The following is a 57671-nucleotide window of genomic DNA, read 5'->3' on the forward strand; positions in this document are numbered from 1 at the left end:
GGAGTCTCCAGAGGACCCTCGTAGCGGAGCATCTCCTCGACCGCGGTGTCGATCGAAGAGAGGTCCGCGCGCAGGGCGGCCAGTTGCTGCGGGTGGGTGAGCAGGGCGAGGACGCCGTTGGAGATGAGGTTCACGGTGGTCTCGTGGCCGGCCACGAGCAGGAGCCGGGCCGTGCCGAGGAGTTCCTCGCGGGACAGCCGGTCCCCGTCCTCGTCGGAGCCGTGGATCAGCGCGCTGATGAGGTCGTCGCCGGGCTGTTTCCGCTTGCCCTCCACCAGCTCCGCCATGTATCGCGCCATCGCGGTTGCCGCTGCGGTGCGCTCTTCGGGATCGGTGGCGCTGAGGGCGTCGTTCGACCAGGTCCTGAAGGATTCGCGGTCCAGGTCCGGTACACCGAGGAGTTCGCAGATCACGGATATCGGCAACGGGAAGGACAGCGCCTCGACGAGGTCGGCGCGTCCGTCGGGGGCGGGCAGCATCCGGTCCAGCAGCGCGTCGGTGGTCTTGTGGATGCCGGGGGCGAGTTGCTCCACCCGGCGCGCGGTGAACTCCCGGGCGACCGGTTTGCGCAGCCGTGTGTGGTCCGGCGGGTCGGCCCTGAGCATGTGCGGGCCGGAGGAGATGGCGCCAGGTGGCAGGGAGGGGGATGCCCTGCTCCAGTCCTTCGAGAGTCCGGGGTCCGCAAGTGCGGCACGTCCGGCCTCGTACCCGACGACGGGCCAGGCCTCCGCGCCTCCTTCCGGCATCCGGATGCGGTGGACCGCGCCCCGGGCCCGTAAGTCGGCATACACGGGATGGGGATCGCGGGTGAAGGACTCACCCAGTGCAGCGAGGTCAACGATGTCCGCAGGGCTGCCATTTTGTGGGGAGGGACATGTGTACGGTCGGAAAACACCATGTTGGCCGGTGCTTCCCCGGGCCCTGAGCAGGAACCGCTGCCTGTCTGCGGTGGGACCCGCGGTGTTGAGAGTCATCCACGGCGGAACGGCGCGCGTCAAGCGCATTCGGGAACACCTGCCGGGGCCGTCGGCGTGGGTGATTGTCAGTGGCTCCTTCTACGGTGTGAGCAGTGAGACCCGCTGGAAAGGCCACGGGTCCGCTGTGGGGAGGGGTGTGCCATGTCTGCCGGGTCCGCGGGGTCGACGACGTATCTGGAGTTGTCGCAGGAGGGTGACGGTGCGCACAAGTTCTACGAAGTGACCGTCGACGGGCAGGTGGTGACGGTGCGCTACGGGCGGATCGGCGCCGGCGGACAAACCCAGACGACGACGTTCCCCACGGCGGAGAAAGCGCGCGCCGCGGCCGCGAAGAAGGTCGGCGAGAAGGTCCGCAGGGGATACGCCCCGGCCGTTGCGGGGCAGCGTGCCCCGCGCGCGGTGACCCGGCGTCAGGTGGTCTCGGCCCCGTCCACCGCGCGTGCCGTCGCCCCCGTGCTGTGGCGGTTCGCCACCGGTTCCTCGGCGTTCGGTATCCACATCGACGGCGAGGGCTGCTGGGTCGGCAACCAGGCGGGTGACGTGTACACCCTGGACCACGACGGCAACGCACTGGCCCGTTTCAGCCTGCCGGACGGCGTGAAGTGCCTGGTGGCCGACGACTTCTGGATCTACGCCGGCTGTGACGACGGCAAGGTGTACGACCTGTCCTCCAAGCTGCCCTTCGCCGCCTACGACATCGCGGCGGACGTCGACATCTTCTGGCTCGACATCCACGAGGGCGTCCTGGACGTCTCCGACCGCGAGGGCCGGCTCACCGTCATCGACCACGAGGACGAGCACCAGTGGTCCCGACGCAGCCAGGGCGAGCACGCCTGGATGGTCCGCGCCGACGATCAGGCCGTCTACCACGGCCACCACCGGGGCGTCACGGCCTACGCGCCGGACGGCGGCCGGGAACTGTGGCACACGTCCACCCGGGGCGGTGTCCTGTTCGGCTGGCAGGAGGACGACGTCGTGTACGCGGGCACCGCCCACAGGGTGGTCCAGCGGCTGTCGAAGCGGACCGGCGCGATCGAGGCCACGTATGCGTGCGACAGTGCGGTGTACTCGTGCGCCACCTCGCCCGGCGGGCAGTTCGTCTTCGCGGGCGACGCGGCCTCGTCGGTCTACTGCTTCGACCAGGACGGCACACGCCTGTGGAAGCTCGGCACCGGCGGCGGTTCGGCGCTGTCGATGCAGTACCGCGACGAGCGGCTGTACCTGGTGACGACGGACGGTTCGCTGGTGTGCGTGGACGCGAGCGAGGCGGCCGTCTCCGCGGCGCAGCAGGGTACGGTGCCGTTGGCGCGGGACGTCAAGCTCGCTGCGGCCCTGCCGACCTACGAGCCAGCCACGGCCGCGGGCGCGGTGACCACCGTCGCCCAGGCCCCGGCGGGAGCGGTCGTCGTGGAGTGCGTCAGCGAGGCGGGGCGCGTCCGGGTGCACGTGGTGTCCGAGGGCTACGATCCAGCGCTGAACGTCCAGTTCCCGCGTGCGATACGGGAGCCTGGAGCACGCTACGTCGTGGACGCCCTGCACACGGCGGCAGGCGGCTTCTACCGGGTCCGCGGCGACATCCGACGGCTGCTGTGAAGCCCCTGCACCAGGGGACGTCCGTGCGCGACTCGCCTGGCGGGCAGGCTCCCGGCGCGCCGCCCCGTGCGGTCCAGCTCGACGCGAAGGACTGTGCGGAGGCGGGGCCGGACGCCTGCCCGGGCCCGGTCCTGCCGGCGGCGCCAGGCCGCCACACCGCTGAGTGCGATCTGTTCGGGTGGGACGTCCCTCCGGCTCACGCCCTTGCACCGGACGTGAATGATGCCCCGCAGGGCTGCACGGTCATCCGCCGTTCTTCCCGGCCGGATCGCGCTTGTCATAACCGAGGTGATCGGTGATCTCACCCTCCAGGGCGGACTCCAGCAGCCGCTTCGTCAGCTGCTGGAGCAACTCGCCCTCGCCGGTCAGCCGCAGGCCCTCCGCCCGGGCACGGGACACCAACTCGTCGATCAGCCGGTCATCCACCGCCTTCGACGGCTTCGGCTCAGACGCTCGACGGCCTCGGCCTCGGCCTCGGTCACATTCTCACTGGTCATCGGTGCATCCTCCATGATCGGGAGTTACATCGAACGGTTTACAGTCCCGCTCGGCCAGGCTTGCGTCCGCGTCGGCGCCCGCCGCTGCGAGATCGATAACGGCGCGCCGGTGCGTGGAAAACGAAGATCGTGAGCAGACGGGAGGCCGCCGCGGCGTCGCCTGGCCGACGGCCGTGAGGTCGCTGAGCGGGTCGCAGTGACCGGTCAGCAGCGCTGCGCCACCCGCACGGTCACACCGGCCAGGTCCTCACGCAAGGTTGTCAGGAGCCGACCGCGGCCCAGAGCGGCGAACAGCACAGGGTCGGATCCGCCCAAGCACAGCCACCGGTGAGGCCGGTGAAGGGCTCAGCGGGGCCTCGCGGTTACGGTGCGGCCAAATAATCCATGGCTTCTGGAACAGGTCGACGGGACTGCCGCAGGGCTGCGCAGTCACCGGCTGCGCAGCCCTCATCGCCGGACGGAACCGGCGAACCACTCCGGTCACAGCACCAGCAGCTCACGGTCTCGTGGAGCCAGGGTCAGAGTGCAGAGTCAGGACCGCGACGTCACCGCCGAAGCCCACCACGAGCGAACCTTCCGGGGTCACGGTCAGCGCGTAGACCGGCGCGGGGAACACCAGTTCCCGGCCTATCTGCCGTCCGGCCGCCGGCTCCCACAGGCACACCGTTCCGTCGGAACCACCCGTGACAACCCGGAGTTCTCCACCGATCACCGCGGTCACCACCGCGGACACGGTGCCTTCGTGGCCGACCAGCCTGCCGACTTCCCGTCTCGTGGCCAGGTCCCACACGCGCACGGTGGCGTCATAACCTGCCGTGATCGCGTGAGCTCGGCCGCCGATGACCGCTGTCGCGACCGCCCACGCTTCGCTGTCGTGGCCCGGCAGGGGCTCCCCGACCGGTTGTCCGGTGGTCAGATCCCACGTCCAGACCTTGCCGCGGCTCATACAGCCCACCGCATGGGGCCTGCCATCGATCACCAGCGTCTCGACGGCCATCAGGAAGTCGTCGTGTCCGGTCAGCTCGCCGACCTGTTCCCCACCGGCCAGATCCCAGACCCGCACGGATACGTCGTCGTCGCTGGCGAGCGCACACGGTCGCCCCCGGACGACAGCCATACCCACACACCACACCTCACCGTTGATCCCCGGCAGCTCGCCCGTCTGGTGTCGGGTGGCCAGGTCCCACGCTCGTACCGCCCAGTCGCTGGCCGTGACGACGTACGGCCGGCCGTCGACCACCGCCGTCGCCACCGCCCACACCCTGCCATTGAGGTCGCCCATGGGTCCGCCAACCGGCCGGCCGGTCTCAAGGTCCCGCACCTGGACCGTCTGGTCCTTGCTGCCGGTGACCACGACGTGGCGGCCGTCCGAGAAGGTTGTCGCCACCGCGTTCACACCGCTGGTGTGACCGGACGGGTTCATCTGGAAGTTCGGGTCCCTTTGTGTGCCGGTGGACCACAGCACCCGCCATGGCTCGGCGTCGACGTCCTCCACGGGCACGGCGGCGATCCGCGCCGACAACTCCCGGTCCCCGTACCGAGCCGCGTCCAAGGCCAGCAACTGCCGCCGCACCCACGGTGGCACGTCCCGGTGTACGTCCACCGACGCCTGGTACACCGCAGCCACCAGCCGTGCATCGGAGTCCGCATCGGAGGCCGGCAACCCCAGCACCCGCTCCGGATCAGCGGTCACCAGCCATCGCAGGTCTGTCCACCACGAGCCCGCCCCCGACAGCCCTGACGCCGATACGGTCATATGACCGTGGTCACTCATGACGACACTCTAGACGCGGCCCTGTTCTCGCTTGCAACCTACGCAGCCAGGCCTTGGATCCCGGCTCGGACATCAGGCCATAAGCATTGCTTCCGCTTCGAGGCAGCGTGACAGACCTCCGTCACTTGACGGTCTGTCAGTTACTCGCCTCAGTGCAGAGCCCGCACGCCCCCGCCACGCCTGTGCACAATCCCCTGAGCACTGGGCCCGCCCTTCGTGGTGGTGACGGAGACCCGTGCCTCTGGACGAGTCAGTCTCGGTAGTGCCGTTTGGTGAGCTCATGACCGCCCGGCGTGAGGCTGGTTCAGGGCCCGGGTCAGCTCCCTGTCGGCGGCCCGAGCTGCTTCCCCGCGTGGGGCTGCCGGCGCCTCCGCGGTGAGCTGCTGGTGCCGGGCGTGAAGGCCGCCGCCTCCACGGTCCGGGGGATCGTGCGGGAGGCCGGGACCGACCCGGCGCCCGAGCGGACCTCCAGTACGTGGGCCGACTTCCTGCCTCCCAGGCCGACGCGCTGCTGGCCTGCGGCTTCTTCGGGACGGTCCCCCTGACCGGGGCACGACTCTACGTGTTCGCCGTGATCGAGCACGCCAGCCGACGGATCCGGATCCTGGGCGCGACCGCGCACCCGACGGCCTCATGGGTGGCACAGGCCACGAAGAATCTCGTCATGGACCTGGAGGATGTCAACTGCCGGGCGCGGTTCCTGATCCGGGACCGGGACGGGAACCGGGACGGGAAGTTCCCCGCCCTGTTCGTCACGGTCCTTGCCGATGCGGGGATCGAGGTCGTGCTCAGCGGCGTCCGGATGCCGCGGACGAATGCGGTCGTGGAACGCTGGGTGCAGACCTGCAGGCGCGATCTGCTGGACCGGACCGTGATCTGGGACCGGCGGCATCTGCTCCATGCCCTGCGGGAATTCGAGCGTTCCTACCATGTGCACCGGCCCCATCAGGGCATCGCGAACGCCCGCCCGTTGACCCCGTTGCCCCCGCCGGTCGGCGATCGCCCATCGCCGATCCGGACCAGATCGCCTGCCTCAAGGCACGACGACGCGATCACCTCGGCGGCCTTCTCCACGAGTACGAGCATGCCGCCAGACCTGCCCGGACGAGGATTCCGGCAAGGGCAGCGGTCCCAGGAGGTCGGGGTCGGCGCGGTGATGACGGCGCCGGTACCCGTGTTGGCGGCAGGCACGCCCCACGGTCTGTCAGGCATCGGTGAGGAGGGGGTCGTACGGGGTGTTCGTGCGCCGGCCCGACATGAAGGAGAGGAAGTCGCCCACGAAGGCGCTGCGACTGTAGGTGCCGTCGGTGGTGGTGAGGTCGCGTCGGAAGGCGGTGCGGAAGAGCGTCCTGTGCTCGTCCGCGTCGATGGTCCCGCTGCCGTCCTTGTCGGTGGCGTCGAAGAGCACCTCGGCGACGCGGATGAGCGCGGGACCGGCGAGGGAGGGGACGGCGGCAGCGTACTCGTCGGCGCTGACGCGGCCGTCGCCGTCCGTGTCGAGAGTGGCCTGGAGTTCGCGCCACCAGGCGGCGAAGGCGTCGTAGAGGCGGGTCTCCTCGGGTTCGTCCAGGTCGAGGCGGGTGGCCAGTTCGCGTGCCATGGCGGCGAGGTCAGGCCAGTCGAGGTGGCCGTCGCCGGTCTGGTCCAGCACCTGACGGAAGAACTCCTCCGCCGAGCGCCGGCCCTCTCCCGTGGCCCGCGAGGCGGCCGGGACCGGATCGGGACCGGTCTCGTCGCTCAGTGGTGTGAGGAGGCGGAGCAGGGCGGAGGCCCGCTTCATGCGGGCGCGCAGCGCGGCCGCGGTCCGGGCGCGGGGGTCGTCGCTGTCGGGTGAGAGGGACAGGGCCTCGATGACGGTTTCGGCGTTGATCCAGCCCTCGGGCAGGAATCGGGTGAGCCCGGCGGCCAGGTAGGCGCCCTGCATGAGGGTCGGGGCGCCGGGCATCTCGGGCAGGCCGGCCCTGCGCCGGTACGGTTCGGGGAGCGATGCGACGGTGATCGCGCCGAGAAGCGGACCGACGACGGCCCGGCCGGCGGCCCACAGTGTCGGTGCGCCGGCGAGCAGCGCGGGGGCGGGCAGGTGGTCGAAGAGCCGGTAGAGGATGACGCGGGCCGCCTCGGTGTTCTCCAGCTCGTCCTCGACGACCCTGTCGAAGTACCGCCAGAAACCGTTCAGGTCTTCGGGGAGCTCTCCGGCGTCGCCGTCGAGTGCGGCGAGGAACATGCGGTACTCGGCGTACATGCGCTCCATGGCGTCCTGGTCGAGCGGCTGGCCGCTCAGTCGGCACATGCTGACGGCGCTTTCGAAGAGGGTGGCGACCACCCAGGCGCGGGTCGCGCGGTCCATGGCGTCGTAGGCGCGGCCGCGGGAGTCGGAGCCGCTCATGCGGGCGTGCAGCCTATTGAGCCGGGCGGCCTCCCGTTCGCGTACCGCCGGATCGGCGTCGAACATGCGGCGCATGCTGAGGAAGGTGTTGCGCAGCCGACGCCAGGGGTGGGCGACGAAGGTGGAGTTGTCGACGAGTGCGGCACCGATCTGCGGGTGGGCGGCCTCCAACACGGTGGCGCGGATCACGGCCAGCGCCCAGCGCGGGTCGTCGAAGAAGGCGCTGAACTGCGACTCCGGCCCGAACAGGGGTGTTTCGTCGGCCGTTGTGGTGGTTCCAGTCGTCATGACGGGTCTCCGTTCGTCTGGGGCGGCACGCCGCCGAAGCGGCGGTCACGGCGGCGGTAGGTGTGCAGGCAGGCGAGGAAGTCCGGGGCCCGGAAGTCCGGCCAGAGCACCTCGGGGAAGACCCACTCGGCGTAGGCGACCTGCCAGAGCATGAAGTTCGAGATGCGCTGCTCGCCGGAGGTGCGGATGACGAGGTCCACGTCGGGAGTGTCGGGGAACGGCAGGTGGTCCGCGAAGAGCCGCTCGGTCACCTCCTCGGCGGGCGTCCCGCTTCGGATCAGCGACCTGGCGGCCTCCACGATGTCCCGGCGTCCGCCGTGGTCGAAGGCGACGGTCAGCGTCATCCCCCGCCTGTCGGCGGTCAGCGTCGCCAGATCCTCGAAATCCCGAGCCAGCTCACGTGGGATACGCGGGTCCGCAGCCCCGAGGAAGCGGCAGCGGATGCCGCGGGCGAGCAGCAGCGGCGCGTGCTTGCGCACCACCCGGCGGACCAGGCGCATCAGGTAGTCGACCTCGGAACCAGGACGGTTCCAGTTCTCGGTGGAGAAGGCGTACAGGCTGAGCCACTCGACGCCGGCCGCCCGAGCGGCCTCGATGATGTCGATGACGGTGGTCTCCGCAGCCCGGTGGCCCGCCGTCCGGGGAAGCGAGCGCCGCTGGGCCCAACGGCCGTTGCCGTCCATCACGCAGGCCACGTGCCGCGGCACCGCACGCACCGGCCCGTCGGCTCGCCACTGCTCGTCGCTGTCCTGCCGCCCACCCGGCCGGTCCCCCGTCGCCGCGCGTGTGCGCTGGACGTCCTGGTCCCTCACACCCAGCCCCGTCTCACCCGCAGCGGCACGCTCAGCCCTACCACGCTCGGCCACGCCCACCCCGTATCGCCTCATACGCGCGCTCCACCGGAGCGTCCGTCTTCAGGAGTCTGGCGGAAGGCAAGGGCTCCGACCGGCCACACGGAGGCCCGTCACCCCTTGCTCATCTGCACGATTCCCTTCGGCATCGGCAGCCTTCCCCAAGGACTGGCGTGACTTGCCCCCGGTCTCGGCGTACCGCCGCCTGTCGGTTGGTGCGGCCGTCCCGGGGTGTTCCCACCGCCGTCGCGTGCCGGATCGTGGTCCGTATCGGCGGGGCCGTTCGGTTCCCCCGCACAGCCGTGCCGGGCACAGTCGTGCCGGGCCCCCAGTGATTGTGGGCCCGGCACGGTCCGGCCGCTGTGGAGCGGCTGTCCCGGTCCGTCGGCGCGACGTGAGATCGGACCGGGGTGCTCGGTGGAGCGCCGTGGGACGGCGTCTCAGTTGTTCAGCGCGCCGATGAGGGCCTTGGTGACCTCTTCCGTGGAGGCGGTGCCGCCGACGTCGCGGGTGAGGATGCCGGTGCTGGTGACGGTCTCGATGGCCTTGTTCAGGCGGGCGGCATGGTCGGGCAGGCCGAAGTGGTCGAGCATGAGGGCGGCGCTGCCGACGGCGCCGATGGGGTTGGCAAGGCCCTGTCCGGCGATGTCGGGGGCGGAGCCGTGGACCGGCTCGAACATGCTGGGGAAGCGGCGTTCGGGGTTGAGGTTGGCGCTGGCGGCCAGGCCGAGGCTGCCGGCGAGGGCGCTGCCGAGGTCGGAGAGGATGTCGGCGTTGAGGTTGGAGGCGACGACGACCGACAGGTCCTCGGGGTGCAGGACGAACTTGGCGGACATGGCGTCGACCAGGACGCTCTCGGTCTCGACGTCGGGGTAGTCGGCGGCAACGCGCTTGAAGACGTCGTCCCACAGGACCATGCCGTATTGCTGGGCGTTGCTCTTGGTGACGGAGGAGACCTTGCGGCGGGTGCGGGTGCGTGCGAGGTCGAAGGCGAAGCGGATGATGCGTTCGCAGCCGACCTCGGTGAACAGGGCCGACTGGACGGCGACTTCGCCACCGGGTCCGCGGCCGGAGAGGTTGCGTCCGCCGAGGCCGGCGTATTCGCCTTCGCTGTTCTCGCGGACGACGACCCAGTCGAGTTCGGTGGTGTCGGCCTTGCGCAGCGGGCTGGTGATGCCGGGCAGGAAGTGGACCGGGCGGATGTTGGCCCACTGGTCGAAGCTCTGGCAGATCTTCAGCCGAAGGCCCCACAGGCTGATGTGGTCGGGGACGGTGGGCCAGCCGACGGCTCCGAAGTAGATGGCGTCGAAGTCCTTGAGCTGTTCCAGGCCGTCGTCGGCCATCATCTTCCCGGTGCGGGCGTAGTAGTCGCTGCCATGCAGGCAACCGCCCGGCCCCTCTGGGAGGCAACCGGCGACAAGGACGTGCTCCAGCAGTTCCTCAAGGACAACGGGTGCCACGGAGTGGAAGCCGTGTTCGTGACCATGGGCCTGCTGAACTGCGATCTTGCCGAAGCTCAGCGAGTCTTCTTCAACGCCCCGTGCCGTGACGCCGAACGCCGCTTCCACAACCAGGCCATGGACCTGCTCGAAGAGGCCGCCGGCACCGACGCCTGACAGCGCCGACGGCCGGCGGAGCCTCCCGACTCACCCATTGAGACTCCACCAGGTCGGCTGTTCACCGTCAGTCAGGCTGCGGTCGGCCTGTACGCGGTCGGCATACGCTGGGCGCTCGGCGGCGCCCTGGACGCCGGAGGGATCTGCGGCTCGTCCAGTTCCGACCGCCGGGCGCAAAGCCGGCCCGGTCATCGACGTGGCGCGCGCCTGGCGGGCCCGGCTGCCGCGGACTGGGGAGTGGTGGGAACGGGTAGAGCCGTAGGGGTCCCGGACTTGTGGTCCTGCTCAGCGATGTTCGGGATTGTCCATACCCGGTCGGCAGCCCGCGTCCCATTCCGAGCGCTGGTTGCCGTGGGCGGGGATGCCCCCGGTGCGTTTGAGCAGGGCCGCCAGGTGCATCAGGTTCCAGGTCATGAAGCTGGTGTTGCGGTTGGTGAAGTCGTTCTCCGGGCCGCCGGAGCCGGGGTCCAAGTAGGACGGGCCGGGTCCCACGGCGCCGATCCAACCCGCGTCGGCCTGCGGCGGGATGGTGTAACCGAGGTGCTGGAGGCTGTACAGGACGTTCATGGCGCAGTGCTTCACGCCGTCCTCGTTGCCGGTGATGAGACAGCCGCCGACGCGTCCGTAATAGGCGTACTGCCCGGAGGAGTTGAGAAGACTGGAGCAGGCGTAGAGCCGCTCGATGATCCGCTTGGTGACCGAGCTGTTGTCGCCCAGCCAGATGGGTCCGGCCAGCACGAGGATGTCCGCGGCCATCACCCGCTCGTACAGGGCGGGCCAGGCGTCCGTGGCGTATCCGTGCTCGGTCATGTCGGGGTAGACGCCGGTGGCGATGTCGTGATCGACGGCACGGATCTCGTCCGTGCTCACCCCGCACGTGTCCATGATGGTGCGGCTCTTGTCGATGAGGCCCTGTGTGTGGCTGAGCCGAGGTGACGGCTTGAGCGTGCAGTTGACGAAGAGCGCGCGCAGGTCGTCGAAGCGGTATTCGTCCCCACGTGGCGCGGGCGGTGCTGCCATGGCGGACTCCCGGAAGGAGAAAGAACAGAGGCGCGGGACGGGACAGGTCGGAGCTGCGCGCCGTCCCAGCAGCAGCTTCTCGCGGAATGCGCTCGTTGTCCGCGCGACGCACCGGCGCGGAGCTTTCCGCAGGCAGGGAGACACGCATCCCTGCGGGTCCATCGCATGGTCGTCCAGCAGCCGGGCGTAGGGGTGCTGCTGCCCTCACGGCGCGGCACGGACGTGATGGACGCCTTCCCCGAGATCCGGGCGGCGGCCCTGGCGCAGTTGTCGGCGGACACCGGGATCGATGGCGAGCTCGTGGTGCGGGAGCGGGACCGGCCGGCGTTCGAGCGGCTGCGGCAGCGGCTCGCCCGGCGCGGGGCGGCTGCCGTTCGGGCGGCGCGGGAGTGGCCGGCGCACTTCGTGGCCTTCGACCCGGTCCAGCGAGGCGGCGACCTGGCTGTCCGGCCGTACGCGTGGCGCCGTGCGGCGTTGGAAGAGCTGTTCGCGGAAAGCGGCCTGACGGCGCCGTGGGTGCTGTGCCCGTCGACGGCTGACCCGGCCCTGGCGCGGGAGTGGCTGGAGCGGACGGCGGCCGGGGTGGAGGGACTGTGCTTCAAGCAGACACTCGCTCACCCAACGACGTGACAGCGCAGGTGAGTGTGTTCCTCACCGCCCCGGTCGGGGCCGCTCTCGCCCGCTCCCGTGGTGGCCCCGGCGGAGCCCGGTGGGCTCCGCCGGGGCAGGCCGGATCGCTGCGGCCTTGTGTGCGTGCCGGGTGGATCAGCGGGTGTAGGTGGTCCGGTGTTCCGTCAGGGAGCCGCAGTTGGAGCCGGTCACCTGGACGTGGGTGTTGGCGATGCTGCCGCCCCAGTCGACGCAGTGGCCCTTGCCGATGACGTAGGAGGGTCCGGCGTACGAGGTGTAGCGCCCGTAGTCGTCGTCGCCCTCGTTGGTGTCGGGGACGTAGATCCAGGAGGACATGTCCAGGGTGGTGCCGGGGTTGGTGCGGATGGTGACGACGCAGTTGTTGCCGTTGGTCGTGTTGTAGGCGAGGTACACGGTGCCCAGTGAGCCGATGGCGGCGGAGTTCACCGTCTTGTAGCCGTTTCCGCAGACCTTCTGCGGTGTGGTGTTGGGTGTGGCTGACGCGGGTGCCGCCAGGGCGGTGGTGGCACCGACCGACAGAACGGCCAGTGCGGCGGCGCCCAGCATGGACGGAGTGAAGCGCATATTTCCCCCTTGTGATCTTAGGAGTTGGTTGCTCCTGCTGTATGTGACGTGCCGCCCCTTCAGATGGTTGTGCCGGATTTACCGGTTCTTTCAGCCATAACCGATGTGGTGCTTGGCCACGTCGGGACGCAACCGGCAGCGTCTGAGCAGCGGTTGCCAGGTATGGGCCGTAGGAGCTCCCGGCTGAGGCGGCGGCGGTCGGGCCGGAGCCGGTGTGCTCCGTCGGCCGGGCCGGCCGGCCGACGCCGGCTCACGAACGGTGCAGCAGCGGACGGGCGGCAGCAGGTGGGGCAGCCCGGCCGCCTCCATGCTGTCGGGCGGTCCGGCGGCCGCGGCCAGGAGCCTCTCGGTGAGCGGACGTGGTCATCGACAGGTGTGGGATCGGGAAGGCGGGGACGGCTGCTGAGCGGGGCAGAGGATGCCGGCTGTGTGCAAGCGCTCCGGATCCACGCGGACCGGGGCCATGGCTCATCCCTCGTGTCGCGGGTGAGCCCGGCCCATGACCAGTGGCGTCCACAGCGGAGTGCTTTGCCGACCAGGTCAGCCCTGCGGCTCAGGCGGTGTCGCCAGGATGACCTCGGCCTGCTCGAAGAAGTCGTTCCAGGCCCTGTACGTGCCCCGGCCCGGGACCGCGACTTCGTGCCCGAGCAGGTGCGGCGGCCCCGCGGTGATTCCGGCCTGTTCCACGGCCCGCCAGTAGGCGAGGGCCGTGGGACCGTCGACCAGGCCGCGCACCAGGGGTACGTCGGCGCCCCAGGCGTGCAGCAGTGACTCCGTCCGGCAGGAGGCCAGCGTGCCGGGGAGTCCGTGCCGCGCCACCGCGTCGGAGGTCGCGACGAGGTCCGGCAGCCCGTCCGCCAGGGTGCGCCGGGTGGCGCCGACCGTGAGCAGGCCCCCGCCCAGGACCAGGACGTCCGCGTGCTCGCGCATGCGGGCGAGGGCCCGGGCGGTGTCGAAGCAGTGCGGGAAGCTGTCGTCCACGACGACGGTGCCGGGACGCAGCCGGTCGATGTCGACGAGGGCGCTGTGCCCGCTGACGGCCGCAACGATCAGATCTGCCTCGTACACCGCGTCGGGCAGGCCGGGGTCCGAGACGTGGACGGCGACGTCCCCGGCCAGGCCGCGCCCGCGCAGCGTCCGCGCGAGCTCGCGCAGCCGCGGACCGCTGCCCGGCACGTCGCACAGCACGAGTCGGGCGGGCGGCCGTTCGGCCAGCGTGAGCAGCAGCTCCAGCGAGGAGCCGCCGATGGAGCCGAGCCCGACCACGGCCAGGTCGGTGCTGGCCAGGTCGCGGCCGGTGGCCGACAGTGCGGAGTGCACCGTGCGGACCACGGAGACGACCGTGGCCGCGTGCCCGGTGGTGATCGACGCGGGGGCGCGGGAGGCGCGCAGCACGTCGAAGCCGTAGCCGGTGAGTGAGGGGATCATGCCGGCCAGGGAGACGCAGCGGGCGCCCCGTGCCGACGCCGTCTCCACGGCGCGGACGGTGTGCCCGGCCAGGGAGCCGTCCCCGGCGAGTTCGTCGGCGAACAGGGGCAGGGCGACGAACCCGGACCGGCCCAGCGGGGTGAGGGTCGTCTCCAGCAGGCGGGGGGCGTTGTCCGGGAACAGCAGGCGGCGGATGTCCTCGCGGGTCGTGCCGGTCTCCGGCAGGCCCGCGAGCCGGGCCAGGTGGGCGGGCGCGGGCAGGTAGCCGACGAGGGCGGCGTCCAGGTCCTGCCCGCCGGGCGGCGTGGAGCGCCGTACGGGCCGCGCCGCCCGGGAGACGAGCCGGTCGCGCAGCCCTTCGGTGAACGCGGCGAGCGCGGCGTCGTCGAAGGCCGCCGCCGCACCGCGTACGGTGACCCGCAGCCGGTCGTCGTCCGGCCGCACGGCGAGGAAGACGTCCGTGCCGGCGGCGGGCGGCGTGAAGTCGCTGTCCTCCTCCTCGTCCCACCGCACGGCCAGGGTGTCACCGCTGCGCGGGCCCAGCGTGCCGAAGTCGAGGAAGGTGAAGAAGAACTGCGACGTCAACGGCAGTCCGCCGGCGTCCCGCGGGACGATGTCCTCGTGGATGCGGGCGGTGACCGTCTCGTCGACGATGTCGCGCACCCGCTGTGGGAAGTCGTCCCCGGGCGGGGCCTGGGCGCCGGGGCCGAAGGGGCGGACGGCGACGGCGGTGGCGAACGGCCCGAAGATGCGGTGGATGCCGGGCAGCGGGTGGTCGCGGCCGGACACTGCGAGCCCGATGACCAGGTCCTCCTGGCCGGTGAGGGCGGCGAGCGCCTGGTGGTAGGCGGCGAGCAGCGGCGCGTAGAGGGTGGCGCCCGCCTCGGCCGCGATCTTCCGCAGGGCGTCCACGACGGGGGTGTCCAGGACGAAGCCGTGGGAGAGGAAGACGTGGGTGCCGGACGAGTCGGGCCGGCTCCGTCCGGCGCCGTCGGCCGGAGGTCGCAGGACTGGTCTGGTGTAGGGCGCGCACAGGGCGGCCCGGCGCCGCCGCGCGCCGTCCGCCTGCGGTTCCGGGTTCTCGTCCTGGCTGGCGGTGCGTTCCGCGTGTTCGCGGAACGTGCCGCGCAGCTCGGGCAGTTCGGCTGGCGTGCTGCGGTTCAGGGCGTCGTGGACGGTGGTCAGCTCCTCCAGGAGGAGGGCGGCGCTGTAGCCGTCGCCGATCAGGTGGTGGGCGTGCGCGAGGAGCACGTGCTCCTGCGGTGTCAGGGTGAGCACGCGCAGGCGCAGCAGGGGCCAGGCCCATGGCTCGAAGCGGCGGCGCCGCTCTTCCTCGACGCGCCGCGCCAGTTCTTGTGGGTCCGACACGGTCTCGAAGGCGACCGGTAGCCGCAGCGACGGGGGCAGTTCCTGCTGCACCGGCGGTCTCGCCCCGGCGGGGAAGACCGTGCGCAGCATGGGGTGCCGGGCCACGAGGGTGTCGACGGCCTGCTGGAAATGGTCCTGGTCGAGCGGGCCGGTCAGGCGCAGCCGGGCCAGCCAGGACGCCCCGGTGCCGGGGGCGATGGCCTCGGCGAGCAGGAAGCCGCGCTGGCTCGGGGTGACGGGGTAGGCGTCCGGGAACGCCGGGGCGCTGTCGCCGGGGGTGGGCCCCTGCGGGCCGGCCGGGGCGGGTCGCCTGCTCTTCCCCGCCGACTCGGCGTCCACGGCTTCGGCGTCCACGGCTGCGGCGAGCGCGGCCAGGGTGCGGTGCCGGTAGACGGCGGTGGGCCGCGGCAGTGGGCCGCCGCGTTGCCGGGCGAGCAGGTCGAAGACCTGGAGGGCCAGCAGGGAGTCACCGCCGAGTTCGAAGAAGTCGTCGTGGCGGCCGACGCGGTCGACACCGAGCACCTCGCACCAGATGCGGCGGAGTTGTTCCTCCGTGGCGCCTGCTCCGGACGAGCGCGCGCCGGCTTCGGGCGGGGTGGCCGGGGCCTGGGGCGTGCCCGTGGCCGGTGTTCGGGCGGCCCGCTCGAGCAGGGCCCGCCGGTCGGTCTTGCCGGTGCCGGTCAGGGGCAGCGCGTCCAGGAGGACGATCCGGGCGGGCACCATGTAGGGCGGCAGGGAGTCCGTCAGATACCGCCGCAGCGCCACCGCGTCCGCGCCTTCCCGCTCGTCCGGTGCCGCGGGCACGACGAAGGCCAGCAGCCGTTCGTCGTGGGCCAGCACGGCTGCCTGCGCGACGTCCGCACGGGCGCGCAGCACGGCCTCCACCTCTGCGGGTTCGACGCGGTGGCCCCGTATCTTGACCTGGTCGTCGATCCGGCCGACGAACCGCAGCGCGCCGTCGGGCAGCACCTCCACCCGGTCCCCGCTGCGGTACCAGCGGCGGTCGTCGCGCCACACGAATGCGGCGCGCGTCAGGTCGGGTTGGCTGAGGTAACCGGCGGACAGGCCGACGCCCCCGATCAGCAGCTCACCGGTGCCGCCAGGACCGGCCTGCTCGCCGCCGGGTCCGGCCACGAGCAGTTCCGTCCCGGCGACGGCGCGGCCGATGGGCAGCGCCGTGACGTCGTCGGCGGGGCGTTCGCCGACGATGTGGCAGGTGGCGTTGATGGTCGTCTCGGTCGGCCCGTAGAGGTTCACGATGCGCTGTCCCGGACCGAACAGGTCGAACCAGCGGCGCACCCAGTCCGCCCACAGCACTTCCCCGCCGACGTGCACCAGGCGCAGCGCGGACAGGTCGGGCAGGACCGCACCGCGCCGCAGACGGTTCTCCGCTGCGGCCAGCAGCCGTTCCCACAGCGACGGCACCGAACTCCACACGGTGATCCGCGCCCGCTCCACGTGGTCGAGCAGCAGCTCCGGGTCGCGCACCAGGTCACGGTCGGCGGTCACCACCGTGGCGCCGGTCAGCAGCGGGGCGAGCAACTGGCGTACGGAGGCGTCGAAGCACGGGGAGGAGGTGTTCGCGAGCCGGTCGCCGGGGCCGTAGGCGAAGGTGGTGATGGCCCAGTCGAGGTAGTTCTCCATGGCCCGGAAGGTGATGGGCACGGCCTTGGGGCGGCCGGTGGAGCCGGAGGTGAAGATGACGTAGGCCGTCGCGTCGGAGTCCGCGGCGGTCTCGTTGAGGGGGTCGTCCGGTGGATCGGCGACCGGCCCGGTGACGGTGAGGGGTTCCGGGTCGGTGATGACGGGGACGGCTGTCGCGGCCGTGAGTGCCCGCGCGGCCGGTCGGGTGCGGTCGTCGTGCACGATGACGCAGACGCCGCAGCGGGTCGTCTGCTCCGCCAGCCGGGCCGCCGGGTGCTCCGCGTCCAGCGGCACCCATCCGGCGCCCGCCCGCAGGATGCCGGTGACGGCGATCACCGTGCTCGGGCCCGGGGAGGTGACCATGCCCACCAGGTCCCCTCGCCGCACGCCCTGTCGGCGCAGCCGGAGGGCGAGGCTGCGGCTGGCTGTGTCCAGGTCGCGGTAGGTCAGGGTCAGGCGGCCGTCGTCGACGGCGACGGCGTCGGGGGCGGTGCGGAATCGCTCCAGCAGACGGCCGACGACGGTCGCCCGGGCAGCGGGGGCGGGTGGTGTCGTGGGGAGGCCGTTGTGTGCGCCCGGGGCACCGGCGGTGCCCGCGAGGGCGTCCAGTTCCCGTGCGAAGTCGGCTGCGTACCGGGTCGTCGTGGCGGGGGTGAGGAGGCGCTCGGGGGCGTTCCAGGACAGCCGGAGCAGCGGTCCGTCCTCCCAGACCAGCAGGCTGAGCCGGGTGGCGGCCGAGCCGGTGCCCGCGGCGGTCGGTCGCACCTCGACCGGGCAGTCCGCGTCCAGCGCTGCCGGAAAGCGGGCGAAGCTGAAGCTCGCTGGGCTCACCGCACGCGGTCCCGAGGCGTCGCCCGGCGTCATCCGGGCGAGGTCGAGGCTGCTCACGGTGGCGTGCCGCTCGCTCTCCAGCCAGGCCAGCCGTACGCGTTCGGCGAGATGGGGCAGCGGTTCGTCCGGGTCGGTGTCCAGCAGCAGCGGCAGGGTGTCGGCGAGGGGGGCGACCATCCGGTCCAGCCCCGGCACCCGGGCGTCGCGGCCCGCGCGGGCGACGTTGACCGCGATGTCCCGGTGCCCGGTCCACCGGGCCAGGCAGCGGGTGTAGGCGGCGAGCAGGAGGTGGAACAGGGAGACGTTCCATGCGGCGGCCCGGGCGCGCAGCGCGGCGACGAGGCCCTCGTCCAGGACGTGGTGCACGGCGGTGAGGGGCCCGGGGCCGTCCTCGGCTTCGGGGTGGCCGTCGCAGGGCAGGGGCAAGGGGGCGTGGTGCGTCAGACGGGCCGTCCAGTACGCGAGGTCGCCGGCGCGGACGGTGGGTCGGCGGGCGTCGGTGGTGTAGGCGGCGAAGTCCGCGGCGGGCGGCAGCGCGGAGGGCTCGCGGCCGAGGGCGAGGTCGGTGTAGAGCGTCCACAGCTCCGTGCAGAGCACGTTGAGGCTGTAGCCGTCGGCGGCCACGTGGTGCACGACGAGGAGCAGGTGGGCCACTTCGGCGTCCTCGGTCACCAGCAGTGCCCGCAACGGGGGTTCGGCGGTGAGGTCCAGGGGCCGGTTGGTGAGTTCCGTCTCCAGCGCGTGGAGCGCCGCTCCGCCGCCGGGGCACGACCGCGTCTCGAACCACACCTCGGGTGCGGCGCCCGGCATCACGCTCTGGTGCGGTACCCCGCCGTCCTGCGCGATGCGCACCCGCAGCATGCCGTGCCGTGCGGCCAGCGCGGTGAGGGCGCGGCGCAGCAGGGCCGGGTCGAGGGGCCCCCGGACGGTCTGCCGGACCCAGCCGCGGGCCGGGGTCCGCGGGTACAGCACGCTGCTGGTGTGCAGGGCCAGTTGGACGGGTGTCAGCGGGAACGGGACGCCTTCTGCGGCCGCCGGCGGAGCGGGCACGTCGCGGGGCGGTGCTGCTGCCGGCCGGGTGCCGTCGCCGGCCGGCCGGGCGTCGAGGTGGGCGGCGAGTTCACGTACCGTGCGGTACTCGAAGAACAGTGTGGCCGGAAGGTCCCGTCCCAGTGCGCGTTCGAGCCGCCGGACCAGGTCGACCGCCGCGAGCGAGTCGAGGCCGAGCGCGAGGAAGGCCTGGTCCTGGTCGACGGCTTCCGGGGGCAGCTGCAGGGCTTCGGCCAGAAGGCCCTGTATCAGCAGGCGGGTGCCGGACGGGTCGCCGGGGACGGCGGTGGCCGGGGCACGGTGGTGCTCGGCAGGACCTGCCGGTACGCGCGCCTCTGCCTGGACCTTGGTGTCCGTCCCCACCGGAGCACTGCTCGTCGGCGGGGTGTCCGCGTCCGTCAGGTCGGCGATGACCAGTTGGGCCGTGTCGACGGCGCAGGCCGCGCGCAGTGCGCGCAGCGCCTCGGCCCGGGACAGGGGGACGCCGCCGGCTCGCGCAGGTGTGCCGTCCCCGAGGGCGGAGGCGAGCCCGGTACGGGCGATGGGCCCGAGGTTGAGCGCCAGCCAGCGGCGCCCGGCGGCGCGTTCGGCCGCGGCGAAGGCGTCGAGGAACGCGTTGGCCGCCGCGTAGTCGCCGAGCGCGCCCGCGGCGTCGGGGAGTACCGAGGCCACCGAGGAGAAGGCCACGCACAGCCCGGGGCGGTGCCCGTGGCGGTCCAGGGCCCGGGCCAGAAGCCGCGTGCCGTGCGTCTTGGCGGCCAGTGAACGGTCCGTGTCCTGCGGGCCGGTGCCGCGCAGCGACCCCGGCAGGACCACGCCCGCAGCGTGGAGGACGACGTCCGGTGCGGGAGCCTGCGCGAGGAGGGCGTCGAGCTGCCGCTCGTCGGTCACGTCGGCCTGCCGGTAGTGCGCGTCGGCGCCGTACTCGGCGAGTTCGGCGAGGAGTCCGGCCGGGGGCTGGGGGGAGCGGCCGGTGAGGACGAGCGTGGGGCGGCCGCGTCCGGCGAGGTCCCGGGCGAGTGCTGCGCCGAGGCCGCCCGCGCCGCCGGTGATGAGGTAGACGCCGTCGGCGGGCAGCGGGCCGTCCCCGTCCGGCACGGCGGTGGCGGGCAGGGGTGCGATGCCCCGCAGGAGCCGGGTGCCGTGCCGCCAGGCGGTCACGCGGGTGCCGCTGCCGGTGGCGGTCACTTCTGCCAGGACGGCGTCCAGCCGCAGTTCACGGGTGTCGAGGGAGGACAGGTCGGCGCAGACCAGCTCCGCGCCCTCGGTCTCCTGCGGGAAGGCCAGCGCGAGCCCGGTGAGCAGGGCCTGCTCGGGGTGCGGCCGGGCCTCGCCGTCGGTGCCGGTGCGGTGGGCGTCCTCGGTGAGGACCAGCAGGCGCCGCGCACCGGCCCGGTCGAACTGCCGTACGGTGTGCCGGAAGTCGGCCGCCGCGGCCGGCGCCTCGGTGTCCTCCCCCGCCCGTCGGGCCAGGTGCACGACGGTGTGGGCGCAGGTCGTGCCCGTGCGTGCCGTCGGCACCCCGCGCTCGGCCAGCCGTGCGGACAGCTCCCGCACCGCCTCTGCATCGGGCCCGGTGACGAGGGTGACCGGGGCGGCATCGACGGGCGGGGCGAGGGGGGCCGCCGTCCAGGTGACGTGCTGCAGCAGCCTCGCGGCGTCGGGTCCGGGCCAGTAGGTGCGCCGCTGGAAGGGGTACGTGGGCAGCGGCACGCGGCGTCCCGTCGGAGCGAGCGCGGCGTGGTCGACGGTGACGCCGCGCGTCCACAACCGGCCGACGGCGCGCAGCAGTTCACGGCGTCCGCCGCTCCCTTGGCGGTGTCCGGCGGGCAGGGCGGACAGTACGGTCACGGGGGCGCCGGGCCGGCCCGCGGTGGCCGTGCGCAGGGCGGCCGGCAGGTCGGTGCCGGGCCCGATCTCGACGAAGGTGTCGTACCCGTCCTCGGTCAGCCGCTGTACGGCGGCGCCGAACCGGACGGGGCGCAGGGTGTGTTCGCGCCAGTGGGCGGCGTCGGGGGCGGGCGCCCAGTCGGCTGTGAGGGTGCTCAGCAGCGGTATTCGGCCGGCGGTGGGCGTCAGAGCGTGTGCGGCGTCGTGCACCGCCCGGGCGGCCGGCTCCATCAGCGGGGAGTGGAAGCCGTGGGAGACCCGGAGCCGACGGGCGGTGACGCCTCGCGCGGTGAGTTCCGCCACGGCGTCTTCCACCGCCTGGACGGTGCCGGACAGGACGAGGCGGCCGGGGGCGTTGCGGGCCGCGACGGCCAGGGCGCCGTCCGAAGCGGCGATCAGCGTCTGCACGGCGTCGTCCGCGCCGAGCACCGCGGCCATCGCGCCGCGCTCGGTCAGCTCGGCGATCGCACGTCCGCGTGCGGCGGCGAAGCGCACGGTGGCGGGCAGTGGCAGCAGACCCGCGGCACAAGCCGCGGCCAGTTCCCCGATGCTGTGTCCGGCGACCGCGTCCGGTACGACGCCCCAGGAAGCCAGCTGGCGGGCGAGAGCGACCTCGTAGGCGACCAGGAGGGGCTGGGTGATCTCGGTGCGGGCCAGTTCGGCCGGATCGGCGCCGGGATCGGTGCACCAGTGGGTGAGGGTGCGGCCCCGCAGCGGGCCGAGCGCGGCGCACGCCTCGTCGAGGGTGTCCCGGAAGACGGGAGCGGTGGCGTGGAGCTCTGCGGCCATGCCCGGACGCTGGGTGCCCTGGCCGGGGAAGAGGAAGGCGAGGCGGGGGCGGGTGCGGACGGTTCCGGTGAACACGTCCGTGCCTGTGGGCGGGCCGTCCGCCGTCCGGTCGCCGGCCGGGGCCGTGGCGAGGGCGGCCAGGCGGGCGCGCAGGTCACCGTCCTCGTCGCAGACGAGGGCCAGCCGGTGCGGGTCGTCGTCCCGGGACGTCGCGGCCGTCAGGCACAGGTCGGCCGTGGCGGTCCGGGGGTGGGCGTCCAGGTGGGCCGACAGGTCGCGGACGAGGGCGTGCAGCGCGGGCCGGGTTGCGGCGGACAGCGCCAGCAGGTGGGGGCCGTCTTCCGGCCGGGGCTCTTGCGGTGGACGACCGGTGGCCTGCTGGAGGACGGCGTGCGCGTTGGTGCCGCCGAAGCCGAAGGCGTTGATGCCCGCCACCAGCGGTCCCCCGGAGGGCGGCGCGGGCCAGTCGACGAGCCGGCCGGGCACTTGGAAACCCGCCGTGGCGACCAGCGCGGAAGGCGGGTCGGCGTGCAGCGAGGGCGGTACCTGGCCGTGGCGCAGCGCCAGCACGACCTTGACGAGCCCGGGCAGCGCGGCGGCGTTGAGCAGGTGGCCGATGTTGGTCTTGGCGGAGCCCAGCAGCCGGGGCCGGGCGCCGGGCCGTGGCGGGAAGGCGTGGGCGAGGGACTTCAGCTCGACGGGGTCGCCGAGGGCGGTGCCGGTGCCGTGCGCCTCGACGTAGGTCACCTCGGCCGGGTCGATGCCGGCCGCGGTGTGGGCGGCGGTGATGACCTCACGCTGGCGGGCGGGGTTGGGTGCCATCAGGCTCAGTGACGTGCCGTCGTTGTTGACGGCGGTGCCGCGCACCACGGCGAGCAGCTCGTCGCCGGCGCGCCGGGCGTCCTCCTCGCGCCGCAGCACGAGCACCGCGCCGCCCTCGCCCAGGGCGAACCCGTCGGCGTCGGCGGCGAACGCCCGGCTGCGGCCGGTGGGCGACAGGGCCTGCGCGGCGTGCAGCATCCGGTGCGCGGTCGGGGTGAGATGCAGGTTGACGCCGCCGACCAGGGCGATGTCGCACTCGCCCGCCGCGAGACTGCGACGGGCCAGGTGCAGGGCGACCAGGGCGGAGGAGCAGGCCGTGTCCACGGCCAGGGCGGGGCCGTCGAGGTCGAAGTGCTGGGCGATGCGTGCGGCGAGGAGGTTGGGGAGGTTGCCGGTGAGCGCCGAGGGCGGCAGGTCCGTGCCGCTGTCCTCGGCGGCGCGGTCGAGCAGCTCCCGGTAGCCGCTGTCTCCGGTGGTCGTGAAGACGCCGACGCGGTGGGCGCGGCGGCGCGGGCCGGCGTACCCGGCCCGTTCCAGTGCCTCGTGCGCCAGCTCCAGGAGGAGGCGGGCCTGTGGGTCGAGGGTGCGGGCCTCTTCCTCGGACATCCCGAAGCGGTCCGCGTCGAAGGCGGCCGGGTCCTTGAGGAAGGCGCCCCAGCGGGCGGCCGGGAGCCTGTCGGCGTCCCAGCGGTGCGGGGGCACGGGGGTGACGAGGTCCCGCTCCTCCGTCAGCAGCCGCCAGTACGCCTCGGGTGTCGTCGCGCCGGGGAACCGGCAGGCCAGACCGATGACGGCGAGAGCCTCGCGGGCCTGCCGGGCAGGACCGCCGCCCCGGGCCGGGTCGGTGGTGTCGTCCGGATCGCCGCCGTCCCCGGCCCCCGCACGGCCCCCGGCCGGCTCGGGCATGCCGTTCGGACCACGGCCGTCACCGGCGTCCGCACAACTGTCCGCCTGACAGCTGTCCGTCTGTGCCAGCAGGTGGTCGACGAGCCCGGCCACCGTGTCGGCACCGGCGCGCAGGGCGGCCGTCTCCAGCGGTGTGCCGAAGGCGTCCTCCAGCTTGGCCAGCACCTCCATGGCCTTCAACGAGGTGCCGCCCAGCGAGCGGAACGACGCATACAGGTCGAGCAACGCCCCTTCCGTGCCGAGGACTTCGGCCCACACCTCGCGCACCACCTGCTCGACGGCCGCCCGCGACCGCGGTGTGCCGGCACCGTCCGAAGCGCGCCGTCCGGTGGGAGCGGACGCGGGTCCGCCGGGTCGGCCGGCCGTCGGTCGCGCCGGCCGCAGGGCCGCACCGGGACCGCGAACGACGACACGGGAGTACCGGCCCGCCTCGAACCGCTCCCGCAGCACATGACGGCGCACCTTCCCGCTGGTGGTGCGCGGGAACTGCCCGGGCGGCAGGGCGACGACCCGCACGTCGTCGTGGAAGAGGGCCTCGCCCACCCGGGCGGCGACCCGTTCCAGCACCTCGTCGGCCGTACGCGGCGGGCGGGCCCAGGAGACGAAGACCACCACGCGCTCGCCGCCGGTGTCCGGGTCCGTGGACCCCACGACCGCGGTCGTGCCGGGCGGCAGCCCGGGTGTGGCGGCGGCGACGTCCTCCAGATCGGCGGCGTGGTGCTTCAGCCCGTTCAGGAACAGCACGTCCTTGTACCGGCCGGTGACGCACAGCCGTCCGCTCCGCAGGAAGCCCATGTCGCCGGTGCGCAGCCAGCCCTCGTCGGTGAAGGCGGCGGCGGTGGCGTCGGGCAGACGGCGGTAACCGCGGGCTGTCTGGGGACCGCGCACCTGGATGTGCCCCACGCGCCGGTCACCGAGTTCACGACCGGCGTCGTCGACGATGCGGACGGTGCAGCCGGGCACGGGACGTCCCAGGTCCATGAGTTCGACGGCGGACACGTCGGTGCCCGGAACGTCCACCGCGCGTCCGCGGCTGAGCTCCGCGCGGTCCAGTGCCAGCGGCAGGGCGATCTCGTCCGGCGGCGGAAACGTCACGGCGAGGGTGGCCTCGGCCAGGCCGTACACCGGCTGGAGGGCCTGCGGCGCCAGTCCGGCGGGCCGGGTGCGGTGGGTGAACTCGCGCCAGACGGAAGCGGAGATGGGCTCGGCGCCCACGACGACCCGCCGGACCGCGGTGAGGTCGAATCGGGCCATGTCCTCGCCGGACAGGCGCCGTGTCGCCAGCGCGAGCGCGAAGTTGGCGGCCGACAGGTGTGTGGCCCGGTGGGCGGTGGCCTTCTCGAACCAGATCCCGGGCCGCCGCGCGAACGTCAGCGGCCCGATCTTGACCTGCCGGGCACGGGCGGCGAGCGGCGCGAGATGCGTGCCGATCAGGCCCATGTCGTGGAAGTAGGGCATCCAGCTGAGCACCACGTCGTCGGGGCCCAGGTCGGAAACGGCCACGATCTGACGCAGGTTGGCGGTCACCGCGGCGTGGGTGAGTTCGACGCCCTTGGGCACACCGGTGCTGCCCGAGGAGAACTGCACGAAGGCCAGGGCATCGGGTTCGCACGCGGTGGGCCCGCCCGTGTCGTCGCCCTCGCGCACCTCCTCCAGCCGCAGTACGGCCGCTCCGGCGGGCAGGTGCCGTGCCATGTCCGCACCGGCCGCGTCCACGAACACCGGCGGCCGGTCCAGGTGCTCCCAGACGGGCAGGACCCGGCGGACGTCGGCGGCGAGCGGCACCGGAACCAGGTCCGCGCCGATCAGGCCCCAGAACATGGCCTGGAAGTCCTCGCTGCGGTCGGCGACCAGTGGGACGCACGTGCCGGCTCGGACCCCGGCCGCACGCAGGCCTCCGGCGACACGCCGGGCGACGGTCAGCAACTCCCGGTACGTCACCTCGACTTCGCTGCCGTCGCCGCGTACATGCACCGTCACCTGTCCGGGCTGCTCGCGGGCAGCGTCCCGCAGGACGTTCCACAGGGTGTTGTCGCTCATGGTCCGTTCTCAAGTGAGGCCCTGGCACGGGCCGTCCGCCCGTCCTCACCGGCTCGCCGCCGGAGGGTACCGGTGACGCGGTCCCTACGGGCCAACTCGTCGGCCGCGTCCACCCTACGGGATCAACAAGACGCACCCGACGGGTACGGCCGGCTCCGCAGATCCGTGCCGTGTCTGCATCAAGGCGTCCATCCGCCCGGCCCCCCTCAGCAGGGCCGTTTTCCTCCGAGCAGCCACCGCGGCGGCCCTGGGGGTCCCCTGCTGCGCGTCCCGGCGCACGCGGCGGCCAACACCTTCCGCGTCTCCGAAGTCGCCGACCTCACCGGCCCCCGGCTCACCACCCGGTTCCGCATGGAGGCCACCGACCTCGGCGTGCCGGCTTCGGCGTCACCGCCCCGACCATCAGCCGCGCAGAACAGGAGGTCCGCCCACTCCTGGAAGCACACGGCCACCACATCAGCACCTCAACCGCCCGCCTTCGGACACCAGCCGAGGTGGCGACATTCCTCGCGTCCGAGCCCACCCAAATCAAGATCAAAAAGGCGAGTCCATGATCTGCACGCCCTTGGGCGGTTCGGCCTTCGAAGCTCACCGGGCGACGAGCGTCCTGCCCGGACCCATAGGACAGTAAGAACCATGAACCGTCACCGACGCCCGCCCCGACGGGCTCCGTGGATCGCGGGCGGTGCCGTCATACTCGCCCTCGGCGGTGTCGGCGTATGGGCCTTGGTGGCGCAGAACGGCGACACGCCTCGTCCGGAGCCTTCGCCCTCGACCGACTTGTCCCTGCCGACGCTGAGCCCTCCGCCGACCTGGACGCCCAGGTCAGAGACGCCGAGCACGCCACCGCCGGCAGCGTCGGAGTCGCGCTCGATCAGGTCGACGCCCGCGGGCCCACGCTCGCCCGCGCCGACGGGGACGGGCCGTTCCCGTCCAGCCGAACCGCCTGACGAGCGGTCGGCACCGGCGGAGGGAACCGGGCAGCGGCAGCCGCCCGCACACCAGCCGACGTCCCACCAGCCGACGTCCCACCGGACGACGGCGAGAGCGACGGCAACGGCGGACGCGTCTGCCGGTCAGACGCGGGAAGCGACCCCGGCACGCACCCGGCCTGCGGCACCCAAACCCTCAACCTGGCCCCCGCGAACCGTGACGACACCGGCACCGGTACGGCCGTCGAGGCCGTCGACGGCCACACCGTCTCCCTCGGCCGTCACTCCCCCGCCCGAGCCGGTGACGCCGACACCGACGCGCGGCGGCACCAAGCCGGCAACAACCACGTGGTACACGTCCACGGCAGCAGTGGCCGCCGCTCGGCGGATGGCCGTGGCGGGGGCTGTCGGTGACCCGGTGTGCTCGATGGCGGCCGTGGGGCGGCCGGACCCGAGCCTGGTTCCGCAAGGCGGCCGTATCGGCATCGGCCATCACGGCCATTACTGGTGCCTGATCTGGTAGGACGAGGCAGTCTCCGGCCCTGTCATGTCGGCTGACCGGGCGAGAGGGTCTTCGGGTTGATCACGTTGGAGGAGCTGCCCGTGGCAGCACCACCGCCAGCGTCGTCCTCACCGACCGCGACCACCTCGTCAAAGCGGTCCGCAGAGACATGCGCCACATCCGACGACAACCCCACCTCATCGACGAGTGCCTCGCCGGGACAGGTCTCTCCTGGACACGACAACTCAACGGGAAGGCCATGCCAAAGGCGTCGGACGTGGCGATGGGTGATCCAGGCAGCGGCGAGGCCGAGGAAGGCTTCGTGGACGCCGTCGCGTCGTTCCCAGCGGATGCGCAGGCGGCGGAAGCCGTGGAGCCAGGAGATGGCGCGTTCGGCGACCCGGCGGAAGGTGCCCAGGCCGGTGCCGTGTGATTGTCTCCGTTCGGCGATTGCCGGCTGGATGCCGCGCTCCCCGCAATGGCCAACGGTACTTTTCGTGGTCGTGGGCACGGTCGGCGTCGGCGTAGGCGTCGGCGTCGGCGTCGGCGTCGGCGTCGGCGTCGGCGTCGGCGAAGAGCATGTCGGACCGTCGACGCGGTCTGCCGACGGACCCGACGACGGCCGGAACCTTGTCGGGCAGGGGCAGGGGCAGAGGCAGAGACAGGAGTAGGGGCAGGGGCAGGAGCTGGGTGACGTCGCCCACGGTTGCCGCCGTTCAGGGATGCTGCGAGCGGGGTGCCCCGGTCTTCGGTGAGGACGTGGTGTTCGCTGCCCGGTCGTGCGCGCTCGACCGGGCCGGGTCCGCTTCGGGGCCGTGGCGAGCGGCCCGGACGTGGGAGGAGTCGATCACCGCCCTCGACCGGTCGAGCTGGTTCCTCGACCGCAACCGCTTCAGCAGGGGCGCGTGCGGCTGGTCCCGGACGCCCGCCTCTTTCCAGGGGGTCAGGCGCCGCCAGCAGGTCGCGCCCGAGCCGGGGCCCAGCTCCTGGGGCAGGTACTTCCCCTGGATGATCCGGGCGCTGAGCATGTCGGATGCCGTTGCGCTCATCGCTCAGGCCGCTGATCCATAAAACCTGGTGTGACCTGAGATATACGCTTTGGCGCCCGGTTGTGCGTAGCCTGACCGACTGCTCTCGCTCACAGTGCCGCGGCACTGGGTGCACGTTCCATCGATCGTTCAGGAGACCTATGCGCCCCCGAGTGCCCTCCGTTCCTCGCATAGCTTCTCTCCCGCCCGTCGCCCTGGCGGGCGGTGCGTTGACCGTCGGCATAGGTGGCCTGTATCTCGCCGCGCTGCTGTTCACCGGCGGTGAGATCGAGGCGGGCACGACGGTGCGCGGCGTGGATGTCGGGGGTCTGACCCGCGAGGAAGCCGCCCGGAAGCTGGAGCAGCACCTGGTGGTGGCCGGCCCGCGGAAGCTGGCCGTGCGGGTCGGCGATCGCAGGGGCGCGGTCGATCCGCGGCAGGCGGGGTTCACCTTCGACATCCGGGAAACCCTTGACCGGGCGGCGTCCACCGGCGCCGATCCGGTCAGCGTGATCGGCGGGCTGTTCCGCTCGGGCGGTGACCTCGAGCCGGTCGTGCGGATCGACGAAGACAAGGCCCGTGCCGCCGTCGGGAAGCTGGCGGAGACTCTCGACGAGAAGGTCCGCGACGGCGCCGTCTCCTTCGCCGAAGGCCGTGTCGAGCAGATCGCCCCGCGCACCGGGTACGCGCTGGACGTGGACGCCGCGATCGGCGCTCTGCGCGCCCCCTTCCTGCACGGCGCGGCCGACTCGGTCACGGTGCTGCCCGCACGTGAGACCAAGCCGAGGGTCACGGGGGAAGAGATGCGACGGGCGGTGCGCGAGTTCGCGCAGCCGGCGATGTCGGCACCGGTCACGCTCACTGCGGGCGGCAAGCGGTTCACGATCACCCCGACCGTGCTGAGCGGGTACCTGACGATGCGCCCGGACGGCGCCAGCAGACTCACCCCGAAACTCGACAGCAAGGGCCTGCGCGCCGCCCCCGCGGTGGCCGACGCCCTGAACGGTCTCCCCAGCACACCTCGGAACGCCCGGCTGGGGCTCGAGGGCGACAAGGTCGTGGTGGCCGCCGACGCCAGACGCGGCACGGAGGTCACCGACAAGGCCCTGAGCAAGGCTGTCCTGACCCTGCTCACCAAGTCGGACGCCGCCCGCACCGGCAAGGTGACCACGCGGCAGATCCAGCCGGAGGTCACCCGTGAGAACGCGGCACGTCTGGGGCTGACCGAGAGGATGTCCTCCTTCACCGTCAACTTCGAACCAGCCGCCTACCGCACGACGAACATCGGCCGGGCCGTGGAACTCATCAACGGCTCCGTCGTCATGCCGAACGAGACCTGGAGCTTCAACCGGACCGTCGGCGAGCGCACCAAGGCCAACGGCTTCGTCGAGGGCATCATGATCCTCGACGACCAGTACACCAAGGCGCCCGGCGGCGGTGTCTCCGCGGTGGCCACGACCGTCTTCAACGCGATGTTCTTCGCGGGCGTCAAGCCCGTCGAGTACGGCGCCCACTCCTTCTACATCGAGCGCTACCCCGAGGGCCGCGAGGCGACGGTCGCCTGGGGCAGCCTCGATCTGAGGTTCACCAACGACTCCGGCAAGGCCATCTACATCCAGGCCGAGTCCACCGACACCTCGGTGACCGTCACCTTCCTCGGCACGAGGAAGTACGACGAGATCACGTCCGTCAAGGGGCCGCGCACCAACGTGCGGCAGCCGGCAAAGAAGGTGAGCGCTGCTGAGAAGTGCGTGCCGCAGACCCCGCTCGAGGGCTTCGACGTCACCGTCGAGCGGGTCTTCGGCGACGACGGCCGGGAAGTGAAGCGGGAGCCGTTCCGCACGCGCTACACCCCGCGTGACGAGATCACCTGCGAGGAAGGGCCGAGCGAGCGTCAGCCCTGAGGACGCAACCCCGTCAGCTCCTCCGGCGTGACATCACACCGGGTCCGCCTGGTGAGACGGTCACGAGTTTCGGTTCTGGCTCGACTTCCTTGCCGCGCAAGTGAATGCGCTGGTGAGCAAGGGGTGGGTGCCCAAGGCCGTGAAGGGGGGCGGCGTGCATAGACTCGGGGTGTCGATGTGGTCGATGTCCGTCGGTACGACGCCAGCGGGCGGATGGGAGGCACGCCGGTGTGCAAAGTGGATCACGAGGCCGCAGCGGTGTCCGCGACAGCAGCCCTGACGGCGGCCCACCCACACCTGAGGCAGGAGGCTGCTCCGCATCCGGCACTGGAAGGGTGCGAGGACGTGGAGTGGTCGTCCGTTCCTGGCTGCCCGGTTGATGTCCCGGTCGTCCTGCGTGGGCTGCTCGATCCTGACGCGTCCGAGATGGCCGGACGGGCACTGGACTGGCTTGTGATGTCAGGGCCGATGTCCATCAGCGCCACGATGCCGGCGGTCGTCCCGTACCTGCTGAGGCTGACTGCCGATCCTTCGGTTCCACGCCGGAACGAGTTGTTCGGGCTCGTGCTCGTGGCCGCCGCCCTGTCCGCACCGACCGACCCCGGCAACGCGTGGGACCTGGCAGTCAGCGGCCCCGAGAGCGACCACCCCGAACGGGCCCTCTGCCGAGCGGCGTTCGCTGCCGACGCGGCATGGGTGCGGCGTCTGCTGGCCGACGACGAACTGCTGGCCGGCCTTCATCTGGACGAGGGCGAGCGGGCATCACTGGCCCAGGCGGCCGGACTGTAGCGTGCAAGGCCCCGGACAGCCCGACGGCCACTGCTGCCAGGCCACTGCTGCCAGGCCCCTGCCGACCCGGCGGCGTACCCGGTGCCGCTGCCGTTCGGAGTGTGGCTGTGGCTGGCCTTCCCCGAGCCGGACCTGCCCTCCCCCACGTCGGACGGCCTACCCGACGGCGTCCTGCGCGACGACTTCGACCCGCCCGCGCCGCGCCCCCGCCACCTGTTCCGGGCCGACCCCGTGGTGTTCCGGCACACCCTGGTTCGGCTGCCGACCGTCCGCAGCCTCGCTACGAACGCAATCCCCGCAACTGCCCGGCCTTCCTCGGCCTCGCCGCAGCCATCTGCCGCTACAAGCGACTCGTCCGCCTCAGCACCCAGGACACCGTCTTGGAGTTCCCAGGTCACTGTGACCACGTCGATGGCGGGTCGGCCACAGGTGAGCGGCCTCGCGGGAAACTCCCTCTGCGAGGATGGCGGTATGGATGTGCGCCACAGGAATCGCGTGACGGTGACCGGGCGGGCCGGCGGGCCGGTGGTCATGCTGGCGCACGGGTTCGGATGCGACCAGAACATGTGGCGTCTGGTGGTGCCGGTGTTGGAACGCGACTTCACGGTCGTCCTCTTCGATCACGTCGGAGCCGGACGCTCCGACCTGTCGGCGTGGAGCCTGGAGCGGTATTCGACGCTCGACGGATACGTCGACGATGTACTGGAGCTGTGCCGGGAGCTGGGGCTCGGCCCCGTGACGTTCGTGGGACATTCGGTGAGCGCGATGATGGGTGTGCTGGCCGCCGCGCGGGAGCCCGAGGCGTTCACCCGGCTGGTCCTTCTCGCTCCCTCGCCGTGTTTCATCGACGCCCCCGAGGCCGGCTACCGGGGCGGGTTCAGCGCCGGGGACATCGAGGAGCTGCTGGAGTCGCTGGATGCGAACTATCTGGGCTGGTCGGGTGCGACGGCACCGGTGATCATGGGTAACCCGGAGCGGCCTGAGCTGGGCGAGGAGCTGACCGACAGTTTCTGCCGCACCGATCCGGACATCGCACGGGTCTTCGCCCGGGTGACGTTCCTGTCGGACAACCGCGCGGACCTCGCTGACGTGGAGGTGCCCACGCTGGTCGCCCAGTGCTCCCGTGACGCGATCGCCCCGCCAGAAGTGGGTGCGTTCGTCCACAGGCAGATAACGGGAAGCCGACTGGTCACGCTGAACGCCACCGGGCACTGCCCCCAGCTCGCCGCTCCGGAGGAGACCGCCGCAGCCATCGCCGCGTTCGTGGGAGGCCCCGAGTGATGGGCAAGACCAACGACGAAGAGGGCGGACCGCAGGGAGACGGGACGCCGGCAGACGAGCAGGCGCAGTTCTCCGCTCTGCTGGAGGACAGTGCCGAGGATCTGTACGAGCACGCGCCCTGCGGGTATCTGTCCACCCAATTGGACGGCCGGATCGCGAGGGTCAACGCCACCCTGTTGGGCTGGCTGGGTCACCAGCGCGACGACCTGGTCGGCCGCAAGCACTTCTCCGACCTGCTCACCGTCGGCGGCCGGCTCTACCATGAGACCCACTTCGCCCCGCTACTGCGGATGCAGGGCGAGATCAGCGGCATCGCCTTGGAACTGAAGACTGCCGACGGCTCTCGCCTACCGGTCCTGGTCACCTCCACGGTGAAAAAGGGCAGCGACGGACAGCCGCTGCTGATCCGCACCACCCTTTTCGACGCCCGCGATCGCCGTGCCTACGAAACCGAGCTGCTGCGCGCCCGTCAGGAAGCCGATCAGGAACGCGACCGCCTCCGCACTCTGGCCACCACCCTGCAGAGGACGCTGTTGCCACCCGTACTGGTGAATGTGCCGGGTCTGGACGTCTCCGCGTACTACCACCTCGCCTCACCCGACGAGGTCGGCGGCGACTTCTACGACCTCTTCCCCCTTGCCGCCGGCACCTGGGGCCTCTTCCTCGGTGACGTGTGCGGCAAGGGCGCCGCCGCCGCGGCCGTCACCTCGCTGACCCGCTACACCCTGCGTGCCGCAGCTGTCTACGACCCCGATCCAGCTGCCGTGCTCGGCAATCTCAACACGGTCCTCAACCACGAGTACAACGGTACGGACCCTCGCTTCTGCACCGTCGTCTTTGGCCTGCTCACCCCCGAGCCAGACCGCGGCGGCTTCCGCATAACCCTGTCCAGCGGCGGCCACCCGCCCGCCCTGCTGATGCGCGCCGACGGCACCGCCGACTTCCTCCACACCCCCGGCGGACAGCTCATCGGCGTCCTGCCCGATGCCCACATCGCCACCACCACCCTCCACCTCGCCCCCGGCGACACCCTGCTCCTGCACACCGACGGCCTCACCGAAGCCCACACCAACGCCACCGCCGGCGACGGAGAGCGCTACGGCGACGACGCCCTCCTCGACTTCGGCCGCGCACTCGCCCCCACCACCGCCTCGGAGACCGTCAGCGCGGTCCGAGACCTGCTGGACACCTTCGGCACCGGCGTGGACGACGACACCGCCGTCCTCGCCATCCACGTGCCCCGAGCCACCCGTGAAGAGCAGCAGTGACCGAACAACTCACCCTCCACGCCCGAGCCACCCCCGCCGGAGCGGTCATCGAACTGGCAGGGGATCTGGACCACCACACCGTGCCCGAGGTCCGCGCCGCACTGCCCGGCCTCGACCTGGGCGAAGGCCAGCAACTCACCCTCGACCTCGGCGGCCTCACCTTCTGCGACTCCAGCGGCATCACGGTACTGATCGCGGCCCGCAACCACGCCCTGGCCACGAACGCGACCATCGCCCTGGTCTCGGTCCCCGACCGCGTCAGCCGGATCTTCCGCCTCGTCGGCCTGGACCAGGCCTTCCCCACCCACCTCACCGCTCAGGACGCCGAAGCCGCCTGGCGCGCCACAGCAGACTGACCCGGCGAAGGCAGCCCGGTAGCGGCACCGGCGGTCGGAGGGCTGCGGCACTGCCGGCACCCGGCCCACGGCATCGACCGCCGTCCGTCGACTGCGAGGTCGTCTCACGTGGAGGGTTTCGCGAGCTTCTTGCAGCAGGTCGGGGCCGCTGCAAGACCGAGGAGGGCGGGGAGGTGCGATCCCTTTCGCTCGTATCGCACGGTGAGGCGGCGGTGGCCGAGCAGCCAGGCGGTGGACCGTTCGGTCTTCCAGCGGTGGCGGCCGAGCCGTTCGCCGGACCCGATGCCCGGACGGGCGATGCGCGGGACGAGGCCCCGTGTGCGAAGCCAGGTCGGGTGGCCGGCGGAAGAAGTACGCCTTGTCTGCGCGGAGCTTGACGGGGCGCCACCCGCGCGGTCCGCGCCGCGGGCGGACGGCGGATACGGCAAGCCCGCCCATGTGACAACCATCGTGCTTCGGCTCAACGCCGCACGAACATCACGCCACGTGAGACAACCTCCATGACGTCATTTCATTTGGTGATGCGGCGATGGCAGATGAGCGTTGCTGCGACGGCGGTGAAGGCGAGTTCCACGACGAACCCCACCCCAGGACGAACCGCGTGGGCGAGGCCGGCCGGATGTGTCGGTCGAACGGCTGCGGCAGCCGGCCGCACCCTCCCCGGCGCCCCCACCCCCTCGGCGGCTTCACGGCGGGGACCGGACCGGTCCTCGACGGTGCGACGTCACCTTGACGAGCCGAAGCCAGTAACAGCCATACGTGTCAGGGCCGTTGACTTGTGGCGAGGGACGCCTTCACCATGACCGGGCGGTCACATGACCGTCCGGTCACATGAAGGAGTGTCCATGCCCACTCCCACCTGGACCCGGCTGTCGCCCGCCCGCCGCGAGCGGGTCCTGGTCGCGGCGATGGACGAGTTCGGCACCCACGGCTACTCCACGGGCAGCCTGAACGTCATCGCCCGCGAAGCCGGGGTCGCCAAGGGCTCCTTGTTCCAGTACTTCTCCGGCAAACTGGATCTTTTCTCCTACGTGGCCGAGCAGACCTCGCTGCGCGTCTACGCGCACATGCGGCCCTGGCTCGACGGCTACGACGGGACCGGCGACTTCACCACGCACCTCGTCGACGCACTGGAGGCATGGCTCGAGTACTTCGCCGGGCAGCCGCTGGAGCGCGGGGTGGCCGCGGCCACCAACATGGAGATGGACCCGGCGGTTCGAGAAGCGGTCAGGCAACCCGTGAACGCCATGTACCTGGCCGGTCTCCGCCCTCTCCTGGAACGCGCCGTCGGCGCCGGGGACCTGCGCAAGGACGCCGACCTGGACGCCCTGCTGTCGCTCCTTCTGGTGCTCCTGCCGCACCTGGCGCTCACCGCGCACGTCCCGACACCGAACAGCCCCGTGCAGCTCAGCGGAGTCGACCCTCAGGTCCGGCGCGAGAATCTCGAACGTCTCGTGATCCCGCTGCTCGCCGAGTTCCGAGTGCGAGACGACCGATGACGGCGGAACCCGACCGCGAGGTCGTCGTCCACATGCCGAGCGCGGGCTACCGGCCGGCAGCCGGTCCGGCCCGCTCGGCCGCCGCGTCTCTCGGGCGGCCGTACGCTGCGCGACTTCACCTCGCGCTTCGGGGGGTGAGCGTCCCGGCGACCGGTGGCCACGGGGTGCGGGGCCCGCCGCGATCCCTCGCGACCGGCCGATCCAGAGCTTGCCCGGCTGTTCGCGTCGCGCCCCGTCGGTGCGTACGGACCAGCCCCGGTTCGGCCGGGTCCGGTCCGGGTCCGGTCCGGGTCCGGGTCCGGGTCCGGGTCCGGCGCAATTCTCAGTTCGGTGAGCTTTCCCTCGTACACCGCTCGGGCTCACGGGTGTGCCCGCGGTGGAGTGGGCCCCGGCCCCAGAGTCCGAGAACACCCGGACACCACGGAGACGTACCACCGGAAATCACTGCTTCCTCCCCACAGAAAAGGTGATCTCGTGTTCCGTACACTCCTGACACTCCTGCGGTCCTTGACCGCGCTGCTGCTGTGCGCGGCAGCCGCCCTCTCCCTCGCACCGGCCGCCCACGCGTCGCAGGCAGCGGACCAGGTCCGGGCGGTGGACCCCTCCACCACGGGGTCGTTCCCCGTCGCCTACACCGATCTCACCGTTTCCGCCTCGGGCCGCTCGTTCAGCGCACGTGTCTGGTACCCCGGCACGACGGCCGGGGCGAACGCGCCGGTCGCCGCCGGTTCCCACCCCGGCCTCGCCTTCGGACACGGCTTCTTCCAGGCCATCACCCAGTACGAGAGCCTGCTCAAGCACTACGCCTCCTGGGGCATCATCACCGTCGCGCCCAAGTCCCAGGGCGGTCTCCTCCCCAGCCACTCGGCGTTCGCCGACGATCTGAACGCGGCACTCACCTGGCTCACCACCCAGAACAACACCACCGGCTCACGGTTCGCGGGCGCGGTCAGCACCGGCCGGCTCGCCGTCTCGGGGCACTCCATGGGCGGTGGCGCGGCATTGCTCGCCGCGAGCCGGAACGCGGCCGTCAAGTCCGTCTCCACCCTCGCGGCGGCGGAGACCAACCCCTCGGCCGTCAGTGCCTCCAGCGCGCTGAGCATCCCCGTCCAGTACGTCGGCGGCAGCGCCGACAGCATCGCCGGTGTCGCCGGCAACCAGCAGAAGATGTACGACGCCAAGCCGTCCGCCACTCAACTGCGCGTCATCACCGGCGGGTTCCACTGCGGATTCGAGGACAGCTCCGGCATCGGATGTGACAGCGGAACCATCACCCGCGCCGCCCAGCTGAAACTGACCTACGGCGTCACGACCGCCTGGCTGCTCCACACGCTCGGCGTCGACTCCTCCCTGTACGACCAGGTGTGGGGCTCCGCGGCCCAGAACCTGGCCGGTGTCGTGTACTCCGCCAAGCCCTGAACGCTCCCCCCGCGCGACGTCGGCAGTTCAGCGACGGCCATGCCGGCTGAACGCGGAGAGGCCGTGACTGTTCGGAGCACACCGGCAGGGTGAGTACGTCGCCGGGCGGGCGGCCGGGAAAACCTCGGGGCCGCCCGCCCGGTCACCGGCCCGGTGACGGTGACCCGCCCGTGGTTCCGCGGGAAAACCGTCCCCGCACCCGCAGGGACGGCGGGGACGGCGGGGACGGCGGGGACGGAACTCAGCTTCGGGACCAGACCACGACGCTGTCGGACTCGAACACGGTGAAGACGGCCTCGTTGCGCGGGGGCCGGCTGCGGTCGAGATCGGTGACCACGGCGCCTCCCGCCTGACCGGCGGCGGTGGCGAGAACATGGGTGTCGAAGGTGTGATCGTCCTTCTGCTCCAGCCAGAACAGCCGGTCGTCACCATCACCGGAGACCAGCAGGTCGATGTCACAGTCCCCGTCCAGGTCACCACTGCCGAACACGCCGGGCGCGGCTTGACCTGCCCGGCCGCGCGAGACGATGCCCGTCGACAGGGGGGTCGTGCCCCAGGAGGAACGCGGGTCGGCCGGCACCGAGAACGAGACCACCTGCGAAGTCGGTTCGGTCGAGCCCGGCGGGAAGACGGTGTTGGTGTGGTTGGAGCCGACCCAGACGGTACGGCCGTCGCCGTGCAGGTTCCGCACGGGCCGCAACTGGATCGCCCTGCCCTGCGTGGTGTCGATGACGTGCGGTGTGAAGCTGCCGAACGGGTGGTCCGTACCCGGCGCCGTGGTGCGCTCCAGCCACATGAACGCGGCTCCCGGCTCGAAGTACTGCGCGGAGGCCACGTCCAGATCGCCGTCGGAGTCGACGTCCGCCACGACGGGGAGAGCACCGCCACCGGCCGCGAGGTCGACCGGCTCCCTGCTGAAGCGTTCGGGTCCGTCGACACCCCGGAACACCTGGACCCAGGCGTTGGCCGGGGGCCGCCCCTCGATCCTGGTGACGGGCTGCGGGGACTCGCCGACGGTCACCAGGTCCTTGCGGCCGTCTTCGTCGAAGTCGACGAAGACGGCCCGGTGGTAGAAGAGGGGGGAGCTGCCCGGCGTCACGATGTCATGGCGCTTCCAGACGCCGTCGGCACGGTGTTCCCACCAGGTGAGGGATCCGCACGGCGTGGTGCAGCCGATGAACCCGCCCGGGACCACGATGTCACGGTCTCCGTCGCGGTCGACGTCGGCCACGCCCGGTTCGTTGGGGAAGGGGATCGCGGCGTCGGTGTCGAACACCAGCCGCTTCGACCAGGTGCCGAGGTCTCGTCCACTCTGCCGGTAGAGGGCGAGAGCACCGGCCGCCGGAGGGATCGGCGGGCCTCCCGGAACGGCCTGGAAGCGGCCGAACCCTGTGGCCACGAGTTCCTGACGGCCGTCTCCTTCGACGTCAGCCGCAACTGCGAAGGCCGCGCCCGGCAGGGAGGCGTCGACCGTGTGCGGGGACAACGACACCGCCGCGGGAGGAGCCGGTGACGCGTCGGCGGGGACAGCCCCGTGGAGCGAGGCAAGAGCGATGATCATTGCCGTTCCCGAGCGTGTCAGCCCTGACAAGGAACCTCCTCAAATAATCATGTACATGACATTCTAGGAATCGGCGCCCCGTCCGGGAAGGTGCCCCGGTCGCCGTTCGCGGTGCGGACCGTGCGCACCGTCGGATGGGTGCCGACCTCCGCCTTGCGTCGGGTTCGCCTCCACACGGCAACTGATGCCAGGCCCCAGCAGCAGCACCACAACCGGACAACCGGACAACCGGAGATCCCGTCAACACGGCCGCACGACCGGCAGCCGGTCACCACACCTTCAGCACACCCGGCCCGTCCACGATCGCCCCCGGGTCCGAGAAGACCCGGCTCGGCAGGCGCTGAGTCCCGGGCCGATCGGCCCCACCCCGCCGCCTCGGCCGCCTCGGCCGCCGCACGGACACCCAGCGCCTTCCCGACGGGTCGGCCTCAGCAGGGTGTCCGGCTCTCGTGCGGTCAGCGGGCGGCGACGGCCTCGTCGGCTTCCGTCTCGTCCACGGCGGCGGGGGCCGTGTCCTTCGGGCCGCGGAGGACGATGCAGAGGAAGAGAGCGCCCATGACGGCGACGCCCGCCCACATGGCCTGCTGCCAGCCGTCGACGAAGGACTGCTGTGCGGCGTGGACCAGTTCGTGCGCGTGCGGGCCGGTGCTGCCCGCCACTTCCACGGCGTTGGCGACGCCCTCCCGGGCGGTGTCCGCGGCCTCTTGGGGGATGCCGTGGAGCCTGTCGTCGATGGCGCCGCGGTAGCCCGCCGACAGGAGCGCGCCGAGCAGCGCGACACCGAGTGCGGTGCCGAATTCGCGGGTGACGTCGTTGAGGGCGGAGGCGACACCCTGCTTCTCGCGCGGCAGGGAGGCGGTGATGGCCGCGGTGGACGGGGTCATCGACAGTCCCATGCCGATGCCCATGGCGAGCATGCCGGGCAGGATGGCCGGGTAGCCGCCGTCGACGGAGACGAGCAGAGCCATGAGCGCCAGGCCGACACCGGCCAGCGCGATGCCGACGGCCATGGTCGCGCGGGAGCCGATACGTGCGGCCGGCTTGGGGGCCAGGCCGGAGGCCATCATCATCATGACGGCCATGGGCATCATCGCCACTGTGGACAGCAGGCCCGACCAGCCGAGGACGGCCTGGAAGAACGGGAAGAGGACCACGGCGATGCCAGCCTGGACACCGAAGACCACCAGCAGCGTGATCGAGCCGCCGGCCAGGCCGCGCTCACGGAACAGGCGGACGTCCAGCAGCGAGGCGTCCCGGCGGTGCAGCTCCCAGGCCACGAAGCCGAGGGCGGCGACGAGTCCGACGGTGAGGCTGATCAGCGTCGCGGGGGCGGTCCAGCCGCGTTCGGGGCCCTCCTGCAGGACGAAGATGAGGCCGGTCACGGCGACCGTGGAGAGCAGAGCACCCACGGTGTCGAAGCGATGGGCCGAGGTCTCGCGGGAGTCCGGAACCGACTGCAGCGTCATGGCCAGAGCGACGACGACCAGGACCACGGGCAGGACGAACAACCAGCGCCAGTCGGCGACGTCGACGAGGAGTGCGGAGAGGAACATGCCCAGGATGCCGCCGCCTCCGGCGACACCGGTCCACACACCGATCGCTTTGCCGCGCTGGTCCTCGGGGAAGGTCGACGTGATCACGGCGAGGGTGACGGGCATGATCATCGCGGCGCCGATACCGCCGGCCACGCGCGCGGCGAGCATCACCTCGGCCGACGGTGCCAGGCCCGCAGCGACGTTCGCGGCGCCGAAGACGAGCAGCCCGGCGACGAGCACGGGCCTGCGGCCCAGACGGTCGCCGATGGCGCCGAGCGGCAGCAGCAGCGCGGCCAGGGCGAGGGTGTAGATGTTGATGATCCACAGGATCGTGCTCTGCGAGGCACCGAATTCGACGGCCATGTGGGTCTGCGCGACGTTCAGTCCGGACACCGAGGCGATGACGGCCATCAGCGCGATCGAGACGGCGCTCAGGATCGCGCGCAGCTGACGCGGATCAGGTGCACCCCCGCCGCCGGCTTCGGTGGCCTGGACGGGCTGGTTCGTACTCATGGGTTCCTCTCAGAAGGGCATGCCGAGTCAGCGCCGGAACGGATCCGGTCGCCGAGTGGAGGTGGGCGGGGCCCTGCCATCGCGCGCATGCCGGGGCGGGCGAGCGGTGGGCCGGTGCCGGGGGGCGTCAGGAGGCGGTTGCCCCGCCCCGGGCTGCGACGAGGGCCGCGTCGGTGCCAGCGGTGGCCGGCAGGGCGTTGATGTGGGAGCCGGCCAGGGCACCGGCCGTGACGGAGACGCCGACCTGGGCGGTGAAGCCGTGCGTGGCCTCGGCCGGCGCGTTGCGCGGGGTGCCGCTGTCGATCACGACGACCGAGCGGCGGGAGCGGGCGAGCATCAGCTCACCGTTCAGCCCCGCGGCACCGCCGCCGATCACCGCCGCGTCGACGGTTGCGTCGGGCAGTACGTCGCTCGCGTACGGAGAAGTCGTCACAGCCATGGCCTCCCACCCTTTCGTCGTGCCGGCCCTGACGCTCCGGACCATCTGCACACGACGCTAACCCCGCATTGCATCAGGGGCATACGATGTTGCCCATGACGCAAGAAGATGCAGAGCTGGACAGCCTCGTGCGCAAACGCATCCGCGCCCTGCGGGTGGCGCAGGGCTGGTCCCTGGAAGAGCTGGCCACCCGCGCCAACCTCAGCCAGTCCTCACTGAGCCGGATCGAGAACGGCCGGCGCCGCCTCGCACTGGATCAGCTGGTCGTCCTCGCCCGCGCCCTGGACACCACGCTGGATCAGCTCGTGGAGACCGCCGCCGACGACGTCGTCATCAGCCCGATGATCGACGGCACCCACGGCCTGATGCGCTGGAGCGTGAAGGGCGACCCCGGCATGAGCGTGGTACGCCAGCGCATGACCGACCCGCCACCCGAGAACCCGGCCCGCATGCGTGCCCACCCGGGGCGCGAATGGCTCGTCGTCCTGTCCGGCACCGCGAGCCTCATGCTCGGCCACCGGCGCTTCCGCGTCGAGACCAACCAGGCCGCCGAGTTCCCCACGATGATGCCGCACGCGATCGGTGCCGAGGGCGGCCCCTGCGAGATCCTGGGCATCTTCGACCGCGACGCCCGCCGCGGCCACCAGCGCAAGGGCGGCGACCACGACGCTCAGGTCTCCGGCGAATGACGGCGCGGGCCGGCCGGCGGCCTCCGCGGCGGTGACATCTTGCGCGTCGGGCAGCACACCCGGCCATCGCCTTGCGCAAACAGGAAGAAACTGTGCCGCGGACGCATGACCGTCCTAGCGTGAGGGCATGAGCCAAGCGCATCCGCACACCCCCCACCCCGACGCCCCGCACGACCGCCACCGGGAACACGAAAGCGACGGCCAGGCGGAGATCCTCGACCTGGACGCCGAGGTCCTCGGCGAGCACTTGGCCTTCATCACCGCATGGCTGCCGCTGAAGACCGGCCCGCGTCAGATCGTGGATCTGGGCTGCGGCACGGGCGCGGGCACCTTCGCCCTCCTCGACCGTTTCCCCGACGCGTATGTCACCGCCGTCGACGCATCCGCCGGACACCTCCGGCGCCTGCACGAAAAGGCACGCGCCCGCGGCACGGAGGAGCGCGTGCGCACCGTGCAGGCCGACCTCGACGACCCCGCATGGCCCGACCTCGGCTCACCGGACCTGGTGTGGGCGTCGGCCTCGATGCACCACATGGCCCGTCCCGATCGCGCACTGCGCAACGTCCACGACGTGCTCGCGCCCGGCGGCCTGTTCGCCGTCGTCGAACTGGCCGGGCTCCCCCGCTTCCTGCCCGAGAGCGCCCCCGAGGGACGGCCCGGCCTGGAAGAGCGCTGTCATGCCGCGACCGATCGCTTCCACGCCGAGCACGTGCCCCACCGCGGCGCCGAGTGGGGCCCGATGCTGACCGCCGCCGGATTCACGGTCGAGGGTGAACGCACCATCGCCGTGAACATCGAGGGTTCCCGCAGCGAAGCGATCGGCCGCTACGCCCTCGGCAGCCTGCAACGCATCCGCAGCGCCGCCGCCGGATCGCTCTCCCGCGAGGACCTCACCGCGCTCGACCAGCTCCTCGACACCGGCCGCCCGCACAGCATCCTGCACCGCGACGACCTCGCACTGCGCACCGAACGCACCGTCTGGGCCGCCCGCCGCAGCTGATCACGAGCGCCCCCGGTCGCCCCCGGGCAGCCCCGACGGCCCAATACCTTGCCTTGTGGGCACCTCGTCGCCCCGGCCTCCGGGGGATCGCTCGTCGAGAACTCCGACGAAGGCCGGGACAGGGACATCACCTACAGCAGTCCCTCGTGTCCCCGCCGCGTTCGGCCGGATCAGCCGACGGCGTCCAGGGCGTGGGGGTCATCGGATCCGGTGTAGGTGAACGAACGGACGATCACATCGCCCCGGTCGCAGAAGACGCCGATCAGTCGGCCGGTCATCCCTCCGGCGACTTCGGTCGAGAAGTACCGGCCGTCGACGCGGCCGAGTTCGACGACGCCGTCGGCACCGCTCACGGTGGCGATGATCTCGTCGGGGCCCAGCTCGGTACTGAAGACGTGGCCGCGGGCCGGCTCGATCCGCAGCGCCAGCGTGATGTCCGACGCCCCGTCGATCTCGGTCTCACCGAGCACCGACACCAGTGAGCCGACACGGGCGACGGCACGCACACGCCCGCGGGTGAGTTCCAGCCGGAGCGCGTGCCGTGGGTCGATCCGCAGTTCCAGTCCGCCCTGCCCGTCCTCGGCACGTACCTTCGCGCGGATTCGTGCGTAGAGGTGCTCCTGCCGACGGCCGGCGAAGACAGCCTCGCCCTTGGGGGCAGCGGCGAGCCGCCAGCCGTTCTCCGCCGGTCGCAGTGACTCGGCGGGGAAGCGGGCGGGTGCGCACCAGGACGCCGGCAGGTGCGGGCTGGACAACTCCTCGGTCACCACGGCCGGGGAGGACGGTTCGACCGGCTCGCCGAGCCGGGGCCAGCCGTCCTCCCACGTGATCTGCGAGGCGAAGGTCTCCCGGCCGAGCACGTGCCATTCCGGGCTGGTCCCGCGGGGCCGCACTCCGTGGTACACCAGCGTCCACTGCCCGTCCGGGCCCTCGACGAGATCGCCGTGGCCGGCGTTCTGCACCGGCGAATCCGTGCCGCGGGCGGTGAGGGCCGGATTCCACGGACACGGCTCGAACGGCCCCGCCGGTGAGGGTCCACGGGCGATGGTGACCGCGTGCCCGCGTTCGGTACCGCCCTCGGCGATGAGCTGGTACCAGAAATCCCCGATGTGGTAGATGTGCGGGCCCTCCGGGAACTTGCCGCCGGTGCCCTGCCACAGCTGCCGGGGCTCGGAGAGAACCTTCCCCGTCGTGGGGTCGACCACCGCCTGGACGATGCCCATGGGCCCCTGGTCGCCGAAGCCCGACCAGGTCAGATAGCAGGTGCCGTCGTCGTCCCAGGCCAGGTCCGGGTCGATGCCGGGCGCGTCGGGGAACCGTACCGGATCCGACCAGGGCCCGGCCGGGTCCTCGGCGGTCACCAGCAGGTGACCGCCGCCCTCGGTCAGATTCGTGGTGATGAGCCAGAACCGGCCGTCGTGGTGGCGCAGCGTCGGCGCGAAGACGCCCCCGGACGCGACCGCCCCGGAGACGGACAGCTGGGACGGCCGGTCGAGCGCATGGCCGAGGTGTTCCCAGGTCCGCAGGTCGGTGGAGCGGTACAGCGGCAGGCCGGGCGCGTATTCGAAGCTGGAGTGGGCCATGTAGTACGTGCCGTCGACCTGGCAGACGGTGGGGTCGGGGTGGAAGCCGCTGACTATCGGCCGGGTGGGAAGGTGCATGGTCTTTCCTCGGTTGGATCGGGGCTCGGGGGGCGGTGTCGCCGAAATCACGGCGGCGGCCGCGTGACGGCAGGGGCAGTCGAACGGTTGCCGCGCGGCTCTCAGGTCTCGCCGGCGGTGGCACTCGCCGGTGACAGCCCTGAGACGACGAACTCACCTGCCCGGGTGGTTTCCAGAGTCCCGCCCACGTGGACCTCGAAGCGGCCCGGTTCGACGACGTACTCATCGCCCCGGCCGGTCCAGAAGCCGAGATCCTGCCATCCCAGCTTCAGGTGCACGAGGGACGACTGCCCCGGTTCGAGGGCGATCCTCGAGAAGCCGCGCAGGCGCCGCACCGGCTGGGCGACGGAGGCCACCGGGTCGCGCAGGTACAGCTGGACGACCTCGTCCCCGGCACGGGACCCGGTGTTGGTGACCTGGACGGACACCTCGACCGTGGCGCCGCCGCGCAGCTCCTCGAGCCCGATCTCGGTCACCGACACGGACGGCGGGCCGTAGGCGAACGTCGTGTAGCTGAGACCGTGGCCGAAGGTGAACTGGGGCCCCAGGGGCAGGTCGCGGTACTTGGACGTGAACCGGTCGTCGACGTTGGCCGGGCCCTGCAGGCCGATGTCGACCTCCTCCTGCTGCAGGCTGCCGCCGGACGTCGCCGGGCGGCCGGTGTTCTCGTGGTCGTAGTGGACCGGGATCTGCCCGGCCGTGCGCGGGAACGACATCGGCAGCCGGCCGGCGGGGTTGGCGGCCCCGGTGAGCAGCCGGGCGATCGCCGGGGCCGCCTCGGTGCCCAGGTGCCATGGGCAGAGCACCGCGGGCGCGCGGTCGATCCAGTCGCCGGTGACCAGCGGCCGGCCGGCCACGAGCACGACGGCGAACGGGACGCCGGTGCCGGCGACCGCGGTGATCAGTCGCTCCTGGTCGCCCGGCAGCCGCAGGTCGCTGCGGGAACTGGCCTCTCCGGTCAGTGCGGACGGCTCCCCCACCGCCACGACGACCACGTCGTGGCCGGCTGCGGCCCGGGCGGCCTGCTCCTGCAGGGCCGGGTCGTCGCCGAAGAAGGAGGCGCCGGGCAGCACGGTCACGTGCAAGTCCGGCCGCTCGTCGCGCAGCGCGTCGGCCAGGGATCCCGCGGGCTCGGCGAACGACTGCACCCAGGCTCCCAGATGGTCGGTGCTCTCGGCGTACGGACCGACGAGGAGGACGCGGCGCGGGCCGTCGGCCAGCGGCAGCGTCCCGTCGTTGCGCAGGAGGACGGCCGATCGCTCGGCCGCCTCGCGGGCCGCGGCCCGGGCCGTGGACGAGGGGGCGGTGATCTCGGCCGAGGGGTCGACGTACGGGTCGTCGAACAGCCCGAGCGCCACCTTCAGCCGCAGGACGCGCCGTACGGCGTCGTCCACGCGCTCGGCGGACAGGGCCTCGGGCGTGAGGGCCGTGCGCCCGTCCGGGCCGACGACGCTGCCGCCCATCTCCATGTCGAGCCCCGCCGTGAAGGACTGGGCCAGGGCGTCGGGCAGGTCCTCGGCCACGCCGTGCGCGAGCAGGTTCACCACGCCCTCGGCGTCGCCGACGACGAGGCCCTCGTGCTTCCACTCGCCCTTGAGCACGTGGGTGAGCAGCCACCGGTTGGCGTGTGCCGGCCGCCCGGCGACGGTGTTGAACGAGGCCATGACGGTGGCCGCCCCGGCTTCGACCGCGGCGCGGAACGGCTCCAGGTGGACGTTGCGCAGCCGGTACTCGGAGGCGTCGACGGTGTTGTAGTCGCGGCCCCCCTCGGCGGCGCCGTAGGCCACGTAGTGCTTGGCGCAGGCCAGGATCGAGTCCGGCCCGGTCAGCGAGCTGCCCTGGTAACCGCGCACCTTCGCCGCGCCGAAAACGGCGTTGAGGAGGGTGTCCTCGCCGAATCCCTCGGCCACTCGGCCCCAGCGCGGATCGCGGGAGACGTCGATCATCGGCGAGAAGGTCCAGGTGACGCCGCCCGAGGCGGCCTCCCGTGCCGAGACACGGGCGTCGCTCGCGGCGACGGCGGGGTCGAAGCTGGCCGCCTGGGCGAGCGGGATCGGGAAGATCGTCCGCTGTCCGTGCACGACGTCCAGTCCGACCAGCAGCGGGATGCCGTGCGGGGTCTCCTCCCGCGCGACGCGTTGCAGCTCGTTGGCCGCCTCGGCCGAGCGCGGCCAGAACACCGCGCCGATGCCGGCCCGGACCAGCTCGGCCGCGTCCTCGAGGCGGGGTCGGTAGCCGATCTGCAGCTGCGCCAGCTTCTCCTCCCGGCTCATCGCCGAGAGCAGGGCTTCGATCCTGTCGTCCGCCCCGGACGGGGCGGGGTTGAGCGTCATGCTGTCCTTTCGGTCCGGCCGTGTGAGGACCGGTGTGTCAGCCCGAGGTCGCTTCCAGCTCGCCCGCCGCCAGTGCGGCGGAGTTGCCGGCCTGCGGGTGGCCGGAGGCCGGGTCGTAGACGTGGCAGGCGACCTCTCGGCCTTCGAACGGCGCGTCGGCCGGCCGCCGTGTCCAGCACACCTGAGCGGCGTGCGGGCAGCGGGGGGCGAACGGGCAGCCCTCGTCCGGTGCCGGCTCGGCCTGCGCGGTCGTCACCCGGACGACGTCGGAGCGTCGGCGGCGCAGGGCGCGCTGCTCGGCGACGTCGGGCACGGGGACCGCCGCGCGCAGCGCCTGGCTGTAGGGGTGGGCCGGGCGCTCGTGGACGGCCGCCGCGGGGCCGGACTCCATGACGCGCCCGCGGTAGAGCACGAGGACCCGGTCGGCGAAGTACGAGACGACCGGCAGGTTGTGGGCGATGAACAGGTAGCCCGTGCCGGTGTCCCGCTGCAGCTCGGTGAGCAGGTTGAGCACCTGCGCCTGGGTGACGACGTCGAGTGCGCTGATCGCCTCGTCGCAGACCACGAGCTTGGGGTCGACCGCCAGCGCGCGGGCGACGGCGATGCGCTGGCGCTGCCCGCCGGAGAAGGCGTGCGGGTACCGGTCCGCGGCGTCCTCGGGAAGGCCGACCTTGCCGAGCAGGGCGCGGATCTCCTCCAGCGCCGCGGCGCGGTCGCGCGTACCGGCTGCTTCGAGTGGCTCGGAGAGGGTCTTGCCGATCGTCCGGGCCGGGTTCAGGGAGCCGTACGGGTCCTGGAAGACGACCTGGAGGTCGGACGCGACGTGCTTGCGGTCACCCGCGCGGACGTAGGTGATGTCGTGCCCGTCGAGGACGACCTGTCCGGAGGTGACCGGGGCCAGGCCCAGCATGGCGCGGCCGATGGTCGACTTTCCGGACCCGGACTCCCCCACCAGACCGAGGGTCTCGTGGGCGGCCATCGTGAAGCTGACGCCGTCGACCGCCCGGACCGGCGGGGTCCGCCAGCCGGGGGGCCGGTAGCGAACGTGCAGGTCGGTTACCTGCAGGAGCGGCCGGTTCGCGGGCGCGTCGCCCGTGTGCGGGAATGTGCTCACTTCTTCGCTCCCAGAGCAAGCTCCTCGGTGCGGATGCACCGGCTCGAGCGGTCTGTGTGGATGACGGTCAGCGCAACGGCGGCGTCGCGGCACGCGTCGGTGACCCGGGAGCAGCGCGCCGCGAACCTGCAGTGCTGGGGCCAGTCCTTCGGCAGGGGGACGACGCCGGGCACCGTGGGCAGCGGCCGGCCGCGGACGGCTCCCTCCGGGACGGCGTCGAGGAGTCCCCGTGTGTAGGGGTGCCGCGGCGCCGCGAGCAGTTCCTCGACCGGGCCGAGCTCCACCACCTGCCCGGCGTACATCACCGCGGCGACGTCGCCGATGTCGGCGACGACCCCGAGGTCGTGGGTGACCAGGACGACGGCGAGTCCGAGGGTCTCCTGCAGCGAACGCAGCAGGTCGAGGATCTCGGCCTGGATGGTGGGGTCCAGTGCGGTGGTCGGTTCGTCGGCGACGAGGACCTCGGGCTCACCGGCCAGGGCGAGCGCGATGCCGACGCGCTGCGCCATGCCGCCGGACAGCTGGTGCGGGTAGCTCTTGGCCACCGCCTCCGCGTGGGGGATGCCGACCAGTCGCAGCAGTTCCAGCACCCGGTCGCGGACCTGCGCGCGCGAGCCGCCGCGGTGCAGCCGGACGGCTTCGCCGAGCTGGGACCGCACGGAGAAGCACGGGTCCAGTGCCACCATCGGTTCCTGGGAGACCAGGGCGATCCGGCTGCCGCGTACCTGCGCCATCTCCTTCTCCGGGAGGCTGAGCAGTTCCCGCCCGGCAAGGCGCACCGAGCCCGCCGCGGCGCCACCGGAGGGGAGCAGCCCGAGGGTGGCCAGTGCGGTCATGGTCTTCCCGCAGCCGGATTCCCCGACGAGACAGAGTGTCCGGCCGCGGTGCACGGAGAAGGAGACCCCGTCGACGACCGGCTGCCAGTCGCCCTCCGGCGTCCGGAAGGACACGACCAGGTCCTCGACGGCCAGCAGGGCGTCCGGAGTGGTGGAGGCGGTGGTGTCCGCAGCCGCGCTGCGGTGGGGCTCCGGGCTCTTCGGGGTGGTGCCGTGCGCCGCCTCGGGCGGCAGCTGGGGCCGGCGCCACGGGGTGAGCAGTCGGGCGCGCCGGGCCGCGGGGAGCGTGGCCAGCAGCGAGTTGCCCAGGTAGTTGAGCGCGGCGACGGTGGCGATCAGCACCACGCCGATGGGCACCATCATCCAGGGGTCGTCGTCGAGGTGGCCGGAGGCGTCGAAGACCAGCTGTCCCCAGCTGGGTTCCTGCGGATCGAAGCCGAGGCCGAGGAACGACAGCGAGGTGAGGAAGAGGAAGGCGCCGCTGTAGAGCAGGAAGCCCTGGACGATGAGGGGGCCCAGCACGTTGGGCAGGATGTGCCGCAGCAGGATGGTCCGTCGGGCGACGCCGCTCACCCGGGCGGCGTCGACGTACAGCAGATCCCGGGACGCCTGTGTCGAGGCGCGGACCAGGCGGAAGATGCCGCCGCTGACGATCACGCCGAAGACGACGGTCATGACCGGCAGGTTGTTGTCCGCGACCACGGCGACCGCCAGCACGATCACCAGTGCGGGGATGGCGAACAGCACGTTGACCACGAAGTCCGAGACGCGGTCGGCCCAGCCGCCCACGTAGCCGGCGAGCAGGCCAGCCGGGACTCCGAGGACGAAGGCGACCACGACCGGGATGAGCGCGGCCAGCAGCAGCGACCCGCCTCCGTGGAGGATCCGGGACAGCAGGTCCCTGCCCAGTTCGTCCGTGCCCAGCAGGTAGGCCGCGCTCGGGCCCTTGAGCCGGTGGTCGAGGTCCTGCTTCAGTGGATCATGGGGCGCGATGACCCCGGCGAGCAGGCTCGTGACGACCACGAGCACCATCCAGCCGGCGGCCACCAGGACCGGAGGCCGACGCAGCGCCTTCCGGGCAGCCGCGGCGAGGGTGCCGCGGGGCCGAGGCCGCTGCGGCTGGGGAGTGGCGTCGCCGACGCCCTGGGTGCCGTGGGCGGGGATCGTGGCCGTCATCGGACCCGCACCCGGGGGTCCAGGACGGCGGTGACGAACTCGACCGCCAGGTTGACGAGGATGACGACGAGGCTGAAGTACAGGACCCCGCCCTGGACGACCGAGAAGTCGTGCGTCTGCACCGATCGGAGCATGAGGTTTCCCATCCCGGGGAAGTTGAAGACGAGTTCCAGGACGACGACGCCGCCCAGGGTGAAGATGAAGGTCAGTCCGGCGACGGTCACGACCGGGATGGCGGCGTTGCGCAGGACGTGCTTGAACAGGATCCGCCGCCGCGGCAGCCCGGTGGCGTGCAGCGTGCGGACGAACTCACGGCTGAGGGACTCCTGCACCGCGGCCCGGGCCTGGAAGGCGATCTGGCCGAGGTTGGCCGCGCTCAGCGCGACGGCGGGCAGGAGCAGATGGGTCAGCCAGGGGCCGAAGCCGTCCGTGGTCAGCTCGGCGTAACCCGAGGCCGGCAGGACGGGCACCTTGATGGCGAACAGGAAGACGAGGACGGCCGCCAGCCAGAAGTTGGGGACCGCCATGCCCAGGCTGCCCAGCCACTGGACGGTCCGGTCCGCGCGGCCTGCCTTCACCGCCGCGAGCATGCCGAGGGCGACGCCGAGCAGCAGGGTGAGGACGGTGGACACCAGCGCCAGCGACAGGGTGGGAGGGAGGGCCTGCGCGAGCGCGTCGCTCACCGGCTGGCCGTTGACGAAGGAACCGCCCAGGTCGCCCTGTACGGCGTCGCTGATCCATGTGACGTACTGGCTGATCACCGGCTTGTCGAGGCCGAGGCTGTGGTCGAGGGCGGTGACATCGGCCTTGGTGGCGTTGACGCCCAGGATCGCGGCTGCGGGGCTCCCGGGGACGAGCTGGACCAGGAAGAAGGACAGCGTCGCCACCGTGAAGACGAGAGGGACGGCCACCATGAGGCGGCGGACGGCGAATCGCAGCACGCGGGGGCTCCTTTGCCGGGCTGTGCGGGAACGGCTGTAGGGGTCCGGGGGCGGCCTGCTCGGCAGCCCCCGGACCGGGTGGGTCAGCTGGGCAGCTGGTAGGCGTACAGGTGGATCTGACCGCGCGGCGGCGGGCTGACCGAGAGCGTCTTCGGGTTGTACGCGGTGACGGTCTTCAGTTCCAGCGCCCCGAGGAACCAGGCCTGCTCCGCGGCGTGCAGGGCGAGCTTCTGGTAGACACCGTTGCGGGCGGTGGCGTCGGTGGTCTTCGCCGCCTCCTGCAGCAGGGAGTCGATCTTGGGGTCGCTCGTCTTCTTGACGTTGAAGAAGGCGTTGGAGGTGAAGAGGCCTCCGAAGTCCTGGCCCGGGTCGCCGGTGAGCCGCTGGAGCAGCAGACCGACGGGGAAGGTACCCGACTGGAGCTGCTGGACCAGGTCCGTGCTGTGGTTCTCGACCTTCACGGTGATGCCGACGGCCTTCAGGTAGCCGGCGAGGGCCTGGGCGTACTGGTCCCCGACGGGCAGGCTCAGCATCTTGATCGAGAAGCCCTTCGCGTACCCGGCGGCTGCGAGCAGACTCTTGGCCTTCGCCACGTCGTAGGGGTACATCGAGGCCAGCTGGTCGCTGTGGCCGGGGTCGCCCTTGGCCACCGGCACGGCGGGGACCGGGTCGGCGGAGCCGGGATAGACCGCGGCCGCGACCTTCTTCGCGTCGATGGCGTAGTTCATGGCCTGACGGACCCTGATGTCGGCGAGGGCCTTCTGGTTGGAGCCGGTGGTGTCGACCCAGATGCCGGTGAAGCCGGAACTGCTGCCCGAGGCGCTGGTGACGGTCTTGAAGGAGGGGACCTTGTCCCCCGGGTTGAGCATCAGCGTGTCGGTCTGCGCGGACTTGGCCGCGTTGGTCGCCGCCGTGGGGTCCGTCGCGATCGTGTAGGTGACCTTGTCGAAGGGGAACGCCTTCTTGTCCTTGGCCCAGTAGTCGGGGTTGCGCTTGAAGACGTAGGAGAGGCCGGTGCGGGTGGCCTTCTCGTCCAGCACGTACGGGCCCGTGCCGACCGGCGCGGTGTCCAGTGACTTCGGTGCGGTCAGCGCCTTCGGGCTGACCATGGCACCGGAGTACTGCGAGAAGTCGTAGGGCAGCGCCGGGTTGGGCCCCTTCAGGTGCAGATCGATCGTCGTGGCATCGACGACGTCCATGCTGCCGATGTTCTGCAGAAACGTTTGATCGCCGGACCCGGACTTGTTGTCGATCGCGTACTGGAAATTCGCCTTGACGGCGGCGGCGTCGAACGCGGTGCCGTCGGTGAACTTGACGCCCTCACGGAGCTTCAGCTCCAGCGTCTTCGGGTCGGTGAACTTCCAGGACGTGGCGAGCCAGGGCTCGAGCCTGCCGTCGCTGCTGTAGTGGATGAGCGTGTCGTACGGGGCGTCCATCACCTCGTACCCGTTCCGGTTGCTCCAGGGGTTCAGCGAGGTGGGTGCGTTGGGGAGGGTGATCGTCAGGTCGTCGGCACCGGACGAGCCACCGGTGCCGGACGAGCCGCAGGAAGTGAGCGCAACGGTCAGGGCAGCGGCTCCGCAGACTGCGACGCCGCTCCGGAAGATCCGGGTTCTGAGGATGGGAGGCACCGTGGTACTCCTCGGGAAGGTGGACTGTGCGATGGGGACCGTCTGCGGCGCTTCGATGGGCGAGGGGGGTGTGCATCGCGGTCTCGCACAGTCTGGAGTTCCTTCAGATCAGATTCAAGGTTCTGATTCCATTTTTTTTCCGGCTGGTGAACTGCGCGTGTCGGGCACCTCCGGTGCCCGACGGCCGCGCCCGCCGGAACCTCGCAGCCGGGAGGCCGCTTCCGGCACCGGAGGGGCGCGGGTGACTGACACCGATGCCGCTCAGCCCTCGGCGGCGTCACCTCCGGGGCCGCCGAGGAAGGTGGTGACCATCTCCGAGAGGTCGGCCAGGATCTGCTCCCAGTCGCCCTCCCCGGCCGCCTCGGGGTCGCTGCCCAACCCCAGCCATCGGGCCAGGACGCTGTACACGACCGTGAAGCTCCAGCTCACCGCACGTTCGGGCTCCGGATGCCGGATGTCGTTCCGGCGCGCCAGCAGTCCGGCGCAGAACAGCCGGACCAGCTCCTCGAAACCGCGCTTGCCCTCCTCGGCCACGACGCGGTCACGGCCGCCGATCAGCATGAACGGCGCGAGCACCGGCGCCTCCGTCCGGAGCACCCCGGCCAGGGTGCGGATCACCCGCGCCACCGCATCACGGAAGGCCTCCCCCGCCGGGACCGGAGCACCGAACGCCTGCCGCTGGGCCACGCGGATGCGCACCATCTCCCGCGCCTGCGCCGTGTGGATCAGGTCGTCCTTGCTGTCCACCCGGCCGTAGATGGACCCGGTGGACACCCCGGCCCGACGGGCGACCTCGGCGAGCGTCCAGGCGTCCGAGCGGCGCTCGACCGTCAACGCGACCGCGGCGTCGAGGGCCTTGTCGAAGGACTGCCGACTCCGCTCCTGCTTGGGCTCACGGAAAGTGTGGTTGTCATTCTGCACGGACAGACGGTACGGAACAGGCGGCCGTCATGGAACCCGAATCAGAAATCTTGTTCAGATGCTTGCTCCGGGCGGTCCCCGGACGGCGCCGGCCAGCTTCCCCGCAGGGGACGAGCGAGCCTGTCGTCCGCTCCGAACAACTCCACCTCCTCATCGGCCGTGTCCCAGCGCATGCCGGTGCCCTCGGAGGCGGGCCGCCGGCCCGGGTCACCGTGGTGCACGAAGCGCACCCACGCGCTGTGCATCGCGTCGGCAAGCGCCTGCGGCGACGCGGTCCCGAGTGCGGCAGGCACCCCCTCGGCGTCCAGCAGGTCCCAGACGAACGGCAGCTCCGTGCAGTGTGCGGCCAGCCCGTGGACCGGCGATCGCCGGCGGTGAACTCGTGCGCCGTCGCGCCCAGCAGGAGGGGAACCCGGACGGCCCTGGTGCGCAGCGCCTCGACGACGGGGCGGGGCAGTGTCTCGCCGTCCGTGACCGCACCGAACGCGCGGCCGCCGGCCTGCGGGAACAGCATCGCGCGGGTGAAGGCGACGGCGTCCACGTCCTTGCCGGGCGGCCGCGAGCCGAACTCCGCCTGCGCGGCGAGGACCTCGTCCTCGGTCGGTGACGACCGCCCCGCGCGGGTGGCGGCCACCCCGGCGTGGGCGGCCATGTCCCGCCCCAGCCGCCGGGGAAGAGAGAGGAGGGGGACAGCCCCTCTCCGGACACGATGCCCGCGTTCCTCCATGGGGCCGACCCGGCACAAGGGTCCCCGGGGCGCGCGGCCTGCCCGACGCCACCGGGCTCCGGACGGGTGGCCGGGGACCGGGCCCCGGGGCGCCGATGCCTCAGCGACCGCCCAGGCGGTTGTGCGCGGTCATGCCCAGATCATCGACATCTGCTCGACCGCGAGAGGTTCGCCCCACGTGCGCGGGGCTCCGAGACCACGCAGCCACGACACGTCGGACGACACGGCGAGCAGCCAGTCGGCGCCCGTGCCCGAGGTCGGCGCCTTCACGGTCGTCCAGCCGTCCGCGTGTTCCACGGCGAAGGGCTCATTGTCGTCACCGACTCCTGTCAGGGTTCCCTCGCGGGGATCGAACCAGATCCCGAAGAGTTCGCGGTCCAGTCCGGACAGGTCCACGCGCTCCGTCCCGCCATCGGTGAGGTAGACGAGTGCGAAGCGACCGTCCCGGTCGCGGGCCGCCTGACGGTGGCCGTCCACGCACTCCGGAGCACACCTGCCGGCATGCGCGAGCATCTCCTGTGCGGGGAGCCACCTCTCGAAGTCGGCGGACTCCACCAGATTCCGCAGGATCGTCATCTGGGAGGCGCCCGGACGCTCGAGCGCCTCGTACCAGCTGTACTTCAAGAAGTCGTTCCGTTCGCGCTCCGAGATCATGCACCAGACCGACGCGTGTCCGTAGGTGTGGCCACAGGCGCCTGCCAGCAGGGCCCAGTAGGCGCGCTTGCGGACGATCCACTCGTCGTGGAGCGGGAACAGCTCGGGCCAGTTCATCGGCATCTGCTCGTAGGCGGGCTCTGCGTCGAGGACCGGCATCGTCCGCTCACGCTCGTACTCCTGACGCACGACCGTGTAGTTGCGGGTGCCGGCCCCATGGCCGGACTGCAGCATGATGAAGCTCAGCCAGGCTTCGTCATCGGACCAGTAGGACATCGTCGAGTACTCACCGGTCTCCATCTCGTAGCAGGTGTGGTACGTGATGAGGAGTTCCCGCCAGGCCGGGTGCGGCTCGTCGTGCCGGCACGCGACGCCGGTGACTCCCTTCACCAGTCCTTCGGCCATCCGGCGCCACACGTCGCGGTAGTCGACGCCTCGATGCACCGGCTGACGGTCTCCACCGAGGCACCAGATGATGTGCGGACGGTCCGCGTACCGCCTGCCGATCCATTCGCCGAACCCGTGCGCGTTCCCGGCCGTCACCGTCTTCGGGAAGGTCCTGCCCGCGAAGTTCTCCCCGACGACGAGCTGTCCCCACACCGGAAGCAGCACGACATAGAGGCCGAGGTGCTGTGCGGCGTCGATCAGCCGGTCGAGATAGCGGAAGTACTCCTCGTTCGGGGCCGAGAGGTCTCCACCGCGCAGTGCGGGGTCGCCCGAGGGGGAACGCATCTCGCCGTCGCGTTCGGGATCCAGGGCGACGATCTGAAGAGTGCTGAAGCCCTGCTGCTTGCGAACGTGCATGTAATGGAGCGCGTCGTCCCATTTCAGCCGTTGGGGAAGCGTCCAAGCCGTGTCCGCAAGGTAGAAGAAGGCCTTTCCGTCAGCGGTGACGAGCCTGCGCCCGTCCGCCGACACTGCAAGACGTTGCATTGTCACTCCTTGATGAACAGATTCTTGCCCGAAGTGGCCGCCACCCCGGCGGCCCGGAATGGCGGCGGACGGTCCGGCCCGGGTGTCCTGCCGCGCCGACCAGCCGGTGCTCGGCCGCGGCGGGCGGCGGCGGTCGCCGCCGCGGTCACGCGGACGGCGCCCCGCCTCCCGGACCTGGCCGGGTCCGGGCCGCGCGGGGCAGGGTCAGGCTCCCGGCGACGCCGGCCAGCAGCACGACGACGGCGCACCAGAGCCAGCCCCAGCGGTAGCCGGCCAGCTGGGCGGCGACCGCCGGGTGCGCCGACTCACGTGCGGTCCGGGTCGCGGCCAGGGCGACGAGAACGGCCAGCCCCACGGCCCCGCCGACCTGCCGCGAGGTGTTGAGCAGGCCCGAGGCCAGGCCGGCGCCGCCGGGACCGGTGTGGGCCGTGGCCGCCATCGTCAGCGGCAGGCCGCCGAGACCGGTTCCCAGCATCGCGAGGAACAGCGGCGCGGCGACCTGTCCGGCGTAGCCGCCGCTTGCGTCGAGCCGGGTCAGCCACAGCAGCCCGCCGGCGGCGGCCACCGCACCCGTGAGGTAGAGCACCCGCGAGCCCAGGCGCACCAGCAGGCGGGAGGAGACCACCGAGCCGGCGGCGATGCCGACGGCGGCGGGCACCATCGCCAGTCCGGCTCCGAGCGGGTCGAGACCCCGGACCTGTTGGAGGTACAGGGACATGAAGAAGAAGGTGGCCGGGACCACCCCGCCGGTGACCAGGCTCAGGGCGTTGGCCACGCTCAGCGACCGGATCCGGAAGACGGCGAGCGGGACGAGCGGGTTCGCGGCGGCCCGCTCCACGACGACGAACGCGGACAGCAGGACCGCCGCGCCCGCCAGGAGAGCGACGCTGGTGGCGGACCGCCAGCCCTCCTGCTCCACCGCGACGATCCCGCCAATCAGACACGCGGTCCCGCCGGTGACCGTCACCGATCCGGAGAGGTCGAGTCCGGCCCGGGTACGCAGGCGGTGACCGCCCCGCAGCGCCCAGCCGCCGACGAGCAGCAGGACGATTCCGATCGGCACGTTCACCATGAGCACCCAGCGCCAGCTCAGCAGGCCGGTGAGGAGCCCGCCGATCACGCCGCCGAGGGCCCCTCCCGCCCCGGAGACCGCCGACCAGATGCCCAGAGCGCGCGCACGCTCGCGGCTGCCGGTGAACGCGGTGGTCACCATCGTGAGCGTGGCCGGGGTCAGCACCGCACCACCGAGGCCCTGCAGCACACGGGCGGCCACCAGCTGCCAGCCCTCCTGCGCCACCCCGCCGGCCAGGCTGGCCGCGGTGAACACGGCGAGCCCCGCGAGGAAGACCCGCTCCAGTCCGAGGAGGTCGGCCGCCCGGCCGCCGAGCAGCAGGAAGCCGGCGAACGTCAGGGCGTAGCCGCTCACCACCCACTGCAGCCCGCCGGCGGACAGGTGAAGGCTGTCCCGCATCGACGGGAGCGCCACGTTGACGATCGTGACGTCCAGGACGCCCATGAACTGGGCCGCGCAGGTCAGTACGAGCACCAGCCACGGCCGCCGGGTGACCGGGGACGCCACGGCGGCCGGGGCCTTCACGAGCGCCCCGGTCACGGGACGACGTCCAGCGCGAACGGCAACTCGACCGAGGATCTGCCCACCAGCAGCCGGTGGGTGCCGGCCGGTATCGTCCAGGCCGAGCGGGCGGTGTCCCAGCGGCTGAAGGCCCGCTCGTCCAGCCGGACCCGGACCTCCGCGCATTTTGCCGGTGCGAGCCGGACGCCCGCGAAGCCGGCCAGCCGGGCGTCGCTCTCCCCCGGTGCCTGGGCGTAGACCTGCACGACCTCCCGGCCCGGGCGCGGGCCGGTGTTGGCGACGGTCGCCACCACGGCCACGCCGTCCGCCCCGCGTTCGACGCGCGCGGCGCGCAGCTCCCAGGTGGTGTAGCCCAGCCCCGATCCGAAGGCGAAGCGCGGTGCCGTACCGGTGCGCCGCAGGTGACGGTAGCCGGTGGGCTCGGTGGCGGTGTAGTCGAGCGCCAGGTCCGTGTCGAGCCGCTCCCCCCAGGTGGACCGGTCCTCGTCGCGGCAGGTCACGGTGACCGGCATCCGGCCCGCGGGCTCGGCGTCGCCCGAGAGGACCGCGGCCAGTGCCGGGCCGAACTCCTGGCCGGGCAGCCATGCGTAGAGGACGGCGGCGACGTCGTCGGCCCACGGCGCGTCGACGGGACGGCCCGCGTTGACGACGACGACCGTGCGCGGGTTGGCCGCGGCCACGGCGCGGATGAGGCGCACCTGCTCGTCGGGCAGGGCCGACGACGGCAGGTCCCGGCTCTCGCGGGCCGTCTCCAGCACGTCACCGACCACGACGACGGCTGCGTCCGCGGCGGTGGCGGCCCGGACGGCGCGGTCGAGGGCGTCCTCCGGCTGCGGCGGGAGGCATCCGACGGTGAGGGCCTGGACCCGCGATCCTGCGGAGGTCATCTCCACGGTGACCTCCACCGGTACGCCGGCGGTCAGTTCCACCTCGCCGGTACTCATCCCGGCTCGGGCGACCTGCCCCATGACGTCCGCCGGAGCCGGGGCGGGCCGGTGGGCGACGAGGGCGCCGTCGACCCGGACCGTGGTCTCCCCCGATCCTCCGCCTCCCACGGTGTACCGGCCGCCGGCCTCGGGGGTGAGGACGGCGGTCAGCCGGAGCGTACCGGGCTGCGTGGTCGGGCCGGCGCCGGGCACCGTGCCGAACCAGACGAACGCGGAGTCCGCGCGCGTCTCGGTCAGGACGGGCCGGGTCGCGTCCCCGCGGAAGTGCTCGAGCAGGACGCCCGGCTCACCGTCCGGGGTCGTGACCCGGAAGCCGGCCAGCGTCTCCGGCAGGGTCCGGACGACTCCGTCCTCGACCCGGACGTCGCAGTGTGGACCGAACCGGTCGCGTACCGCCTGGGCGGGGGTGGTCACCTCGCCCGTCGGCCGGACCCGGCCGAACGTCGCCCCCTGGAAGGTGGGGCGCACGGCGTTGGGTCCGATGACCGCCAGGCGGTCCAGTG

Annotated in this window: 35 protein-coding genes and 5 pseudogenes (2 of these 40 cut by a window edge); 15 read left to right on the top strand and 25 right to left on the bottom strand. The window is 72.2% G+C overall.

From position 1 onward, the window contains the following. Positions 1–746, bottom strand: partial view of a cytochrome P450 gene (locus tag ACIP5W_RS11550; RefSeq protein WP_401470314.1) — the 5' portion only. Its footprint begins 226 nt before the window's first position; 746 of the gene's 972 nt are visible here — the first part of the coding sequence; the start codon lies at positions 744–746; its stop codon lies beyond the left edge, outside the window. Positions 747–1118: 372 nt separating this feature from the next. Here ACIP5W_RS11550 and ACIP5W_RS11555 point away from each other — a divergent pair, with 372 nt between their 5' ends. Continuing rightward, positions 1119–2570, top strand: a complete 1452-nt coding sequence (locus ACIP5W_RS11555; protein WP_401470317.1) for a WGR domain-containing protein — start codon at positions 1119–1121, stop codon at positions 2568–2570. 246 nt (positions 2571–2816) lie between these two features. Here ACIP5W_RS11555 and ACIP5W_RS11560 read toward each other — a convergent pair. Together ACIP5W_RS11560 and ACIP5W_RS11565 are read right to left on the bottom strand one after the other, a co-directional pair. Further along, positions 2817–3067: pseudogene (locus ACIP5W_RS11560) on the bottom strand (IS256 family transposase); the annotation flags it as partial. 496 nt (positions 3068–3563) lie between these two features. Then, positions 3564–4841, bottom strand: coding sequence for a WD40 repeat domain-containing protein (locus tag ACIP5W_RS11565; protein WP_401470319.1), 1278 nt, complete (start codon positions 4839–4841; stop codon positions 3564–3566). 802 nt (positions 4842–5643) lie between these two features. Between ACIP5W_RS11565 and ACIP5W_RS11570 the strand changes: the two are divergent. Continuing rightward, a pseudogene (locus ACIP5W_RS11570) lies at positions 5644–5751 on the top strand (IS481 family transposase); the annotation flags it as partial. A gap of 35 nt (positions 5752–5786) precedes the next feature. Here ACIP5W_RS11570 and ACIP5W_RS11575 read toward each other — a convergent pair. The 4 genes from ACIP5W_RS11575 to ACIP5W_RS11590 form a co-directional block, all read right to left on the bottom strand. Further along, the gene (locus ACIP5W_RS11575; protein WP_401470321.1) at positions 5787–5915 is read right to left on the bottom strand and encodes a hypothetical protein; all 129 of its coding nucleotides are present in this window, start codon (positions 5913–5915) and stop codon (positions 5787–5789) included. Positions 5916–6045: 130 nt separating this feature from the next. Next, positions 6046–7515 (bottom strand): oxygenase MpaB family protein, encoded by a 1470-nt coding sequence (locus ACIP5W_RS11580; RefSeq protein WP_401470324.1) that lies wholly within the window; start codon positions 7513–7515, stop codon positions 6046–6048. Then, the gene (gene uppS / locus ACIP5W_RS11585; protein WP_401470466.1) at positions 7512–8231 is read right to left on the bottom strand and encodes a polyprenyl diphosphate synthase; all 720 of its coding nucleotides are present in this window, start codon (positions 8229–8231) and stop codon (positions 7512–7514) included. The genes ACIP5W_RS11580 and uppS overlap by 4 nt, the downstream gene beginning before the upstream one ends. 575 nt (positions 8232–8806) lie before the next feature. Further along, on the bottom strand, positions 8807–9826 hold the full coding sequence (locus tag ACIP5W_RS11590; RefSeq protein ID WP_401470327.1) for an isocitrate/isopropylmalate family dehydrogenase: 1020 nt from the start codon (positions 9824–9826) through the stop codon (positions 8807–8809). On the opposite strand from ACIP5W_RS11590, the gene ACIP5W_RS11595 reads away from it, so the two are divergent. After that, on the top strand, positions 9743–9982 hold the full coding sequence (locus ACIP5W_RS11595; protein WP_401470475.1) for a hypothetical protein: 240 nt from the start codon (positions 9743–9745) through the stop codon (positions 9980–9982). The genes ACIP5W_RS11590 and ACIP5W_RS11595 overlap by 84 nt on opposite strands. A gap of 285 nt (positions 9983–10267) precedes the next feature. Here ACIP5W_RS11595 and ACIP5W_RS11600 read toward each other — a convergent pair whose 3' ends face one another. Then, positions 10268–11002: a flavodoxin family protein gene (locus ACIP5W_RS11600; protein ID WP_401470330.1), complete on the bottom strand. Its 735-nt coding sequence runs from the start codon at positions 11000–11002 to the stop codon at positions 10268–10270. A 165-nt stretch (positions 11003–11167) separates the two neighbouring features. Between ACIP5W_RS11600 and ACIP5W_RS11605 the strand changes: the two genes are divergently transcribed. Then, the gene (locus ACIP5W_RS11605; protein ID WP_401470333.1) at positions 11168–11632 is read left to right on the top strand and encodes a hypothetical protein; all 465 of its coding nucleotides are present in this window, start codon (positions 11168–11170) and stop codon (positions 11630–11632) included. Positions 11633–11767: 135 nt separating this feature from the next. Here ACIP5W_RS11605 and ACIP5W_RS11610 read toward each other — a convergent pair whose 3' ends face one another. The 4 genes and pseudogenes from ACIP5W_RS11610 to ACIP5W_RS11625 all read right to left on the bottom strand — a co-directional run. Further along, entirely contained in the window at positions 11768–12217 is a 450-nt protein-coding gene (locus ACIP5W_RS11610; protein ID WP_401470336.1) for a spore-associated protein, read from the bottom strand. Between the two features lie 540 nt (positions 12218–12757). Then, complete coding sequence (locus ACIP5W_RS11615) at positions 12758–24985, bottom strand: amino acid adenylation domain-containing protein (protein WP_401470339.1); 12228 nt, start codon at positions 24983–24985, stop codon at positions 12758–12760. 1076 nt (positions 24986–26061) lie between these two features. Continuing rightward, positions 26062–26280, bottom strand: a complete 219-nt coding sequence (locus tag ACIP5W_RS11620) for a hypothetical protein (RefSeq protein WP_401470342.1) — start codon at positions 26278–26280, stop codon at positions 26062–26064. Positions 26281–26720: 440 nt separating this feature from the next. Next, positions 26721–27429, bottom strand: a pseudogene (locus tag ACIP5W_RS11625) (transposase); the annotation flags it as partial. Positions 27430–27608: 179 nt separating this feature from the next. On the opposite strand from ACIP5W_RS11625, the gene ACIP5W_RS11630 reads away from it, so the two are divergent. The 8 genes and pseudogenes from ACIP5W_RS11630 to ACIP5W_RS11665 all read left to right on the top strand — a co-directional run bounded on the left by ACIP5W_RS11630 (position 27609) and on the right by ACIP5W_RS11665 (position 35963). Next, complete coding sequence (locus tag ACIP5W_RS11630; protein ID WP_401470345.1) at positions 27609–29351, top strand: VanW family protein; 1743 nt, start codon at positions 27609–27611, stop codon at positions 29349–29351. Positions 29352–29819: 468 nt separating this feature from the next. Then, positions 29820–30140, top strand: a complete 321-nt coding sequence (locus tag ACIP5W_RS11635) for a hypothetical protein (protein WP_401470348.1) — start codon at positions 29820–29822, stop codon at positions 30138–30140. Between the two features lie 54 nt (positions 30141–30194). Continuing rightward, positions 30195–30416, top strand: a pseudogene (locus ACIP5W_RS11640) (hypothetical protein); the annotation flags it as partial. 195 nt (positions 30417–30611) lie between these two features. Beyond that, positions 30612–31421 carry an alpha/beta fold hydrolase gene (locus ACIP5W_RS11645; RefSeq protein WP_401470351.1) on the top strand — a complete coding sequence of 270 codons (810 nt, stop codon included), beginning with the start codon at positions 30612–30614 and terminating at the stop codon, positions 31419–31421. Beyond that, positions 31421–32689 (top strand): PP2C family protein-serine/threonine phosphatase, encoded by a 1269-nt coding sequence (locus tag ACIP5W_RS11650; RefSeq protein ID WP_401470354.1) that lies wholly within the window; start codon positions 31421–31423, stop codon positions 32687–32689. Before ACIP5W_RS11645 ends, ACIP5W_RS11650 begins: the two co-directional genes overlap by 1 nt. After that, positions 32686–33045 (top strand): STAS domain-containing protein, encoded by a 360-nt coding sequence (locus ACIP5W_RS11655; RefSeq protein ID WP_401470357.1) that lies wholly within the window; start codon positions 32686–32688, stop codon positions 33043–33045. The genes ACIP5W_RS11650 and ACIP5W_RS11655 overlap by 4 nt, the downstream gene beginning before the upstream one ends. Positions 33046–33890: 845 nt before the next feature. Next, a complete protein-coding gene (locus tag ACIP5W_RS11660; RefSeq protein ID WP_401470360.1) occupies positions 33891–34544 on the top strand; it encodes a TetR/AcrR family transcriptional regulator in 654 nt (217 codons plus the stop codon). Between the two features lie 474 nt (positions 34545–35018). Then, a complete protein-coding gene (locus ACIP5W_RS11665) occupies positions 35019–35963 on the top strand; it encodes an alpha/beta hydrolase family protein (RefSeq protein WP_401470363.1) in 945 nt (314 codons plus the stop codon). Positions 35964–36204: 241 nt separating this feature from the next. Here the strand turns inward: ACIP5W_RS11665 and ACIP5W_RS11670 are convergent, their stop codons facing one another. From ACIP5W_RS11670 to ACIP5W_RS11680, 3 genes and pseudogenes are all read right to left on the bottom strand, one after another. Beyond that, on the bottom strand, positions 36205–37524 hold the full coding sequence (locus ACIP5W_RS11670; protein ID WP_401470366.1) for an FG-GAP repeat domain-containing protein: 1320 nt from the start codon (positions 37522–37524) through the stop codon (positions 36205–36207). Between the two features lie 455 nt (positions 37525–37979). Next, positions 37980–39572: an MFS transporter gene (locus tag ACIP5W_RS11675; RefSeq protein WP_401470369.1), complete on the bottom strand. Its 1593-nt coding sequence runs from the start codon at positions 39570–39572 to the stop codon at positions 37980–37982. A 238-nt stretch (positions 39573–39810) separates the two neighbouring features. Next, positions 39811–40011, bottom strand: a pseudogene (locus ACIP5W_RS11680) (NAD(P)/FAD-dependent oxidoreductase); the annotation flags it as partial. Between the two features lie 95 nt (positions 40012–40106). On the opposite strand from ACIP5W_RS11680, the gene ACIP5W_RS11685 reads away from it, so the two are divergent. Both ACIP5W_RS11685 and ACIP5W_RS11690 read left to right on the top strand, forming a co-directional pair. Further along, positions 40107–40700, top strand: coding sequence for a helix-turn-helix domain-containing protein (locus ACIP5W_RS11685; protein WP_401470372.1), 594 nt, complete (start codon positions 40107–40109; stop codon positions 40698–40700). Positions 40701–40827: 127 nt separating this feature from the next. Beyond that, on the top strand, positions 40828–41700 hold the full coding sequence (locus ACIP5W_RS11690) for a class I SAM-dependent methyltransferase (RefSeq protein ID WP_401470375.1): 873 nt from the start codon (positions 40828–40830) through the stop codon (positions 41698–41700). A gap of 170 nt (positions 41701–41870) precedes the next feature. Here ACIP5W_RS11690 and ACIP5W_RS11695 read toward each other — a convergent pair whose 3' ends face one another. From ACIP5W_RS11695 to ACIP5W_RS11725, 7 genes are all read right to left on the bottom strand, one after another. Further along, positions 41871–43361: a family 43 glycosylhydrolase gene (locus ACIP5W_RS11695; RefSeq protein ID WP_401470378.1), complete on the bottom strand. Its 1491-nt coding sequence runs from the start codon at positions 43359–43361 to the stop codon at positions 41871–41873. Between the two features lie 101 nt (positions 43362–43462). Further along, complete coding sequence (locus tag ACIP5W_RS11700; RefSeq protein ID WP_401470380.1) at positions 43463–45694, bottom strand: glycoside hydrolase family 3 N-terminal domain-containing protein; 2232 nt, start codon at positions 45692–45694, stop codon at positions 43463–43465. Between the two features lie 37 nt (positions 45695–45731). Next, positions 45732–46808 (bottom strand): oligopeptide/dipeptide ABC transporter ATP-binding protein, encoded by a 1077-nt coding sequence (locus ACIP5W_RS11705; RefSeq protein ID WP_401470383.1) that lies wholly within the window; start codon positions 46806–46808, stop codon positions 45732–45734. Continuing rightward, the gene (locus ACIP5W_RS11710) at positions 46805–48820 is read right to left on the bottom strand and encodes a dipeptide/oligopeptide/nickel ABC transporter permease/ATP-binding protein (protein WP_401470386.1); all 2016 of its coding nucleotides are present in this window, start codon (positions 48818–48820) and stop codon (positions 46805–46807) included. Before ACIP5W_RS11710 ends, ACIP5W_RS11705 begins: the two co-directional genes overlap by 4 nt. After that, complete coding sequence (locus ACIP5W_RS11715) at positions 48817–49761, bottom strand: ABC transporter permease (protein WP_272172895.1); 945 nt, start codon at positions 49759–49761, stop codon at positions 48817–48819. The genes ACIP5W_RS11710 and ACIP5W_RS11715 overlap by 4 nt, the downstream gene beginning before the upstream one ends. Positions 49762–49844: 83 nt before the next feature. Then, the gene (locus ACIP5W_RS11720; RefSeq protein ID WP_401470389.1) at positions 49845–51392 is read right to left on the bottom strand and encodes an ABC transporter substrate-binding protein; all 1548 of its coding nucleotides are present in this window, start codon (positions 51390–51392) and stop codon (positions 49845–49847) included. A 261-nt stretch (positions 51393–51653) separates the two neighbouring features. Further along, positions 51654–52313 carry a TetR/AcrR family transcriptional regulator gene (locus ACIP5W_RS11725; RefSeq protein ID WP_272172893.1) on the bottom strand — a complete coding sequence of 220 codons (660 nt, stop codon included), beginning with the start codon at positions 52311–52313 and terminating at the stop codon, positions 51654–51656. Between the two features lie 382 nt (positions 52314–52695). On the opposite strand from ACIP5W_RS11725, the gene ACIP5W_RS11730 reads away from it, so the two are divergent. After that, entirely contained in the window at positions 52696–52920 is a 225-nt protein-coding gene (locus ACIP5W_RS11730) for a hypothetical protein (protein WP_401470392.1), read from the top strand. 249 nt (positions 52921–53169) lie between these two features. On the opposite strand, the gene ACIP5W_RS11735 is transcribed toward ACIP5W_RS11730, so the two are convergent. The 3 genes from ACIP5W_RS11735 to ACIP5W_RS11745 form a co-directional block, all read right to left on the bottom strand. Continuing rightward, on the bottom strand, positions 53170–54627 hold the full coding sequence (locus tag ACIP5W_RS11735; protein ID WP_401470395.1) for a DUF4038 domain-containing protein: 1458 nt from the start codon (positions 54625–54627) through the stop codon (positions 53170–53172). Between the two features lie 145 nt (positions 54628–54772). After that, positions 54773–56239: an MFS transporter gene (locus ACIP5W_RS11740; protein WP_401470398.1), complete on the bottom strand. Its 1467-nt coding sequence runs from the start codon at positions 56237–56239 to the stop codon at positions 54773–54775. Next, on the bottom strand, positions 56236–57671 hold the 3' portion of the coding sequence (locus ACIP5W_RS11745; protein ID WP_401470401.1) for a glycoside hydrolase family 3 protein. Its footprint extends 997 nt past the window's final position; 1436 of the gene's 2433 nt are visible here — the last part of the coding sequence; its start codon lies off the right edge, out of view; the stop codon is at positions 56236–56238. Before ACIP5W_RS11745 ends, ACIP5W_RS11740 begins: the two co-directional genes overlap by 4 nt.

Origin of the sequence: Streptomyces sp. NPDC088766 (assembly GCF_044750845.1) — a bacterium.
Lineage (GTDB): Bacteria > Actinomycetota > Actinomycetes > Streptomycetales > Streptomycetaceae > Streptomyces.

What these genes read in the sequence shown, in the direction of transcription:
- ACIP5W_RS11555 (WP_401470317.1), top strand. Translation starts at nt 1,119, where the DNA reads ATGTCTGCCGGGTCCGCGGGGTCGACGACGTATCTGGAGTTGTCGCAG.
- ACIP5W_RS11565 (WP_401470319.1), bottom strand. Translation starts at nt 4,841, where the DNA reads ATGAGTGACCACGGTCATATGACCGTATCGGCGTCAGGGCTGTCGGGG.
- ACIP5W_RS11580 (WP_401470324.1), bottom strand. Translation starts at nt 7,515, where the DNA reads ATGACGACTGGAACCACCACAACGGCCGACGAAACACCCCTGTTCGGG.
- ACIP5W_RS11595 (WP_401470475.1), top strand. Translation starts at nt 9,743, where the DNA reads ATGCAGGCAACCGCCCGGCCCCTCTGGGAGGCAACCGGCGACAAGGAC.
- ACIP5W_RS11600 (WP_401470330.1), bottom strand. Translation starts at nt 11,002, where the DNA reads ATGGCAGCACCGCCCGCGCCACGTGGGGACGAATACCGCTTCGACGAC.
- ACIP5W_RS11605 (WP_401470333.1), top strand. Translation starts at nt 11,168, where the DNA reads ATGGTCGTCCAGCAGCCGGGCGTAGGGGTGCTGCTGCCCTCACGGCGC.
- ACIP5W_RS11610 (WP_401470336.1), bottom strand. Translation starts at nt 12,217, where the DNA reads ATGCGCTTCACTCCGTCCATGCTGGGCGCCGCCGCACTGGCCGTTCTG.
- ACIP5W_RS11615 (WP_401470339.1), bottom strand. Translation starts at nt 24,985, where the DNA reads ATGAGCGACAACACCCTGTGGAACGTCCTGCGGGACGCTGCCCGCGAG.
- ACIP5W_RS11630 (WP_401470345.1), top strand. Translation starts at nt 27,609, where the DNA reads ATGCGCCCCCGAGTGCCCTCCGTTCCTCGCATAGCTTCTCTCCCGCCC.
- ACIP5W_RS11635 (WP_401470348.1), top strand. Translation starts at nt 29,820, where the DNA reads ATGTCCATCAGCGCCACGATGCCGGCGGTCGTCCCGTACCTGCTGAGG.
- ACIP5W_RS11645 (WP_401470351.1), top strand. Translation starts at nt 30,612, where the DNA reads ATGGATGTGCGCCACAGGAATCGCGTGACGGTGACCGGGCGGGCCGGC.
- ACIP5W_RS11650 (WP_401470354.1), top strand. Translation starts at nt 31,421, where the DNA reads ATGGGCAAGACCAACGACGAAGAGGGCGGACCGCAGGGAGACGGGACG.
- ACIP5W_RS11660 (WP_401470360.1), top strand. Translation starts at nt 33,891, where the DNA reads ATGCCCACTCCCACCTGGACCCGGCTGTCGCCCGCCCGCCGCGAGCGG.
- ACIP5W_RS11670 (WP_401470366.1), bottom strand. Translation starts at nt 37,524, where the DNA reads ATGATCATCGCTCTTGCCTCGCTCCACGGGGCTGTCCCCGCCGACGCG.
- ACIP5W_RS11675 (WP_401470369.1), bottom strand. Translation starts at nt 39,572, where the DNA reads ATGAGTACGAACCAGCCCGTCCAGGCCACCGAAGCCGGCGGCGGGGGT.
- ACIP5W_RS11685 (WP_401470372.1), top strand. Translation starts at nt 40,107, where the DNA reads ATGACGCAAGAAGATGCAGAGCTGGACAGCCTCGTGCGCAAACGCATC.
- ACIP5W_RS11690 (WP_401470375.1), top strand. Translation starts at nt 40,828, where the DNA reads ATGAGCCAAGCGCATCCGCACACCCCCCACCCCGACGCCCCGCACGAC.
- ACIP5W_RS11695 (WP_401470378.1), bottom strand. Translation starts at nt 43,361, where the DNA reads ATGCACCTTCCCACCCGGCCGATAGTCAGCGGCTTCCACCCCGACCCC.
- ACIP5W_RS11700 (WP_401470380.1), bottom strand. Translation starts at nt 45,694, where the DNA reads ATGACGCTCAACCCCGCCCCGTCCGGGGCGGACGACAGGATCGAAGCC.
- ACIP5W_RS11710 (WP_401470386.1), bottom strand. Translation starts at nt 48,820, where the DNA reads ATGACGGCCACGATCCCCGCCCACGGCACCCAGGGCGTCGGCGACGCC.
- ACIP5W_RS11735 (WP_401470395.1), bottom strand. Translation starts at nt 54,627, where the DNA reads ATGCAACGTCTTGCAGTGTCGGCGGACGGGCGCAGGCTCGTCACCGCT.